Raw genomic sequence first — 54,053 nt, 5'->3', positions numbered from 1 at the left:
AGGGACCGCTGCGCGGAGGACCGTGTAGATAGCCGCCGATTCCGCTTATGGCAAGCGCGGCGAAGCGGATTTGTGCGACTTTTTCAAAGACCTGCGTCGTTTCACGGCCAAGGCTGACGGTTTCAGGCCATGCGCGGGTCGGCGACGTCCTCGATCTCGAACTGCACGCCGCGACGGCCGTTCCAGTCGTCGGCTTTCAGGCGCCCGACCAGGTTCAGACCGCCCTGCCCCGCCAGCAGCGCCTTGCCCGTCGGCAGGTCAGCGCAGCGCCAGGCGATGGCCCGCACCGAGGCGCCGTCCGGCCCGACCAGACGGCACCGCACATGGCCGCCGTTCATGGCGACGGGCTCGCGCGCCTGCACGCCTTCCAGCGCGAACAGAGGCTCCGGGTTGGCCGGACCATAGGGGGCCAGTTGCTCGAACGCCTCGAACAGATCGCGGGTGGCGGCGCGCGGGTCAATCAGGGCGTCGACCTCGACCCAGTCCTGAGCCACAGCCTCGACGCGCTCGGCTGACAGGCGATCGTTGAGGAAGGCGCGCAGCTCGTCGATGCGGTCGGCCGCCACCGTCAGCCCTGCCGCCATGGCGTGGCCGCCGCCCGCGATCAGCAGGCCCTCGTTCCAGGCCGCCTGCACCGCCCGGCCCAGATTCATGCCCGGCTGAGAGCGGCCCGAGCCCTTGCCCACGCCGTTGACGGCGTCGACGCCGATGACGATGACGGGCTTGCGCCAGCGTTCGCGCAGGCGACCGGCGACGATGCCGACGACGCCGGGGTGCCAGTCCTCGCCGCTGACGACCACGGCGGCGCTGTCGTCGGCGTGGGCGCCGGTCGCCTCGACGCGGCGGACGGCCTGTTCGGTGACTTCAGCCTCGACCTCGCGTCGGGCTACATTCAGGGCGTCCAGTTCCTGGGCCAGCATCCGCGCCTCGTCGGGATCGTCGGTCGACAGCAGACGCGCGCCCAGATCCGACTTGCCGATGCGGCCGCCCGCATTGATGCGCGGGCCGAGGATGAAGCCCGCATGGTTGGTCTTGGCCGGTCCCGGCTCGGCCCCCGCCGCCGCCAGCAGGGCGCGCAGGCCCGGATTGCGCCAGTGCGACATGACCCCCAGCCCCAGACTGGTCAGGGCGCGGTTGAAGCCGGTCAGGCCCGTCACGTCGCAGATAGCGCCCATGGCGGCCAGATCCAGCCACTGGCGGATGTCGGGTTCGGTCTTGCCCTCAAACAGGCCGCGCCCGCGCGCCTCGCGGTTCAGAGCGGCCAGCAGGACAAAGACCACGCCCGCCGCCGCCAGATTGCCCTGACCTGAGCCGCAGCCCGGCCGGTTCGGATTGACCACGGCGAGGCAGGCGGGCGGCTCTTCGCGCATCATGTGATGGTCGATGACCACGACCTTCAGGCCGATGGCCGCCGCATGGGCCACCGCTTCATTAGCCGCCGCGCCGCAGTCGACGGTGATGACCAGATCGGCGCCGCGCGCCTTCAGCGTATCAAAGGCCCGGGCGCTGGGGCCGTAGCCCTCGGTCAAGCGATCGGGAACATAGATGGGCAGGTCCGCCCCCAGCGTGCGGAACCAGCGCACCAGCAGGGCCGCGCTGGACGCCCCGTCCACGTCATAGTCGGCGAAGACGTGGATGCTGGCCTGCGCCTGAAGCGCGTCGACGATGGCGGCCGCGGCGGCGTCCATGTCCATGAAGCTGGACGGATTGGGAAACAGCGCCTTCAGCGTCGGTTTCAGGAAATCGGCGCCCTGCTCCGCCCCCACGCCGCGCGACGCCAACGCCCGCGCCAGCGGCTCGTCCAGACCCAGCGCCTGGATGTGCGCCCGCGTCACGCCCGCCTCGGCGGGGCGCAACCGCCAGGCCCGGCCAGACAGGGATCGGGACACGTCGAGGAAGGCGGGCGAGACGACGCCGTCAGCCATCAGCGCGCGCCGCCGAGACGGCAAAAGGGTTCAGACGGGACATGGGCCATGACGGCTCCTCGCACTCAGGACGGCGAAACGCGGCCGGAGCGGCAGGATCGCCGGATTCGCCCAGGCGGGCGACGAAACCCGCGGGGCGACCTTAGGCCGCCGCCACGACTATTGCGGACGCGGACGGTCGATGGGGGGCGGCGCCTTGGCGCGCTGACGCAGCTCCTCGGCGTAGGCCTCGATCTGTTCAGCGGTGCGCAGGGTCTGCGGCGACATCTGGCTGGCGTCCACGCGACGGTTGACCTGTGCGACGAAGGCGGCTGGATCGGTGTTCAGCGTCCAGTCGATGCGGGCCGTCTCGGCCGTCAGGGCCGCGTTGCGGCTTTCCAGACGACCGACATTAGCGGCGACCTCGGCCGGAGCGGGCAAGGGCGAACTGCTGCGCGGAAAATCGGCCCAGCGCGGATACTGGCGATTCTCATCGACCAACTGCTGCACCCGGGGCGCCAGAGGCGATGTCGGGTCGGTCTTCGGCTCGAAGGCGCTGACGCAGCCGCCCAAAACCAAGGCCGAACCCAGGGCCATGCCCCAAGCCGCCGTCCATCCCGTCTTTTTCAGCACAATCGCGTTCATTTCGGTCACTGACATATGCCATCATCGCGTCGGGAGGAAGGCGCGCAAATTTGCGCGTCCCCATCGGAGGTTCGCCATGGCCAAGCGCCCGACCAAGGCTTCGTCCCCAGATGCGCCCGACAGCGCGCCCGAAAAGACGACCGCCCCGCGCAAGGCCGGACGCCCGACCTCAGCCAAGCCGCGCGTGAAAAAGGCCGCCGCCCCGGTTGAAAAGCCCGAACCGGCGCCCGCCGCACCTCCGCCAGCCGAGGCCGAAGCCGCCTCTCCCGCGCCCGACTTCATGGCCTTCAGCGCCGAACAGCGCCAGCAGTTGGAGACCCTGTCGCTGAACCTGGCCAAGGCAGCGATGATGGCCCAGACGGCGGTGGCCGAGGCGGCCCTGTCGCAGGCCGACCGCCCCGCCGCCCTGTCGCCCGACCCGTTCAATGTGGCCCCGGCCATGTCCTCGGTCATGACCAGTCTGGCCGCCCGCCCCGAAAAGCTGTTCCAGGCCCAGGCCGACCTGTTCGGCCGCTATATGGAGCTGTGGTCGACCACCACCCGCCGGGCGATGGGCGAGACGGTCGACAGCCGCGCCCCGTCCGACAAGCGGTTCCGCGACCCGGCATGGTCCGAAAACCCCATGTTCGACATGATGCGCCAGTCCTACCTGGCCACCTCGGACTGGATGAACAGCCTGGTCTCCAGCGTCGAGGACGTCGATCCGCGCGTGAAGCGCCGGGCCGAGTTCTTCACCCGCCTGCTGACCGACGCCTTCTCGCCCGCCAACTTCCTGGCGTCCAACCCGGTAGCGCTGAAGGCGCTGGCCGAGACGAGCGGCGAATCCCTGGTGCGCGGGATGCAGAACTTCGCCGCCGATCTGGAGCGCGGCGCCGGGTCGCTGAAGATCAGCCAGGCCGACTACGGCCGTTTCGTCCTGGGCGAGAACGTCGCCACGGCGCCGGGTCAGGTGGTCTGGCGCGACGAGCTGTTCGAACTGATCCAGTACGACGCCGCGACGGAGCAGCAGCACGCGATCCCGCTGCTGATCTTCCCGCCGTGGATCAACAAATTCTACATCATGGACCTGCAGCCGGCGAACTCCCTGATCCGCTGGTTGAGCGCGCAGGGGTTCACCGTCTTCGTCTGCTCATGGGTCAATCCGGACCGCGACAAGGCGGAGTTCGGCCTCGACGATTACATGAAGAAGGGCGTCTATCGCGCTGTCGAAAAGACGCTGGAGCAGACCGGCCAGGCGCATGTGAACACTGTCGGCTACTGCATCGGCGGCACCATGCTGGGCGCCAGCCTGGCGCACATGGCGGCCAAGGGCGATGATCGCGTCGCCTCGGCCACCTTCTTCGCCGCCCAGCACGACTTCGCCGAGGCGGGCGACCTGCTGCTGTTCACTGACGAGCACTGGTTGTCTGAAATCGAGCGCATGATGGACGAGGCGGGCGGCGTCCTGCCCGGCACGGCGATGGCCGACACCTTCAACGCCCTGCGCGCCAACGACCTGATCTGGTCCTTCTTCGTGTCCAACTATCTGATGGGCAAGGCGCCGCCCGCCTTCGACCTGTTGGCGTGGAACGCCGACCAGACGCGGATGCCCAAGCGGCTGCACCTGCAATACCTGCGCCTGATGTACGGGCAGAACGCCCTGGCCAAGGGCGAGCTGGAGATCGACGGCGAACGCATCGACCTGTCCAAGGTCCGCATCCCCCTCTATTTCCAGGCCAGCCGCGAGGACCATATCGCGCCGATGAACTCGGTCTATCGCTCGGCGCGGCTGTTCGGCGGGCCGGTGACCTATACGCTGGCCGGATCGGGCCACATCGCCGGGGTCATCAACCCGCCCTCGGCCGAGAAGTATCAGCACTGGGTCAACGCCGCCCTTCCCGAAACGCTTCAGGAATGGCAAGCGGAGGCGCAACAGCATCCTGGCAGCTGGTGGTCGCACTGGGCCGACTGGCTGGGCGCGAAGTCCGGCGAGAAGATCGCTGCGCGCGATCCCAACGCCGGGGCGTTGAAGCCTATCGAACCGGCGCCCGGCGCCTATGTGAAAGTGAAGTCTTGAAGCGTATCGAGCCCAACCTGCTGCTGGCCGTCGCCACGGCCATTCCGCTGATCCTGCTGATCGCCACGGCGACCCTGTTCGGCGCGCCGGGACAGTTGGTGAAGTATGTGATGATCGCGCTGATCGTGCCTGCGGCTTTCGTGCCGCTGAACGGCTTGATGGCGAAGCGGATGGGCATGCGTCGCCCGCCGATGATCCACCCTGACGCCGCTTCGACCGCCGTCTGGGCCAGCCTGTTTCCCGCGCTGATCATCCTGGCGGCAGGCGTGCCGCTGATCTTCCCCGGCCACGATTACGGCCTGCTGCTCATCATCGCCGCCGTCTTCTTCGGCGGGACGGTGGAGTCGGCGGTCAAGGCCGCACGGGCGCGCTGATCGCGCGCCCGGATCGGCCTCACTTGAGGCCGGTCGCCTCGTCCAGACCCAGCATGATGTTCAGGTTCTGAACCGCCGCGCCCGAGGCGCCCTTGCCCAGATTGTCCAGCAGGGCGACCAAACGCGCCTGTTCACCCCCGCGATCGCCGAAGACATGCAGGCGCATCCGGTTGGTGCCGTTCAGGCCCTCGGGTTCGATACCGGTCATGGCCTCGGTCTCGTCGATCTCGGCGACTTCGACGAAATGCTGGCCCTCATAGGCCTCGACCAGGGCGCCGTGCAGCCTCTCGACCGAGGGCGTCTCCGGCAGGGCCGACAGATGCAGCGGAACCTCGACCAGCATCCCCTGACGATAGTTCCCCACCGCGGGCGAGAACAGCACCGGGCGCGCGAGTCCCGCGTGCCTGGTCATTTCCGGCACGTGCTTGTGCTTCAGCGTCAGGCCATAGGCGCGGAAGGCGGTCGCAGCCCCTTCGGCCTCGAACTCCGCGATCATGGCCTTGCCGCCGCCGGAATAGCCGGACACCGCATTGATCGTGACGGGCCAGTCGGCCGGCACCAGACCCGCCTTCACCAGCGGCCGCATCAGGCCGATGAAGCCCGTCGGATAGCAGCCGGGGTTCGACACCCGCGTCGAGGCGGCGATGGCCGCGCGCTGGCCCGCATCCATCTCGGCAAAGCCATAGGTCCAGCCGTCCGCCACACGATAGGCGGTCGAGGCGTCGATGACCCGCACCGACGGATTCTCGATCATCGACACCGCCTCGCGGGCCGCGTCGTCCGGCAGGCACAGGATGACGGCATCGGCGCTGTTCAGCGCCTCGCGCCGCGCTTCGACATCACGACGGCGGTCGCCCAGCAGCATCAGCTCCAGATCGCCGCGCGCCTCCAGACGCTCGCATATCTCCAGACCGGTCGTCCCGGCCTCGCCGTCGATGAAGATGGTGTGGGTCATTCGCATCTCCTATCCTTTTCCCCTTGTGGGAGAAGGTGGCCCGCGCAGCGGGTCGGATGAAGGGTCGCACTGACGCGACATTCTGGCGATCTTCAGGCGAGAGATCTCGGCGAAGCGAAACCCCTCATCCGTCGGCCTGCGGCCGCCACCTTCTCCCACAAGGGGAGAAGGACAAAAGAAAAGGCGCTTCGAGTTGCCTCGAAGCGCCCCTTCGTAAACCCATCGCCGGGTTCGGCGATTAGCGCTTCGAGAACTGGAAGCTGCGGCGAGCCTTGGCGCGGCCGTACTTCTTACGCTCGACGACGCGGCTGTCGCGGGTCAGGAAGCCGTGCGGCTTCAGAACCTTGCGCAGTTCCGGCTCGTAGTGGGTCAGGGCGTGCGACAGGCCGTGGCGGATGGCGCCGGCCTGGCCCGACAGGCCCGAACCTTCGACGGTGCAGATCACGTCGTATTGCGTGGCGCGGTCGGAGACGGTCAGCGGCTGGGCGACCATCATCTGCAGCACGGGACGGGCGAAATAGGCGGCCACGTCCTTGCCGTTGACGGTGATCTTGCCGGTGCCGCGCTTCACCCACACGCGGGCGATGGCGTTCTTGCGCTTGCCGGTCGAGTACGAACGGCCCAGGGCGTCGATCTTCGGCTCGCGGACGATTTCCTCGGCGGCGGCGGTGCCCAGGCCCTTCAGGGCGTCAAAGCCGGCGGCGGTGTCTTGAGTCACGTCGGTCATGCTCAGGCGCTCCGGGTGTTCTTGGACGACATCGACTTGAAGTCGATGGTCGTGGGCTGTTGGGCTTCGTGTTCGTGAGCCGCGCCGGCGAACAGGCGCAGGTGGGTCATCTGCTTGCGAGCCAGCGGCGACTCCTTGGGCAGCATGCGCTCAACGGCCTTCTCGAGCACGCGCTCGGGGAAACGACCGCCCAGAACCTTCTCCGGGGTGGTTTCCTTGATGCCGCCCGGGTGGCCGGTGTGGCGATAGTAGACCTTGTCGGTGTTCTTCTTGCCGGTGAACACCACCTTGTCGACGTTGGTGACGACGACGTAGTCGCCGCAGTCAACGTGCGGGGTGTAGGTCGGCAGGTGCTTGCCGCGCAGACGGTTGGCGATGAAGGTCGCGAGGCGGCCCACGACGACGCCTTCGGCGTCGATGTGGATCCACTTCTTCTCGACCTCGGCCGGCTTCAGCGAAGCCGTGGTGCTCTTCAGCATGATGAGGGTCCTGGAAGACGAAAAACGCGGCCCGAACCAGATGGATCGGGCGGAGGCCGGGGTGATAGAGGGTCACGCGCCGAAGGTCAATGTCGGTTGTAGCGGAGATTTTGACCTATATACCTGATTTTATTCAATATTTTAAATACGGTATTAAAATACCCATTCCACTTCCTTCTCCCCTTGTGGGAGAAGGTGGCTGCCGGAGGCAGACGGATGAGGGGTGGGAGCGCCTCGTCTGCCGAGTAGTCTGGCGGAGGGAAAGCGCTGCATGTCGCGCCGACACCCCTCATCCGGCCCTCACGGGCCACCTTCTCCCACAAGGGGAGAAGGAAAGAGCCCTACCCCTTCAGCAGCCGATCCCGCGCGGCGTTGACGCGAGCGGCCAGGCCCTCGGTTCCGCCCTGATCCGGGTGGGCGCGCGCCATCAGACGGCGCCATGCGGCGTGGATCGCCTGGGCGTCCGCATCAGCCGGAACGCCCAGAATGGACCGCGCCTCGGCCTTGCTCATGGGCTCGGCGGGTTGAGCCGCCCTGCCCGCCACAGGCCGGATGCGCGATTGCACGGCCAGCCAGACGCCCGCAGACGCCATGCCGCCCGCGATCAGCCACGCTCCGCGCGCGGCGGCGAACACCGCCCCGGCCAGCAGAGCGGCACTTAGTATAGTGGCCGAGATGCGCCAGTGGCCGCGCCGGGCGCGCTCGGTCTGGCGGCCCAGACGCACCATGGCCCACAGGGCCACGGCAGCCAGACCCAGCCAGATCAGCCCCATGAAACGATCAGGCCGCCGCGTCCATGGCCGCGATGGCGTCGTCCAGCCCCAGGGCCTGCATCAGGTTGCGCATCTCCTGACGCGCGGCGACGTGGGCCAGCGACACCGACACCGGACGGATGTCATTCGACAGGTCCGCCACGGTCAGGCCGAAGGGGAAGAGCTCGCGATAGATGACCCGGTCGCGCAGGCCCGGCCCGACGCGGAATCCGACCCGCTTGGCCAGCTTGGCCATGCGCGAGGCCAGGCGGCGACGGTTGCGCGCCTCGGCGACGGCCAGACGGTTGGTGACGACGATCCAGTCGATCGTCACCTGACGCCCCTCGGTGATGGCGCGATGCTTGCGCGCCTCCCAGACGCTTTCTGAATAGATGGACGGCTTGACCAGATCCAAGGTCACAGGGTCCACCTCCCCCAGCAGGTCGAAGTCGACGAAGCTGTCGTTCATCGGGGTGACGATCTGATCCGCGCGGCCGTGCGCGGCGCGCGACAAGGCCGTGTCCCCGCCCGGGGTGTCGATGACGATGACGTCGGCGACGCCTTTCGCCTCGGCGTAGGCGGCCTCGAAACGCGCCAGTTGCTCGGCCTCATCGGCCTTATGCAGGGCCTTGCCGTCGCCCATGTCCGGCACGATCGGCTGGGGCAAGTCGTGGCCGTTGGCCTTGGTCCAGGCGACGCGGTTGGCGAAGAACCGCTCCATCGAGCGCTGGCGCAGGTCCAGATCGATGATGGCGACCTTGCGTCCGGCGTGCAGAAGGCCGGTGACGATGTGAATGGCCAGGGTGGACTTGCCCGCCCCGCCCTTTTCATTGCCGATGACGATGACCTGAGGCTGCGCCATGTGAAATCCCACTGTGATCAGCAGGCGCGACTCATCTTCGTCCGCCGCCCGCCCATGGGCCGCAAGATCAGCCTCCGAGGGCCAATCGTCAACGAAACCTTAAGCTGAGCCTGTGGACGATCAGACCGAGGCCGCGCCGGATCGGGCGCACCACGGGTCCGAAGCCGCCAAGTCGCGGCACAAGGCCTGAGCCTGTCCGGCTGAGGCGGCGACCTTCAACCGCACCAGGCGACGCCCGCCGACCTCGACCGCTTCATAGACGGGCTGAAGTCCCGACAGCACCGCCCCGCCCGGCCCGCGGTTCAGTCGCGTCCAGGCCGCGCGGGCGCCGTCCTCGCTGGAATAGGCGCCCAGTTGCACATGACGCGCGGCGACCACGGCGGGCTTGGGCGCCGTCACGGTCTGCGGCGGAGCCTCGGCATCGGGATAGGCCGTCGGCGCAGATGCAGGCGCAGAGGCCAAGCGGACCCTGGCGGTCAGGCCCTCGCGCGCATCCCACAGCTCATGCGGCGTCATCAGCTCGACCTTCAGCGGCGCGGCCCGCTCGCGCGGACGATCCGGCGCAGCGACCGACGCCCCGCCCGCATCCTCGGCGGACAAGGGAATGGCCGCGATCCGTTCGGCCGCGCTCTCGAACCGGCTGGGGTCGCTTTCCACCACGCCGCAGCCGACCAGCAGCCCGGCAAGGACGCAGATCGGCGCAAGACGCAGGAGGACGGAAGCGTTCATGCCCCTATATTGAACGACGGATTTTGAGACAGGGTTGAGGAACAGGCTTAACGTCGATTCACCCTGTTCCTCAGCCGGGCCTGTCAGCCGATGGCGCCGACGCCGCCCTCGACGTCGCCCGGCGCCACATCGGCGTCGGTCAGGGCCAGGGTCCAGCCGTGGTGGGTGTTCAGGCCCCAGCGGCGCGCACCCGAGCCGTCGCCCGCGTCGCCGCCCGCCGTAACCACGACGCGGCGGCCCTTCGGCAGGGCCGGCGGATCGATCTTGCCCACGGCCAGAGACGTCGGCGTCTCGCCGCCGTAGCCGTCGAACACGCTGAGCATCGACCATTCGCGGCGCAGGCCGATCCACCAGGGATCATCGCCGCTGATCGACAGAACGGCCACGCCCTTGCCCTCGGCTGCATGGGCCAGGGCGGCCTGCGGATCGAGGACCAGCTTGATGTCGGCGGCGGCGCCAAAGCGCAGGCGGGCGCCGTCCACGGCCTTGGCCGGGTCGATGGGGGCCCATACCTGGACCTGCAGACGGCCCTGACGCGCCAGGCCCCAGCCGACGATCTCGCGCCACAGATGCTCGACCGCCTCGCGGTTCTCAGGGTCACACTGCTTCAGCAGGCGCGCCTGGACGGCCTGTTCGCGATCGGGGCGCAGCTTGGTGTGGGGGCCGGTCGGGGCGTCCTTGGCCTTACCGACTTGGGCGGCGACGGACAGGCGGCGCTCGAACAGTTCAAGGATCTGATCGTCCAGATTGTCGATTTCGGCGCGCAGGGCGGCCAGCGCCTTCTGTTCGGCGCTCAATTCAACGGTTTCAGCGGGCCAGACTTGCTGGATGGCGGATTGCGACATGGGAGATGGCTTTCAGCATGGGATTTTCGATAGGGAAGCCGCGTCCGCCGATGAAGATCAGGCAGGGACGCGCGGTATGGCCGCTTGGGGAGAAGCGGTCGCCAGTGAGACAGTCAGGGTTGGTTAGAAGCCCGACGCCTCAGCCGGCGTATCGAAAGCCGTAATAGCCGTAGCCAAAATAAAAGCCGGCCACCGCGCGCGTGGTGGTTTCAACGGTCATTTGTGCGCGCAGCGAGGACATGAATCCGGTCCAGTTTCTGGATCAAGGTCGATCCGACCGGACCTTAAAGCCGCAAACTTTATGCGTGGTCAACCCTGAGGGGCCGTGAACAGGACAAAACGGGTCCGGTTGTCGCTGAAATCCTGCAAATCGTTGCGCAGAACCACCAACCCATAGACCTCGGCCGCGCGGGCGGGCGCCACGGCGGCGCGCGTCACGTCGTCCGCCTCAGCCACGGCGGCGGCGGCGCCCCCGGTGTCGAACACCTCGACCGCCGCGATCTTCATCTCGTTCAGCGCCTTGGAGCACTGCTGCAGGGCGACAGGGTGGCTCTCGGCCGTCTTCACGTCCGACAGACGCGCGTCAGGCGCGCCCAACAGAGCCAGGCGGATCGGCCGCCAGGCCTCGCTGACCTCGACCAGTCCCGCTTGCCGCACCAGGGTGGCCGCAGGCTCGACCACGCCCACGGTCGAGTTCTCGACGGGGATCAGGGCGCAGTGGCAGTCGCCGCTCAGGACGGCGTCGATCGCGCCCTGGAAGGTTTCAAAGCCGACGGCCTCGTCCCACGGGCGCAGGTCGAGGCAGGCCTCATGGCTGAAGGCGCCCGGCGCGCCCTGATAGGCGACGCGGCCGGGCGTTTCGTCTTCTGCCGTCATGCGGCCTCGGACCGGGCCTGCCGCCCGGCCTTGAGGCGCTCGGCGACCAGGAAGGCCATCTCCAGCGCCTGATCCGCGTTGAGGCGCGGGTCACAGTGGGTGTGGTAACGGCTCGACAGGTCGTCTTCCGTGACCGCCTGGGCGCCGCCGATGCATTCGGTGACGTTCTGGCCGGTCATTTCCAGATGGACGCCGCCGGGGTGGACGCCCTCGGCCTCCGCAACATCAATAAATGTGCGGACTTCGCCCATGACGCGATCGAAGGGCCGGGTCTTGTAGCCGTTGCCGGCCTTCAGCGTATTGCCGTGCATCGGGTCGATCGACCAGATGACGCGTTTGCCCGCCGCCTTCACCGCCCGCATCAGGCCCGGCAGGCGGTCGCCCACCTTGTCGTGGCCGAAGCGGCCGATCAGCGTCAGGCGGCCGGGGATGTTGTTCGGGTTCAGGGCGTCGATCAGCGGCAGCAGGTCGTCCGCCGTCATGGTCGGCCCGCACTTGACCCCGATGGGGTTGGAGATGCCGCGCATGAACTCGATGTGGGCGCCGTCCAGCTGGCGGGTGCGCTCACCGATCCACAGCATGTGGGCCGAGGTGTCGAACCATTCGCCGGTCGAGCCGTCCAGGCGCGTCAGGGCGCTCTCGACGTTCAGCAGCAGGGCTTCGTGGCTGGTGAAGACCTCGACCCGCGACAGGTCGGGATGCGTTTCGGGCGTGACGCCGACCGCTTCCATGAAGGCCAGGGCCTCGGTGATTTTGTCGGCCAGCTCGCGATAGGCCGCGCCCGCGCCGTCGTCGGCGAAGCCCAGCGTCCAGCGGTGGATGTTGTACAGGTCGGCGTATCCCCCGCCCGCAAAGGCGCGCAGCAGGTTCAGCGTCGAGGCCGACTGGTTATAGGCGCGGAGCAGGCGCTGCGGATCGGGCATGCGCTCTTCCGGCGTGAAGCCCATGCCGTTGATGATGTCGCCGCGATAGGACGGCAGCTCGACCCCGCCGATCTCCTCGACCGGGGACGAGCGCGGCTTGGCGAACTGACCGGCGATGCGGCCGACCTTGACCACCGGCTTGCGGCCGGCGAAGGTCAGCACCACCGCCATCTGCAGGATCAGGCGGAAGGTATCGCGGATGTTGTCGGTCGAGAACTCCTTGAAGCTCTCGGCGCAGTCGCCGCCTTGCAGCAGGAAGGCGTTCCCCGCCTCGACCTGGGCCAGATGGTCCGTAAGCTTGCGCGCCTCGCCGGCAAAGACGAGGGGCGGCATCGCGCGCAGCTCGTCTTCGACGCGCGCCAATTCGGCGGCGTCCGGATAGTCCGTCGGCATATGCAGGACGGGCTTGTTTCTCCAGGATTCTGGGGTCCAGCGCTTACTCATGCCGGCAAGATAGGCTTTTCCCCCGCCCTGAACAATGAAGCTTGCGCGAAATCAGCCGATCAGCGGTTTCCATGCCTCATCGACGGGCAGCGGCGCGAACAGGGCCTCGATCTGGGCGTCCGAAACCGAAGAAAGCTCGGCCGGCGACCATTGGGGGGCGTTGTCCTTGTCGATGATGACGGCGCGCACGCCTTCCTGGAAGTCATGCGTCTGAACCACGCGCCCGCCCAGGGCGTATTCCATCGCCATGTTGTCGGCGAAGTCGGTCAGCGTCGCCCCGGTGCGGATCTGGCGCAGCGACACCTTCAGCGACTGCGGCGACTTGGTATTCAGGATGTCGAGTTGCTTCAGCGCCCAGTCCGAACCGTCGACCTGAAGGGCGGCGACGATCTCTTCAACCGTGTCGAAGGCGAACAGGCGGTCGATGGCCTGGCGGTGCGGGGCCAACGGCGACGGCCCGGCGTCCCCGGCGGCGCGGTCGGCGACCGCCTTCGGGTCGGCGGACGCGGCCAGCAGTTCGGCCTTCAGGCTCTCGACGCCCTCGCTCGGCACGAAATGGGTGTGGATGCCCAGCGCCACCGTATCCGCCGCCCTCAGCCGCGCGCCGGTCAGGGCCAGCCACACGCCCGTCTGACCCGGTAGGCGCGGCAGGAACCAGCCGCCGCCCACATCGGGGAACAGGCCGATGCCGGTTTCAGGCATGGCGTAGGTAGTGCGCTCGGTGGCGATGCGGACGTCGGCAGGCTCGCTGATGCCCACGCCCCCGCCCATGACGATTCCGTCCACCACCGCCGTGATCGGCTTGGGATAGACGAACATCAGATGGTTCAACTGATACTCGGCCTTGAAGAAGGCCTTGGCCTCGGACGCATCCCCTGCCCCGCTCTCGGCGATCATGCGGATGTCGCCGCCCGCGCAGAAGCCGCGCTCGCCCGCATGGTCGATCAGCACCGACTGAACCGCGTCGTCCGCGCGCCAGGCCAGCAGGGCCTCGATCATCGCCTCGCACATGGCCCGGTTCAGGGCGTGGATCGCCTTGGGCCGGTTCAGGGTGATGCGGCCGACACCATTCTCGATGCGGGTGATGACTTCAGATTCAGTGCTCATGTCTTGCGTCTAGAGCCGGGGCCGTCGCGGGTAAAGCCGAAGTGGCGTCTTGCATTCGCGCTGCAGCAGCGTTGGTATGGCTCCGTCTCGTTCACGAAAGACCTGCCCCATGCTCATCGCCGCGATGACCGCCGCCCTGACCCTGACCGCCGCTCCGGCCGATGAAAGAAGCGCGCAGTGGGTGACGCACGACATATCGGGCGAAGGCACGGTGGCCAGCTTCCTGAACTGGAACTTCACCTCGGTCATCACCCGCGCGCACTGTGCAGGCGACCAGGTCACGTTCCAGTATTTCTATGACTTTCCAGGATCGCCCGCCCCCGCCGCCCGCGCGCTGGCCCTGACGGTCGACGGCGCAGATTACCGGCTGACGCCCTCGGTCGATGACATGAACCGGCAGGTCTACACCCTGTCGCCCGAAGGCAAGGCGGCGTTGAAACAGGCGCGCAACGTGGACCTGGACGCCCCGAACGAGGCGGACGAGCCGTGGTATCTGGGCCAGTCCGCCGCGCTGGTGAACCTTGCAAGGCGCTGCGGCTGACGCCTAGCGCGCCAGTTCGCGCGCCACGATCACGCGCATGATCTCATTGGTGCCTTCCAGGATGCGGTGAACGCGCAGGTCGCGCACGATCCGCTCCAGCGGGTAGTCCTTCAGATAGCCATAGCCGCCGTGCAGTTGCAGCGCCTGATCGGCGATCTGGAAGCAGGCGTCGGTCGTCAGGCGCTTGGCCATGGCGCACCATTTGGTCTTTTCCGGGTGGCCGGTGTCGATGGCCCAGGCGCCGCGCAGCACCATCAGGCGGGCGGCCTCAAGGTCCGTGGCCATGTCCGCCAGCTCGAACTGGGTGTTCTGGAACTGGCCGATGGCCTGGCCGAACTGCTTGCGGCCGGCGACGTATTCCTGCGCCGCCTCCAGCGCCAGACGCGCCCCGCCCAGCGAGCAGGCGGCGATGTTCAGGCGCCCGCCGTCCAGACCGGCCATGGCGTATTTGAAGCCCGCGCCTTCCTCGCCCACCAGATTGGCGACCGGCACCCGGCAGTCGTCGAAGCTGACCACGGCGGTCGGCTGGGCGTTCCAGCCCATCTTTTTCTCATTGGCGCCGAAAGACAGGCCGGGCGTTCCCGCCTCGACCACGATGGTCGAGACGCCCTTGGGCCCCTCGCCGCCCGTGCGGACCATGACGACATAGACGTCCGACGTCCCGGCGCCCGAGATAAAGGCCTTGGCGCCGTTCAGCACATAGTGGTCGCCGTCGCGCACCGCCGTCGTCCGCAGCGCTGCTGCGTCCGAGCCCGAGCCCGGCTCGGTCAGGCAGTAGCTGGCGATCTTCTCCATCCCGACCAGCGAGGGCACGAAGCGCGCCCGCAGCTCGTCCGAGCCGAACTTATCGATCATCCACGTCGCCATGTTGTGGATCGAGATGAAGGCCGCCGTCGCCACATCGCCGCGTGACAGCTCTTCAAAGATCACCGCCGCTTCGACACGGCCTAGGCCCATGCCGCCGTGTTCCTCGCCCGTATAGATGCCGGCGAAGCCCATCTCGGCGGCGGCCTTCAGCACGTCGACCGGGAAGTGCTTGTCCTCGTCCCAGCGGGCCGAGTGCGGGGCCAGCTCGGCCTCTGCGAAGGCGCGGGCCGCGTCCTGAATGGCGCGTTGATCGTCGGTGAGGGCGAAGTCCATGAAAGCTCCCGCGTTACAGCCTGCCCTCTGACGGGGCGTTCGGGGCGCTTCTAACGGGTGGCGGGGCGCGCGTCACCTTGCTGTCGGCTCCCGCCCTAGATTTCCGCTCATCCCGGCGGACGCCGGGATGAGCGGGAGATAGGTCGAGCATAGGGTGGACAGTTCGCCTTTTGCCTCTCCCCGCGCTTTGTTTTAAGCCGCGCGCATGACCATGCCCTTCCAGCCCGCCGCCTTCCCCTACGCCCGCCCGCGTCGTCTGCGTTCGCAGCCCTGGGTGCGCCGTTTGGTCGCCGAGACGACTCTGACGCCCGCTGATCTGATCTGGCCGCTGATCGTCCATGACGGCGACGAGGACCGCCAGCCGGTCGCCTCCATGCCCGGCGTCTTCCGCCTGTCGCCCAAGGAGGCCGCCAAGGCCGCCGTCGAGGCGCGCGATCTGGGCATTCCGATGGTCGCCCTGTTCCCCAATGTGAACGACGGGCTGAAGGATAATATCGCCACCGCCGCCACCGACCCGGACGGCCTGATCCCCGACTGCATCCGCGCCATCAAGGACGCCGCGCCCGAGATCGGCGTCATGACCGACGTGGCGCTGGACTGCTACACCGACCACGGCCACGACGGCGTTCTGGAGAACGGCCGCATCGTCAACGACCCGACGCTGGAGCGGCTGGCCGAACAGGCCTTCATCCACGCCCATGCGGGCGCCGACGCCGTGGCCCCGTCCGACATGATGGACGGCCGCGTCCAGGCCATCCGCGAGGCGCTGGAGGCCAATGGCCTCAGCGACACCCTGATCATCAGCTATGCGGCCAAATACGCCTCGGCCTTCTACGGCCCCTATCGCGACGCGGTCGGCTCGTCCAAGTCGCTGACCGGCGACAAGAAGACCTATCAGATGGACTTCGCCAACGCCGAGGAGGCCCTGCGCGAGGTGGCGATGGACCTGTCGGAAGGCGCCGACGCCCTGATCGTCAAGCCGGGCCTGCCTTACCTCGACATCGTCCGGCTGGTGTCGCAGACGTTCAAGGTGCCGACCTTCGCCTATCAGGTGTCCGGCGAGTACGCGATGATGCAGGCCGCCTTCGCCAACGGCTGGCTGGACCCCGACCGCGCCATCCTCGAAAGCCTGCACGCCTTCAAGCGCGCGGGGGCGTCCGGCGTCATCAGCTACTTCGCGCCGCAAGCGGCCCGGATGATGGGCTGAAGCCCGCGCAAAGGCTCAGGCCGTCGGATCGGCGGCCTTGCCGTACTTCCCGCGGAAATAGGTCAGAGCGTCGCCCGGTCGGGTATCGAACGCCTCGACCCGGCCGACGATGACCAGGTGGTCGCCCATGACGATGCGGTCGTGCGTCCGGCATGTCAGGCGCGTCACGGCGTTCAGCAGGCGCGGCGGTTCGGGATCATCGACCGCGAACTCATCGTCCGACAGGCGGCACACGCCCCAGGCGAAGCGGTCCGACATGGCCTGATCCTCGACCGGCAGCATATGCACCGCGAACCGGTCCGCCCCGGCGAAGGCGTCATGACGGTCGGACTTGATGTCCATGCACCACAGCACCAGCGGCGGATCCAGCGAGACGGAGGTGAAGCTGTTCACCGTTATCCCCAGCGGCCCGTCGACGGTATGGGCCGTAACCACGCACACCCCGGTCGCAAACCCGCCCAGCGCCCGACGATAGGCGCGAGCATCGAAATCAGCGGCGGGGGAAGCGGGCGACTGTGACATGGCCATCAGCTAGGCCGTGAAGCCCGCATCGGCAAGGGCGCGGCGCGCCGTCGCATCTCACTGCAACCGCTTCTTAAGCCCCGCATGGGATTTAGGGCGAACGAACACGGTTAAGACGGACCCGCCCCATGGCGCTGAACGATCGCCCGATCCTGATCAAGAAGGTGAAGAAGGTTGCCGGACACGGCCACCACGGCGGCGCGTGGAAGGTGGCCTACGCCGACTTCGTCACCGCCATGATGGCCTTCTTCCTGCTGATGTGGCTGATCAACACGACCGATCCGGAGCAGAAGCGCGGCATCGCCGAATATTTCGCCCCGGCCAACGTCTCGGCCTCGACCTCGGGCTCCGGCGGCATCCTGGGCGGCACCTCGCTGGGCGATTCTGAAGGAGCCAAGGGCGCGGGCTCCAACGCCGTGATCGAACAGCTGGCCCCCGAGGCCCCCGACGCCCCGCAGGAAGCGGGTCAGAACTCCAACCTGGCCTCGGCCAGCGAAGCCGCCCTGCGCGCCGAGATCGCCCGGCGCGAGGCCGCCGACTTCGCCAGCGCCGCCGAATCCCTGCGCCAGGCCATGCAGTCCATGCCGGAACTGGCCGAGTTGTCGAAACAGCTGATCATCGACCAGACGCCCGAGGGCCTGCGCATCCAGTTGGTCGATCAGGAAGGCCGCTCGATGTTCGAGAACGGCTCCTCGCGTCCCAATCCGCGCGCCCAGCTGCTGCTGCGCGCCGTGGCCAAGGTGATCAACCAACTGCCCAACCGCATCTCCATCACCGGCCACACCAGCGCCGTCGCCGGCTCCAGCCGCGCCAGCAGCCCCGGCGACTGGCCCCTGTCCTCGGCGCGCGCCGACGCCTCGCGCCTGACGCTTCAGGGCGCAGGCGTGAACAGCGACCGGGTCTATTCCGTCGCCGGCAAGGCGGGGTCCGATCCCCTCTATCCCGACGACCCGTCCCTGGCGGGCAATCGCCGCATCGCCATCGTCCTGCTGCGCGAAGCGCCGGTCCTGCCCACGGACACCAGCCTGTGACCGCGCGCGGCGATATGCTCGCCGCGCGAAGAAGGCTTGCGAAAACGGCCGGTTGCGCGCCAAATCAGAACATGAGCCGCGCCTATTCATCCGGCCCCTGTGCGGGCGTTGACGCCGTCACGGAGCGACAGCCGTGACCCAGCACTTCTTCTCGCGCCAGCTCCGCTTCTTCATGACCGCCAGCGCGCCCTGCCCCTATCTGCCGGGTCAGTTCGAGCGCAAGGTCTTCGCCAACCTGCCGTTCAGCGACGGGGCCGACGTCAACGACGCCCTGACCCAGGCCGGGTTCCGTCGCAGTCAGAACATCGCCTACCGCCCGGCCTGCGAGGCCTGCGCGGCCTGCGTCTCGGTGCGGATTCCGGTGGCGGACTTCAAACTCTCGCGCTCACGCCGTCGCATCCTGGCGCGCAACGCCGACCTGTCGCGCGGCCTGGTCGAGGCCGAGGCGACGATGGAGCAGTTCGACCTGCTGCGCCGCTATCTGAACGCCCGCCACCCCGGCGGCGGCATGAGCGACATGAACTGGCTGGACTATGTGTCGATGGTCGAGGACACCGCCGTACGCACCCATCTAATCGAGTACCGCCTGCCCAGCGAGGATGACGGCCCCGGCCGCCTGGTCGGCGTCTGCCTGACCGATTTGCTGCATGACGGCCTGTCGATGGTCTACAGCTTCTTCGACCCGGATCTGGAGCGTCGCAGCCTGGGCCGGTTCGCCATCCTCGACCACCTGCATCAGGCCGAGACGGTGGGGCTGCCCTACGTCTATCTCGGCTACTGGGTCCAGGGCTCGCCCAAGATGGACTACAAGGCCGAGTTCCGCCCGCTAGAGGCATTGCGACCCTGGGGCTGGGAGCGGCTAGAAGAATAACGCAACGCGCCTCTCCCTCCCCTTCATGGGGAGGGTGGTCGCGAAGCGACCGGGTGGGGAGGGCCAGGCGATCCTGGGCGCTGCGTTAGAATAGCCTCGCCGCCCCCACCCGACTTCGGCCTTCGGCCTCAGCCACCCTCCCCATAAAGGGGAGGGAGAAGGAATTACGTCGTCGGCACCGCCGTACCTGTGGCTTGGGACGCCCCGCCCCAGGGGCCACCATCACGGCCGCCGGCGAACTGCACCAGCGCGGCGATGCGCTTCTCGATCGGCGGGTGCGTCGCGAACAGGCCTGAGAATCCCGTCTTCTCCGCCGTATTATCCAGGAACATGCCGCGCAGTTCGTCCGGCGCCTCAAGCTTCGACTGACCCGACACCTTGCGCAGGGCCGAGATCATCGCGTCCGGGTTCTTGGTCAGCTCCACCGCCCCAGCGTCGGCCACATACTCCCGCGTTCGCGACAGGGTCATGCGGATGACGGCGGCCAGGCCGAAGCCGATCACGCCGATGGCCAGCCCGATCAGGATCAGGGGCATGGCGTTCTTGTTGTCCCGCCCTCGCCCGCCGCGCATGTAGAACAGGCTGCGGAACACCAGTTCGGCCACCACGCTGATGATCCCCGCGAAGATCGAGGCGATCACCATGGTTCGCACGTCCTTGTTGATGACGTGGGTCAGCTCGTGCGCCAGGACGCACTCCATCTCGTCCCGGTTCAGGGTCTGCATCAGGCCGCGCGTAACGGTGACGCTGTAGTTTCCCTCGTGCAGGCCGGACGCATAGGCGTTCAGCGACGGGCTTTCGATGATGCGCAGGGCGGGCGTCTTCATCCCGCGCGAGATCGCCAGGTTTTCCAGCAGGTTATAGAGTTCCGGCTCGACCCGGCGCTCGACCTTGCGCGCCCCGGTCATGACGTCGATCATCATCTGATTGCCGAAATAGGCGATGACGAACCAGATCGCCGCCGCGATCGCGGCGAAGGGCACGGTCCAGCCCAGCATGGACGCCGCCAGCGCCAGATCCTGCCCCAGGTCGCCGCCCGAGTTGGGCAGCAGGCCGAAGCCCATCATCAGCACCTGGACGCCGAACAATATGCCGACCAGCAGCACCGGGAACCCGGCCAGCAGGATCGCCGACCGGGTATTGTTTCGCCAGATGTGGGTCTTGAGGCCGACGGCCTGACCGAAAACCGCCATTGGGGCTTAGAACTTCACCGTCGGCGGGGCGGCGTTCAGGGCGGCGCGTTCGCCCTCGCCCACGTCGAAGAAGGGCTTGTCCGCCCCGAAGCCGAACATCCCGGCGAACAGGACGGTCGGGAACTGGCGGCGCACGGCGTTGAACTCGCTGACCGCGTTGTTGAAGAAGCGGCGCGCGGCGGCCAGCTTGTTCTCGATGTCCGACAGGTCCATCTGAAGTTGCTGGAAGTTAGTGTTGGCCTTCAGGTCCGGATAGGCCTCGGACACGGCGAACAGGCGGCCCAGGGTCGCCGTCAGCATGTTCTCGGCCTGCACCTTCTCATCGATGGTGCGAGCGCCCGCAGCGGCGGCGCGCGCCTGGGTCACGGCGTCCAGGGTGCCGCGCTCGTGCGTGGCGTAGCCCTTCACCGTCTCGACCAGATTGGGGATCAGATCCTGGCGCTGCTTCAGCTGCACGTCGATGTCCGCGAACGACTGGTTCGCCGTCTGATCCAGCTTCACCAGCCTGTTGTACGCGCCGACCACGACGAACAGCAGAATGACGACGATGACGCCGATGATGATCCAGGTGATCATTGAGCCTCCTCCGAAAGATCAGTCGCGACTATGAGGGCCATCCTGCGTCGCGCCTAATGAATATCCCGACAGACGCGGTCTTCTGACGCACCCGCCTTGTCATTCGATATAACAGCGTATTACGTGTTCTGTATGAAGATGAGAGATCAAGCCCTCAACGTCGTCCTGGGCATCGGAACGGTAGCCGCTGGGATCGCCTTCCTGGTTTTCCTGGCCGCCTTCCTGTTCAGCATCTACGCGTCGTTCTTCGCCTCCTGAGGCGTCGCACTCCTCTCCACGCCGTGAAGAGGAGCTGACGATCAGCGGAACTTGCGCAGGCCGCGCGGACCCTGGCGGCCCGCCCCGGCGCGCTTGCCCAGCCAGTCCTTCCAGTCCGGCCAGTTGCGGCGGCGGCCGCCGCCGTCGGCCCATTCCGGTCCTGCCTCGGCGTTGAACACCGTCACATCGGCCAGGCCGCCCTGCTTGTAGTTCTGCAGCTTCACGCCCTTGCCCCGGCCCATTTCGGGCAGTTCGGCCAGGGGGAAGATCAGCGCCTTGATGTTCTCGCCGATGATCGCGACGTGATCGCCGTTGACCCGCAGCATGGCCAGCATCTCGCCGTTCAGCACCTGCTTGCCGCCGCGCTTCTGGGCCAGGAGGTCGTTCTCGGGCGCCACAAAGCCGTAGCCCGCCTTCGACGCGACCAGCAGTTTGGCGTTCGGTTCGTGCGCCACGACGTTTATGATGTCGGCCTTCTCGTCCAGGTCGATCATCAAGCGCAGCGGCTCACCATGCCCGCGCCCCGACGCCAGCTTGTCGGCGCCGATGGTGAAGATGCGCCCGTCCGACGCCCCGACCAGAAGCTTGTCCGTTGTATAGGCGGGGACCAGGAAGCCCAGCTTGTCGCCTTCCTTGAACTTCAGTTCGGAGGGATCGTCGACCTTGCCCTTGGCGGCGCGGATCCAGCCGCGATCCGACAGGATGACGGTGATCGCTTCGCGCGGGATGAAGGCTTCCGGCGCCACAAAGGCCGAGGCGTCAACAGCCTCGCCGATCAGGGTGCGGCGCGGCGAGACCAGCGCCTTGCGCACGGCCTCCAGTTCCTTGCCGATAGCCTTCCACTGCTTGGCCTCAGAGGACGTCAGCGCCTGCAATGCTGCAAGTTCTGCCGACAGCTCATTGAATTCCTTCTCGATCGTCATCTCTTCGAGACGAGCCAGCTGACGCAGGCGGGTGTCGAGAATGAAGTCGGCCTGAAGCTCGCTCAGGCTGAATCGGGCGATCAGTTCGGCCTTGGGCTGCTCTTCCTCGCGGACGATGCGGATGACCTCGTCCAGATTCAGGAAGACGATGCGCAAGCCTTCCAACAGATGCAGGCGCTTTTCGACGCGGGCGATGCGCCACTGGCTGCGGCGGTTCAGCACCACGCGGCGGTGGTCGAGGAAGGCCCGCAGGCACTCCTTCAGCCCCATGACGCGCGGCGTGCCGGTGGCGTCCAGCACGTTCATGTTGATGGGGAAGCGCACCTCGAGATCGGACAGCTTGAACAGACTTTCCATCAGCATTTCAGGCTCGATGGTGCGGTTCTTCGGTTCGAGGATGAGGCGGATGTCTTCCGCCGACTCATCGCGTACGTCGCCCAGCAGCGGCGCCTTCTTGTTCTCGATCAGGTCGGCCAGGGCCTCGATCAGGCGCGACTTCTGCACCTGATACGGCATCTCGGTGATGATGATCTGATAGGCGCCGCGATCCAGCTTTTCCTCGACCCATTTGGCGCGCAGGCGAACGCCCCCGCGACCGGTCTCATAGGCGTCCAGAATGGCGGCATGGCTCTCGACCGACACGCCGCCGGTCGGGAAGTCCGGGCCCGGCACGATCTGCATCAGATCGACGGTCGTCGCATCCGGCCGTTCCAGCAGCAGGTGGCAGGCGTCGATCAGTTCGCCCACGTTGTGCGGCGGGATCGAGGTCGCCATGCCCACGGCGATGCCCGACGATCCGTTGGCCAGCAGGTTGGGGAAGCCCGCCGGCAGGACCACCGGCTCCTCGTCCTGATCGTCATAGGTGGGGCGGAAGTCGACCGCGTCCTGATCGATGCCGTCCAGCAGCAGGACGGCGGCGGGCGTCAGCTTGCACTCCGTATAGCGCATGGCCGCTGCGCTATCGCCGTCGATGTTGCCGAAGTTCCCCTGCCCGTCGACCAGCGGATAGCGCTGGGCGAAATCCTGCGCCAGACGGACCAGCGCCTCATAAATCGAGGCGTCGCCGTGCGGGTGATAGCCGCCCATGACCTCGCCGACGACCTTGGCGCACTTGCGCGCCGCCGCCTGCGGGTTCAGCCGCATCTGGTGCATGGCGTACATGATGCGCCGGTGCACCGGCTTGAAGCCGTCGCGCACGTCGGGCAGCGCGCGGTTGGTGATGGTCGACAGGGCGTAGGCCAGATAGCGGCGCGACAGCGCATCGCCCATCGGCTCTTCGACGATGCGGCCGCCTTCGGGCGTCGGAGTGTGGATGGTCATACGGCTTCGAATCAATGATCGGACGAGGAAAGTCTAGCGCAGCCGGGGCCTGACGCCGGGATTGTCAGCGCCTATCTGTGCAGAAACGCGCGAAGGAGCCCCGATGAAGACCGCCCTGACCGACCGCCTCGGCCTGTCCTTCCCCCTGATCCAGGCGCCGATGGCCGGAACCTCGACCGCCGAACTGGCCGCCGCCGTGTCGAATGCGGGGGCGCTGGGCTCCATCGCCCTGGGAGCCATCGACGCCGAGGCGAGCCGCAAGGCCATCCGCGCGGTCAAGGCGCTGACCGACCGGCCGTTCAACGTCAATCTGTTCTGCCACGCGCCGATCGCGGCCGATCCGGCGCGCGACGCGGCATGGATCGACAGCCTGCGCCCGATCTTCGCCGAGTTCGACGCAGCCCCGCCCGAACGGCTCAACGACATCTATCAGAGCTTCCTGACCGACGACGCCAAGCTGGCCGTGCTGGTCGAGGAGAGGCCCGCCGTGGTCAGCGTCCATTTCGGCCTGCCGCGCGCCGATCAGATCGCGGCGCTGAAGGCGGCGGACTGCGTCCTGATCGCCAGCGCCACCACGCCCGAGGAAGGCCGCGCCGCCGTCGCCGCCGGGTTCGACATGGTGATCGCCCAAGGAGTCGAGGCGGGCGGCCACCGCGGCGTCTTCGACCCGGCCGACGATCCGCGCTTCGCCACCCTGCCGCTGACGCGCCTGCTGGCGCGCGACCTGTCGGTTCCGGTCATCGCGGCGGGCGGCGTTATGGACGGCGACGGGATCGCGGCGGCGCTGGCGCAGGGCGCAGCAGGGGCGCAGATGGGCACGGCTCTAGCGGCCCGCCCGGAATCGGCGGCGGATGCGGCCTATCGGGCGGCTCTGTCTGGTGTTGAGGCCGGGCGCACGCGGGTCAGCGCGGCCATCTCCGGCCGCCCGGCGCGCGGGGTGGAGAACGCCTTCATGCGCCGCGCCGATGAGACGAAGATCGCCGCCTATCCTTACGCCTACGACCTCGGCAAGGCCCTGAATGCGGCGGCAAAGGCCAAGGGCGACAACGGCTATGCGCCGCACTGGGCGGGGCAAGGCGCGCCGCTGGGCCGGGCATTGCCTGCCTCTGAACTGGTCGCGATGTTGGAAAGGGAAACGCGCGAGGCGATTGCGGGGCTGTCGGCGCTGAATCGGTAAGCGCGCACACTCAAATCCCGTCACCCTCGGGCTTGTCCCGAGGGCCCATGTCAGTCGCAAGTAGACCAGTCGATGTAGCAGCGCCCGGGTAGCCCGCCAGCAAGCCCGAGGGTGACGGTGAGGTTTCAACCGCCTTACCGGAGTTAAAGCCGCCCCGCCTCGCCCAGCTTGTCGATCATCCAAACGCGCGCGGGCGGCAGCGGCCGGTTCAGGGCGTGGAAGACGAACTGCTCAAGGAAGTGCCCCGTCAGCTCCAGCCCCGCCTTCACGTCGCCCTCGCCCAGCCCGGCCTGCGCGCCCAGCATGAAGGGCGGCAGGGCCAGCAGCTTGTCGGCATAGGGCGCGCCCGCCTCGCGGCTGACGGCGCGGCCGGTGCGAGGGCTGACCCAGACCAGATCGTCCATCGACCCCGTGGAGGCACAGCGCGACAGGTCGAGACCGAAGCCCAGATCCTCCAGCAACCCCGCCTCGAACCGCACGAAAATGGCGGGCCAGACATCCGGCACGGCGAACGCCCCCATCAACGCCTCGAAGGCGTAGAAGGCGCCCGGATGCGGCTCCCGTTCCGGCAGGGCGCCCTGCGCCACCGCAGCGGCGGCGCTGAGGCCGGTCAGGGCCAACGGGTCGTCGAACAGGGCGGCAGGGCCTTCGCCCACAGGCTCCAGCCGCGCCGAGCCTAGCTGATCCGACGTCCGCGACCGCAGATCGGCCACGACCCGCGCGCCCGGCTGAAGAAAGGGCCGCATCCGACGCGACGCCCCGCCCGCGACATAGGCGGCGCGGCGACCGTGCCGCTCGGTCAGCAGGTCGACCACCGCCCCCGTATCGCCATGCGCCCGCGCCGACAGCACGAAGGCGTCGTCCTGAACCTCCATCAGTCAGCCTTGATGGCGTCGACGACGGCGCGCGCCTTGTCGTTCGGTACGGCGAAGCTGAGGACGTATTGCTCGATCTTCCAGCCGTCCTCTGTCAGACGCAGCACGCCCGAGCCGCGCGTGGTGCCATAGGCGTCGTTGTCCAGCACCTCGTCGAACCAGGCGACGCAGCGGCACTCGATCGGAGCGAGGGTCACGGTTCGCGCTGTCGGGCGATAGGTCCAGCCCTTGCCCTGCGAGAAATAGGGCGTGGCGTAGGCGCGGAATTCCGACAGGCTCCACCGCTCAGCCGCATCGGTGCCGATGAAGCGGGCGTCCGGCGTGAAGGTCGCGAAATAGGCCTCGCCGTCCGCCACCGAGGCGGCGGCGTGCATGGCGTCCAGCGTGCGCTCGATCGGCGTGGTCTCTGCGGGCGCGGCGGACAGTTGAAGCATCATCAGGGCGGCGGTGATCATGGCTTTGTTCTAGTCCTGTTCCGTCAATGGGGGAAGCGCCGGGAAACGACGCCCGCCTGGCGCGTTCCGGCTCCATCCGAAGGAGGATCCCATGAAGATCGTCACCAGCCTCAGCTTTCAGGGCCAGTGCCGCGAGGCGCTGGAGTTCTACGCCCGCGTGCTGGGCGGCAAGGTCACGGCCGCCTTTCCGTACGGCGACGGCCCGCCCGACATGCCGGTCGATCCCAAATACAAGGACTGGCTGATGCACGGCTGGCTGGAGATCGGGGATCAGGCGATCATGGGGGCCGACCTGCCGCCCGAGTTCGCGCCGAATATCGACAAGCCCAAGAATGGCTTCGACGTGTCGTATCACACCGACGACCTCGCCAAGGCGCGACAGGTCTTCGACGCCCTGTCCGAAGGCGGCAAGGTGTCGATGCCCTTCGCCGAAACCTTCTGGTCGCCCGGCTTCGGCAGCTTCACCGACAGGTTCGGCATCCCCTGGATGGTCAACACCAACCCGACAGAGGCGTGGAAACCGGGCGGTTGACGCCTTTGTGATCACGGACTGTTACGACCAAAGCCGTATTGGAATCAGGGTGATGCGGCGCCTATGTCCGCGTCGTTCCTTGAGCCCTCCCCGGCTCCAGTCGTCAGGTTTGCGATGTCCCGCGTCCGTAACGCCGCCCTCAAGTCGAAGATCATGTCCGCCCAGGACGCCGCCGCCCTGATCCCGGCCAACTCGACCGTAGGGATGAGCGGCTTCACCGGCTCGGGCTACCCGAAGGTCGTGCCGATGGCCCTGGCCGAGCGGATCGAGGCCGAGCACGCGGCGGGCAATCCGTTCAAGCTGAAGGTCTGGACCGGCGCCTCCACCGGGCCGGAACTGGACGGAGCGCTCGCAAAAGCCGACGGCATCGAGTTCCGCCTGCCCTACAACTCCGACCCCATCGCCCGCGAGAAGATCAACAAGGGCGAGATGGAATATCTGGACATGCACCTGTCGCAGGTGGCGCCGGTGGCCTGGCAGGGCTTCCTCGGCCCGCTGGAGACGGCAGTGGTCGAGGTCTCGGGCATCCGTGAGGACGGGGCGCTGATCCCCTCGTCCTCCATCGGCAACAACAAGACCTGGCTGGACCGCGCCGACCAGATCATCCTTGAGGTCAACAGCTGGCAGAACGCCGCGCTGGAGGGGATGCACGACATCTACTACGGCACGGCCCTGCCGCCCGCGCGTGTGCCGATCCCGCTGACCAAGCCGACCGACCTGATCGGCGAGACGGTCTTCCGCGTCGATCCGTCCAAGATCGCCGCCATCGTCGAGACGGACAGCCCCGACCGCAACCTGCCCTTCGCCGCGCCGGACGCCAGCGCCACTGCCATCGCCGGGCATCTGATCGAATTCCTGCAGCATGAGGTGAAGCTGGGCCGCCTGCCCGCCCATCTGCTGCCGCTGCAATCGGGCGTGGGCAATGTCGCCAACGCCGTGCTGGCGGGGCTGGCCGACAGTCCGTTCGAGAACCTGACCGCCTATACGGAGGTGCTGCAGGACGGGATGCTGGACCTGCTGGACTCAGGCAAGCTGACCGTCGCCTCGGCCACCGCCTTCTCGCTCAGCCCCGAGGCCGCCGCCGATCTGAACAGCCGGATGGAGCAGTTCCGCGGCAAGATCATCCTGCGCCCGCAGGAAATCTCGAACCACCCGGAGATCATCCGCCGTCTGGGTTGCATCGCCATGAACGGCCTGATCGAGGCCGACATCTACGGCAACGTCAACTCGACCCACGTCATGGGCTCGCGCATCCAGAACGGCATCGGCGGCTCGGGCGACTTTGCGCGCAACGCCTACATCTCCTGCTTCGTCACGCCGTCGACGGCCAAGGGCGGCAAGATCTCGGCCATCGTCCCCATGGCGAGCCACGTCGACCACATCACCCAGGACGTGCAGGTCATCGTCACGGAACAGGGCCTGGCCGACCTGCGCGGCCTCTCGCCCAAGCAGCGCGCGCGGGTCATCATCGCCAACTGCGCCCACCCCGACTATCGCGACGCGCTGAAGGACTATTACGACCGCGCGCTGGAAGGGTCATACGGCCTGCAGTCGCCGCACCTGCTGACCGAGGCGCTGTCGTGGCACCAGCGCTATATCGAGACGGGGTCGATGCAGGCCTGATCGGTCTGAAGAGGCCCTCCTTTCTCCTTCCCATGCAATGGGGAGGGGGACCACGAAGTGGTGGAGGGGCTTAACCACGGCGGAACCAAGCAGCCCCTCCGTCTCGTCGGCTATCGCCGCCGATCCACCTCCCCATGAAATGGGGAGGAGAATACCGATCCTAGCGCGCCAGCGCCGCCGGGAACGGACGGCCGAGAGCTTCAGCCATGGCCTGCTGGTTGATCAGCAGCACCTGATCGCGCAGGTGGTAGTTGTTGGACAACACCACCACCGTCACTTCCTGATCCGGCTGGTAGGAGACCAGGTTGCGGAAGCCCGCCCAGCTGCCGGTGTGGTAAATCTGGCGATCGCTGAACGGCGATGATGTCCGCTCGCCCAGGGCGCTAACGTAGATGCCGTAGCCATAGGCCCGATGCGGGCCGCGCCGCTCGGGCATGTCGTCCGGGGCGTGGTCGGCGATCAGATCGGCGTAGGCCTTGTCGCTCAGGATGTGGCCCTGATGCAGGGAGCGGTTCCAGGCCAGCACGTCGTCCAGCGTCGAATACAACGCTCCGGCGCCCGCCACGACGCTGACGTTGGCGATGGGCTGCGGCGTCAGGCCCGCCGGAAACAGGCCGTAGCCCATGGCCAGTCCCTGGGCGTCGTTATTCACGTCCGAGCCGGTGTCCTTCATGCCCAGGGGCTTAAGGATCGCCTGCTCCATATAGGTCTCGAACGGCTGGCCGCTGGCCTTTGACACGATCTCGGCCGCCAGGTTGAAGGCGGCGTTGTTGTAACGAACCTTCGTGCCCGGCTCGAACTGCAGGCCATAGCGGGCCGAGGTCTCGGTCAGTTCCTGCGGCGTGCGGTGGGTGACGCGAATACGCCCCCACTCGGCCTGGGCCATCACGTCCGGAATGCCCGAGGTGTGCGACAGCAGGTGATGGATACGCAGCGGCCGCCAGGCGTCGGGGCACGGCTCGATCCACTTGCAGACGGGATCGTCAACCGACAGCCTGCCCTCGTCCTGAAGCTTCATAACGGCGACGGCGGTGAACTGCTTGGACACCGAGGCCAGGCGGAAACGGGTGTCCAGGGCGAAGGGCGTGTCCTGCTCATAGTTCGCCTTGCCGTAGACCTGGCGGAACAGAACCTGATCGCCTCGGGCCACCAGCACGGCGCCGGTGAACTGCTTGCTGGCCGCCAGATGGTCCAGTCGCTCCTTCAACTGCGGCAGGGCCTCGACCACCTCGACCGGCGGGCGCTTGGGCAGGTCTGTCCGATAGACGGCGGCCGCCTGGGTTTCCGGCGCGACGGCCTTGACGAACCACGCGCCCGCGCCGGCCGAAATCAGGCCGGCGGCGACGAGGGAACCGAGGAACCAGGGCCTTCCGCCCGCGGTCTTGGGAACGATGAACACGAGACTAGACGTCAAACTCCAGGCCGAACTGGGCGTACAATGCCTTTGAGTCTTGCCATTTGGGATCGACCTTGACGGTCAAAAACAGGTGAACGGGCCGATCCAGGATCTCGATCAGCTCTTCGCGCGCCTTCTGGCCGATCCATTTCAGGGTCTGGCCGCCCTTGCCCAGGACGATCGGGCGCTGGCTTTCGCGCTCGACATAGATGGTCTGTTCAATGCGGGCCGAACCGTCCGCCTTGTCCTCGAACGAGGTCGTCTCGACCGCCGCCGAATAGGGCAGCTCCTCGTGCACGCGCAGATAGACCTTCTCGCGGGTGATCTCAGCCGCCAGGACGCGCAGGGGCACGTCCGCCGACTGATCTTCCGGGTACAGCCACGGCCCCTCGGGCATGGCCAGGGCCAGGCGCGTCTTCAGATCGTCCACGCCGTCGCCGCTGAGGGCCGAGATCATGAAGACCTCGGAATAGACGCCCGTCTCGAACAGGCGCTGCGACAGGGCCAGAAGGGTGTCGCGGCGCATGCCGTCGATCTTGTTCAACGCCAGGATGACCTTGGTGTCGGTCGCCTTCAGATTGGCGATGATGGTCTCTGTGTCCTCGGCCGAGCGACGGTCGGCGGCGGTGCCTTCGCGACCTTCAGCGTCGATGTGCGACTGGGCGTCGATCAGGTGGACGACCACGTCCGCGTCCTGCGCCCCGCCCCAGGCCGAGGCGACCATGGCGCGATCCAGACGGCGGCGCGGCGTGAAGATGCCGGGCGTGTCCACCAGCACGATCTGGGCGTCGCCCTTGATGGCGATGCCGCGCACGGGGAAGCGCGTGGTCTGGACCTTCTGGGTGACGATGGAGACCTTGGAGCCGGTCAACCGGTTCACCAGCGTCGACTTGCCCGCATTGGGCGCGCCGATGATGGCGGCGAAGCCCGCACGCTGGCCGGTGATCTCGGTGGTTTCGGTGGTCTCGGTCAAATTACGTCTTCTCGTTTCAATAGGGCGATGGCGGCGGCCTTTTCCGCCTCCTGTCGCGAACGTCCCTGGGCGCGGGCCGGTTCATAGCCGGCCACCGTCGCCTCGACCGTGAAGGTCGGCGCGTGATCCGAGCCGGTGCGCTGGACCACTTCATAGGTCGGCAGCGGACGGCCCTGGCCTTGCGCCCATTCCTGCAGGGCGGACTTGGGGTTGGTCACCGCCGCACTCGGAGGCGCGGCCAATTCCTCGGCCCAGGCGCGTTCGAACACGGCCTGAGCGGCGATCAGACCGCCGTCGCGATAGACGGCCGCCAGGATCGCTTCCACAGCATCGGCGATGACTCCGGCCTTTCTGCGGCCGCCGGTCTTGGTCTCGCCGGGCGACAGGCGAAGCGCGTCGCCGACGCCCAGCCGCTCGCCCACGCGGGCGCAGGCGCTCTTGTCCACCAGGGCGTGCAGGCGGGCGGACAGTTGCCCCTCGTCCGCCGACGGATAGTCGCGCACCAGTCGATCCGCGACCAGCAGGCCCAGCACCCGGTCGCCCAGGAACTCCAGCCGCTCATTGTCGGCGGGCGTCTGCGGCCCCGCCCCCTCGCCCACGCTGGAGTGCGTCAGGGCGCGCTCCAGCAGGGAGGCGTCCTCAAAGTCATGGCCCAGGCGCTGGCGCAGGGCCGCCACGGCCTCGGCGCGCACGTTCGTGCGTCCGCCGGCCATCAGTCGAGGATCTTGAAGAACCGGCTGAAGCGCACATTGGCGAACCAGCTGACCGGGTTGAACAGCGAGGCGCCCGGCGTCCACGAGAACATGATGATCTCGGCCTTGCCGACCAGATTCTCGGCCGGGACCATGCCCACGCCCGCCGACATCTCGACGCGGCTGTCGATCGAGTTGTCGCGGTTGTCGCCCATCATGAAGTAGTGGCCGGCCGGAACCTCATACAGCGGGGTGTCGTCCAGATCGCCGCCGGGGCCGAAGTCCTGCGTCATGAAGGTGCGGCCGCCCGGCAGGGTCTCGCGCACCTGGGTCACGGCGCGCGGGCCGAACATGTCCGCCATCTGGGCGCGGCTGACCACCACGTCCTGAACCGGCGCGCCGTTGATGTAGAGCTTGTTGGCGATCATCTGCACCTTGTCGCCCGGCAGGCCGATCACGCGCTTGATGTAGTCCGTCTTGTTGTCGCGCGGCAGCTTGAACACGGCGATGTCGCCGCGCTCGGGCGCCTTGCCCAGGATGCGGCCGTTGAACACCGGCGGGCTGAACGGGATCGAGTGCTTGGAATAGCCGTACGACCACTTCGACACGACGATGTAGTCGCCCTCGTACAGGTTCGGCTCCATCGAGGCCGACGGGATGGTGAAGGGCTGGAACAGCAGCACACGCAGCACCAGCGCGATCAGCAGGGCGAAAACGACGGTCTTGATGATCTCGACCGTTTCGTTGCTCGCGGACTTTTCTTTCTTCACTCGCTTGGCCTTCCTGGCGCGCCGGGGCGCATAGATCGGGGTCTCGCTGTCGAGGGCTTCGGGGTCGTCCCCCATGTCGAAGGGCGCGTCGCCGTCGTCGCTCCAGATCGGCCGTTGGTCAGCCGGATCGAGGGCTGGGTCGGCTGCTCCGCCGTTCGCCTTGGGGTCGTCGCTCATCGTCTGCTCGAATCCCCCGCCGAACGCGGGGTTTGAAGGTCGAGGCGTAGTCGCTGAACCCGCCGCGAGCAAGACTCTGGATGATGAAGGAACCGCAACCTTCGCGGCGGCGTCAGGCCTTGGGCAGGGCCTCGATCACCACGAAGGCCAGAGCGTAGGGGTGTTCGTCGCTGAGGGTCAGGTGGATGCGCGCCTCATGCCCCGGCGGGGTCAGGCGGGCCAGATGCTCGGCCGCGTGGCCGGTCAGGGCCAGCGTCGGCTGGCCGGACGGCAGGTTCACCACGCCCATGTCGCGCCAGTAGACGTCGGAGCGCATGCCGGTGCCCAGGGCCTTGGCGCAGGCCTCCTTGGCGGCGAACCGCTTGGCGTAGCTCCACGCCGGGTCGGCCTTGCGGTCCGAACGGGTGCGCTCCAGCTCGGTGAAAACGCGCTGTTTGAAACGGTCGCCGAAACGGTCCAGCGACGCCTGGATGCGGCGGATATCCGACAGGTCGGCGCCGACGCCGATGATCATGACCCCGATCCTGAAATCGCCTCGTCCATCGCCGCGCGCATGCGGCGGATGGCGGCGTCCAGACCGACGAATACCGCCTCGCCGATCAGGAAGTGGCCGATGTTCAGTTCGACGATCTCACGGATGGCCAGAACCTCGCTCGCCGAGGCGTAGTCGAGGCCGTGCCCCGCATGAACCTCCAGCCCCAGAATGTCGGCCTGTGCGGCGGCGGCGGCCAGACGGTCGAATTCCGCCGCGCGCACGGCCGGGTCGGTCAGGTGGCAATAGCGGCCGGTGTGGAACTCCACCACCTGGGCGCCGACGGCGGCGGCGGCCTCGACCTGATCCTCGGACGGTTCGATGAACAGGCTGACGCGGATGCCTGCGTCGGACAGGGCCTTCACCACCGGAGCGATGCGGGCCTCATGCCCGGCGACGGCCAGACCTCCCTCGGTCGTCACCTCCTCGCGCCGCTCGGGCACCAGGCAGGCTGCGTGCGGCCGGTGGCGCAAGGCGATGGCCAGCATCTCCTCCGTCACCGCCATCTCGAAGTTCAGCGGCTTGTCCGCGCGGCGGCACAGGGCCGTCAGCACGTCGATGTCGGCGTCGGTGATGTGGCGGCGGTCCTCGCGCAGGTGGGCGGTGACGCCGTCGGCGCCCGCCGCCAGCGCCGCCTCGGCCGCGCGGGCCGGATCGGGATGAGCGCCGCCGCGCGCGTTACGAACCGTGGCGACGTGGTCGATATTGACGCCCAGACGAACCCGCTGACGCTTCATCCCGTTCTCTCTTTCCTATTTGGACAGGCGACGGCTGCCCGGATCCTCGACCGGCAGGGCGGCCAGCTCCGGCGGCAGGGCGTCGGCCGGATAGGCGGGCACCTCCATCGAAGCCAGCGCGATCAGGGGCACGCCCACGTCGACCTTGCCGCCCGAACGGTCGACGATGCAGGCGGCGGCGACGACATGGCCGCCCGCCTTCTGGATGGCGGCGATGCATTCGCGCGACGACAAACCCGTGGTGACGATGTCCTCGACCATGACGATCTTCTCGCCCGGCTCGACCGAGAAGCCGCGACGCAGTTTGAACTCGCCGCCCTCGCGCTCGACGTACATGGAGCGGACGTTCAAGTGCTTGGCCGTTTCATAGCCGGGGATGATGCCGCCGACGGCGGGCGAGATCGCCGCGTCGACCGGGCCGACCGTGGCGACGATCTTTTCCGCCAGCGCCTTGCACAGGCGCGCGCAGCGGGCGCCGTCCATGAAGACCAGGTTCTTCTGCAGGAAGACCGGGCTGTGCAGGCCGGACGAGAGGACGAAATGGCCTTCGCGCAAGGCGCCGGCGTCGCGGAATTCGTTGAGGACGTCTTCAGTGTTCATGAAAGCCGTCCTTAGACCCTGCGGCGGTCGCCCTCAACCCGCGCCCTATTTGATCTCGCAGTTGGGCTTCAGTCCGCCTTCCAGCAGCTTGGCCCACACCGTTTCGGCGTCGTCGGCGAAGGCGAACAGATCCATGTCCGACGCCTTGACCATGCCGTGCTCGATCAGAACGTCGAAATTGATGACCGAGCGCCAATAGGCCTCGTCGAACAGGACGATGGGAATCGGCGGCGCCTTGTCCGTCTGGCGCAGCGTCAGGATCTCGAACAGTTCGTCCAGCGTGCCGAAGCCGCCGGGGAAGACCACCAGGGCGTTGGCCCGCATGGCCAGGTGCATCTTGCGCATGGCGAAGTAGTGGAACTGGAACGTCAGTTCGGGCGTCGACCAGGGGTTCGGAAACTGCTCGTGCGGCAGGGTGACGTTGAAGCCGATGGACGGCGCCCCAGCCTCATGCGCGCCCTGGTTGGCGGCCTGCATGATGCCCGGCCCGCCGCCCGTGGCGATGACGTTGTCGCGCACCTCGCCCGGCTCGCCCCGGAAGGCGCCGCCGCGTTCAGAGGCGATGCGGCCGAACTCGCGCGCCTGCTCGTACCAATAGGCGTGACGGCCGTCGCCGTTCACGCCGACGCGGGCGCTGCCGAAGACGACGATGGTCGAACGCACGCCCCAGGCCTTCAGCGCCTGCTCGGCCTTCTCGTACTCCATCAGGAAGCGCACGCCGCGCATCGACTCACCCAGCAGGAAGTCCTGATCCAGGGCGGCCAGACGATAGGAGGGCGAGGCCATCTGGGCCTCGTTGGCGAGCTTCTGTTGTTCGGGGGACATGATGGCCTTGTCGTAAAACACAAAGAGGCGGCGGCGATCAGCCGCGCGCGCGGTCGACGGTGTCGACGGACGGATTGGCCCGAAGGGCCGCGATGATCATGGTCGCATGGCGGGCGTCTTCAACCTCCACGTCGATATCGACGTCGAAGAAGTCCTGCTGGCGGTGCGCCATGCTGAGATTGAGGATGTTGCCGCCCGCCTCGCCGATGATGGTGGCGACCTGGCCCAGAACGCCGGGGGCGTTCTTCATGGTGGCGTGCAGCTTGACCGCGCCGACGGCGCTGCGCTCGGCCTGCGGCGTCCATTGCAGATCCTGCCAGACGGAATCGTCGTCGGCGAAGTCGGCCAGGGTCTGGCAGTCGATGGTGTGAACCGTCAGCCCCTTGTCCGGCTCAAGGATGCCGACGATGCGGTCGCCGGGCACAGGAGAACAACACTGGCCGAAGTGGATGCTGACGCCCGGCGTCAGGCCGCTGCCGCGCACGAACAGGCGCGGCGATTCCGCGCCGATGCGCTTGCGTTCGGGGCCGGCCTTCAGCTGGCCCTTCAGCGCCGGGAACAGGGTCTCGGCCACGCGCGTGGCGGTCAGACGGCCCCGGCCGATGGCGTCGAACATGTCGTCTTCCGACGGCATGGCGAAGGTCTTCAGCACCTCCGTCAGCTTGACGTCGGCCAGCGACTTGCTCGCCCGCTCCAGCGTCTGCTCCAGCGTCGTCTTGCCCAGGCGCACGAACTCTTCACGCTCCGAGGTGCGGATGTGGCGGCGGATGGCCGAGCGGGCGCGGCCCGTGACCGTCAGACTGCGCCAGTCGGTCGGCACCTCGCGCTTGGTCCCACGGATGATCTCGACCACGTCGCCGTTCTGAAGCGCCGTGCGCATGGGCTTCAGCTCGCCGTTGATCTTCACCCCGACGGCCGTATCGCCGACCTCGGTGTGGACGGCATAGGCGAAGTCCAGCGGCATCCCGCCGCGCGGCAGGGTGATCAGCGTCCCCTTGGGCGTGAAGACGAAGACCTGATCCAGATACATTTCGAGCTTGGCGTGCTCGACCCAGTCCTCGCCGCCTTCCCCGTGCTCGATCACCTGAACCAGATGGCGCAGGTTCAACAGGGGGTCGCGCCCGCCGTCCGCCTCCATGGCCTCGCGGTCGAAGCCGTAGGACTGGTTCTTGTAGGCCCAGTGCGCCGCCACCCCGTCCTCGGCCACGCGGTCCATGATCTCGGTGCGGATCTGCATCTCGATGCGCAGACCGCCCGGCCCGACGACCGTGGTGTGCAGCGAGCGGTAGTTGTTCGACTTGGGCGTCGAGATGAAATCCTTGAACCGCTCCGGCACCATCGGCCAGGCCCGGTGGATAACGCCCAGGGCGCGGTAACAGTCGTCCTCGCTCTCGACGATGACGCGGAAGCCGTAGATGTCCGACAGGGACGAAAAGCCGACTGTCTTGCGCTGCAGCTTGCGCCAGATGGAATAGGGCGTCTTCTCTCGGCCCTTGACTCGCGCGGTCAGCCCCGCCTCGGACAGCACCCGTTCGATCTCAGGCGAGACGGCCTCGATGGCGCTGCCGTTCTCCAGCTTCAGCGCCTCCAGACGACGCTGGATGGCGACGCGCGCCGTGGCGTTCAAATGCTCGAACGCCAACTCCTCCAGCTCGGCGGCGATGGAGTGAATGCCGATCGACCGGCCGAGCGGGGCGTAGACTTCCAGCGTCTCGCGGCTGATGCGCTCGCGCTTCTCAGGCTTCACGAAGTGAAGGGTGCGCATGTTGTGCAGACGGTCGGCCAGCTTGACCAGCAGCACCCGCACGTCGCGCGAGATGGCGAGTATGAATTTGCGCAGGTTCTCGGCCTGACGCGTGTGCTCGGCCTGAAGCTCCAGCCGCGACAGCTTGGTCACGCCCTCGACCAGGACGGCGACCTCTTCGCCGAACATCTCGGCGATGTCCTCGCGGGTGGCCGAGGTGTCCTCGACCACATCATGCAGCAGGGCTGTGACGATGGTCGCCGTGTCCAGCCGATAGTCGGTCAGAATGCCCGCGACCTGGATCGGGTGGGCGAAATAGGGATCGCCCGAGGCCCGCAACTGCGAGCCGTGCATCTTCATCGCGTAGACATAGGCGCGGTTCAGCAGCGCTTCATCGGCGGTCGGGTCATAGGCCTTGACCGCCTCGATCAATTCGAACTGGCGCATGATCGGTGCGCGTTTGGGTTCAGACAATACAGGGCCTTCAGACGACTTCGGCGCCGCCCCAGCAGGGGGCGACGCCGACTTGTCTTGCAGATTCGCGGGTTGGTCCATCGGCGTGTCCGCCAGGGGCCGCGCCGTTGGGGGAGTGACGCCAGTGACCGGCTGCGCCGTCAGTAGCGTTCCTCCTGGCCCCCATCGCGATCGCTTTGCAGCGCGCGGATCAGTTCGGCTTCAGCCATGTTCATGTGCTGCGGCTCGGCCAGCAGGGCCACGACTTCGGCTTCATCCTCAGCCTCGGTGCGCTCGTCGACGCGCTGCAGCGTGGTGATGATGTTCTCGCGCAGTTCTTCCGGGGTGACGGTGTCCTCGGCCAGTTCGCGCAGGGCGACGACCGGGTTCTTGTCGTTGTCGCGGTCCAGCGTCAGCGGCGCGCCGTTGGCGATGTTACGGGCGCGGTGACCGGCCAGCAGAACCAGACCAAAGCGGTTCGGCACCTTCTCGATGCAGTCTTCGACAGTGACGCGGGCCATGAAATTCCTCTGGCGGCAGGGAGAACCGCACAAAATATAGGTTGAAAGCCGATTGTGCAACGCCGCGAAGGCGGCATTGGGGCGGATCGGCGTGAGTTGCGCCTCCCCTCGCCCGATAGTCCGCCTCGCGTCAACCCCTCGGCAGAGGTCGTGCGTCTTCGCCGACCGTGGCCGCCGCCGCCAGATCGCGCGCCCGACGGCCGCAAACCGGATGCGCCCACTCCGGCGCCACCTCGGCCAGCGGCCCCATGACGAACAGCCGGTCGGCCGCGCGCGGGTGCGGCAGGATCAGCCCGTTCAGATCGCCGCTGAGACGCCCATAGGCGATCAGATCCAGATCCAAGGTTCGCGGCGCATTGCGCGCCGTCCGCACCCGCCCGAACAGATCCTCGATCCGCCCCAGGGTCTGCATCAAGGTCGAAGCGTCATGGAGGGTGCTGACCACGGCCACGCCGTTCAGGAAGGGCGGATCGCTCGGATCGGGCCAGGCCTGCGACGACCACCAGGACGAACGGGCCAGCACATCCACCCCCTCGGCGCGGAAACGGGCCAGCGCCGCCTCCAGCGCCTCGACACAGGAGGACCAATCGCCCTTGTCATTGCAGCCCAGTGCGACGATGACTGCCGCGTCCAGATCGAGCTCGCCCCAGGATTCCCCTGCGCCGTCATCGGTCGGGGCTTTCATTTTCTCGACCATATCGACGGACTCATTTTCGTTCATGACCGACCACCCCGACGACCGCATCGCCCTGTTCATCGACGGCGCCAACCTCTATTCGGCCGCGCGCGCCCTGAACTGCGATCTCGATTTCAAGAAGCTCTCGACCTGGTTCGTCGGCGAAGGCCGCTTGATCCGCGCCTATTATTACACGGCCATCGTCGAGGGCGAAGAATTCTCGCCCGTGCGGCCGCTGGTCGACTGGCTCGACTACAACGGCTTCACCGTCGTGACCAAGCCGGTCAAGCGCTTCACCGACGCCCAGGGCCACAGCCGCATCAAGGGCAATATGGACATGGAGATCGCCGTCGACATGCTGGAGCTGGCGCCGCGCCTGGATCAGGCGGTGCTGTTCTCGGGCGACGGCGACTTCCGCCGTGTGGTGCAGGCGCTGCAGGCCAAGGGCGTGCGCGTCACCGTCGTTTCGACGGTCAAGAGTCAGCCGCCCCAGATTTCCGACGACCTGCGCCGTCAGGCTGACGCCTTCATCGATCTGGCCGACATCATGAATCAGGTCGGCAAGCCCAAGGCCGCAATGAATCAGGGCGTGACCCGCACCCTGGACCGGAGCGACCGCGCGTGAGCGCAGCGTTGAACCCGGAACCGGCGCGCGACTGTCCCCTGTGTCCGCGCCTGGTCGCCTATCGCGCCGAGAACGCGCGTCAGAACCCGGACTGGTGGAACGGTCCGGCGCCCTCGTTCGGCGATCCGAACGCGCGCCTGCTAATCGCGGGTCTGGCGCCGGGCCGCACCGGCGCCAATCGGACCGGACGCCCCTTCACCGGGGACCACGCAGGCTGGCTGCTGTACGACACGCTGAAGAAGACGGACTTCGCACAGGGCCGCTATGATCCTGACGGGCACGACGACCTGACGCTGATCGACTGCATGATCACCAACGCCGTGCGCTGCGCTCCGCCGCAGAACAAGCCGACGGCGACGGAAGAGAACACCTGCCGTCCCTTTCTGGTGGATCGGCTGACCGCCCTGCCCCGGCTGAAGGTGATCGTGACCCTGGGCGACGTGTCGCGGCGCAGCATCCTGCGCACCTTGGGCTATCCCGGCTCGGCCATTCCTGCCGGGCATGGGGTCGAGGGCAAGGTCGGCCCCTATACGCTGATCAACAGCTATCACTGCTCGCGGTTGAACACGAATACGGGGCGTCTGACGGCGGAGATGTTCGAAGACATCTTCATTCGCGCCAGGGCGGCGCTGGAGGCCTGAGACCTCAGCCCCCGGCGATGTCCCCGGCGACCATCACCGGGGCGGCCGGCTCGCGGAAATAGCGGTCGATGCCCTCAGCGACCGAGCGCATCAGGCGGCGGCGAGCGCGTTCGTCGCTCAGGACGCGCTCGTCCTCGGGGTTGGTGATGAAGCCCATCTCCAGCAGCACCGCCGGCACGTCCGGGGCCAGCAGGACGGCCAGACCCGCATCGCGATGGCTACGGCGCAACAGCGGATGGTTGTCTCCCTCGATATGGGTCAACAGCACCCGCGCAAACTGGGCCGAGCGGTTCTGGGTGGCGCGCTGGGTCATGTCCAGCAGGATGCGGTCGACCGAGGGGTCGCGGCCCGGAAGGCGCAGGTCGCGCTGCCAGTCGTCGCCCTTGGTGAACTCGCGCACGGCGCGACCGGCGCCCTGTTCGGACAGGGTGTAGACGCTGGCGCCGCGCAAGGCCGGGTCCGAACCGGCGTCGGCGTGCAGGGAGATGAACAGGTCCGCCCCCGCGTCACGCGCGATCTGCACCCGGCGGCCGTGCACCACATAGACGTCGCCGTCGCGGGTCAGGCGCACCCGATAGCGGCCGGTGCGCTCCAGCGCCGCCTTCAGTTCACGCGCGGCGGCCAGGGTGACGGCCTTTTCCTGGACATGCTGGCCCTGGGCGCCGGGATCGCGGCCGCCGTGGCCGGCGTCGATGACGATCAGGGGCTTTTCGGCGCGGGCCTGTTCGCGGCGCGGCGCGGCGACCGGAACCGCAGCGGCGGCGCCCGTGGCCTTCAGGTCGATGACGTAGCGATAGTGGTCCACGCCATCGCCGGGCGGCAGCAGGAAGCGGCGCTCGATCTCGGCGCCGCGCGCCAGGTCCAGTCGAACACGGGATGCGCCCGAGGCCGCGCTGACCTCATAGCCGCGCACCAGGCCAGAGCCGCTGCCTTCCAGCCCCCGCGCCGGATTGACGCCCGCCAGGGACAGGATGACCCGCCCGGCCGAACCGTCCTCGATCACCTGACCGCGCGTCGAGCGGCCCAGATCCAGCACCACGCGCGTCCGCTGGGCGTCGCCGCCGAACCGCAGGCGCACGATTTCGCCGTCCGGGCCAAAGGCCAGACCGCGCGTCGCCGTGAACGCGACAAGGCAGATGACGACGAACGCCAGGCCGGTCATCGACCATTCGCGCACGCCCCAACGGCTCAGATTGTCACGCCACCGACCCAACATCAGAGGGAATTCGCCCTGCAGTTTAGAAGTCAGGATGGGCCCAGGGTTTAAGGATTTCGTTAAGACCTCTTACCGGCGCGCGGTTCTTTTATTTTCCGCAACATCTGCCTATTATCGGTTCCGCATGCGAACGATCGCGCCGCCCGTCACTGTGTCGGGATCAGGCGCGCCCTCCTCGCGGCGCTGAACTTTTCACCAATTCCGAGGATCGCGCGGCCTGGCCGTCGATCCGAAGATACGGGTTCGGGATGCAGCCTTGATCGGCGCGTCCGGGCCCAGGACCGACAACCTTATGGGCCGACCCGCCTGCGCTCCCGAACGGCAAGACCATGCCGCTCTCGCTTTTAGCGAGGGGATGACGCGCGCCCTGGCCCCCATTTCCATTCGGCGAGCCGCCCCTATTCCCGCGACTGCGTTCGCGGCGCACGGCCTGGCGCGCCTGAGAGAGACCTTCAATGTCAAAAACCATGTTGATAGACGCGGCGCACGCGGAAGAAACGCGCGTCGCGATCGTGGACGGCCGCCAGGTTGAGGAATTCGATTTCGAATCCCGCGCCCGCCGTCAGCTTCGCGGGAACATCTATCTCGCCAAGGTCACTCGCGTAGAGCCCAGCCTGCAGGCGGCCTTCGTCGAGTACGGCGGCAACCGCCACGGCTTCCTGGCCTTCAACGAAATCCACCCGGATTACTATCAGATCCCCGTCGCCGACCGCGAAGCCATCATGGCCGAAGCGCACGACGACGCGGACGAAGACGATCTGGGCCGTGAATCCGACGACGCCGATTCCGACGGCAAGCTGGCCGACGAGGAACGCCTGAAGCGTCGCCTGATGCGCCGCTACAAGATCCAGGACGTCATCAAGCGCCGCCAGATCCTGCTGGTGCAGGTCGTCAAGGACGAGCGCGGCGCCAAGGGCGCGGCCCTGACCACCTGGCTGTCGCTGGCTGGCCGCTACTGCGTGCTGATGCCGAACACCGGCAAGGGCGGCGGCATCTCGCGCAAGATCACCAACACCTCGGACCGTCGCCGGCTGAAATCCGCCGCCGCCGCGCTGAAGGTGCCGCAGGGCATGGGCCTGATCATCCGCACGGCGGGCGCCAAGCGCACGCGGGCCGAGATCAAGCGCGACTATGAATATCTGCTGCGCCTGTGGGAGACGATCCGCGAACTGACCCTGCGCTCCAATGCGCCGGCGATGATCCACGAGGAAGAGAACCTGGTCCGTCGCGCCGTGCGCGACATGTACGACAAGGACTTCGACGGCATTCAGGTCGAGGGCGTCGAAGGCTTCAAGCAGGCCCGCGACTTCATGCGCGTGCTGATGCCGTCCCAGGCCAAGAAGATCCACCTCTATCAGGGCTCGCGCCCGCTGTTCGCGGCGAACGGCATCGAAGAGGTGCTGACCCAGATTCACCAGCCCGTCGTGCCGCTGAAGTCGGGCGGCTATCTGGTCATCAACCAGACCGAAGCCCTGGTCGCCATCGACGTGAACTCGGGACGCGCCACCAAGGAACGCAACGTCGAGGCCACGGCCACCAAGACCAACTTGGAAGCCGCTGTCGAGGCCGCCCGCCAGTTGCGCCTGCGCGACCTGGCCGGTCTGATCGTCATCGACTTCATCGACATGGACGAGGGCAAGAACAACCGCGCGGTTGAGAAGGTTCTCAAGGACGCCCTGGCCAAGGACCGTGCCCGCATCCAGATGGGCCGCATCTCGGGCTTCGGCCTGATGGAGATCAGCCGTCAGCGCCGCCGCCTGGGCGTGATCGAAGGCGCGACCGAGGTCTGCGAATGCTGCCAGGGCGCCGGGCGCGTCCGCTCGGCCGAATCGGCGGCCCTGACCACCCTGCGCGCCGTCGACATCGAGGCCGGCAAGAACGGCGCGGGCTCGGTGAACCTGCGCGTCTCGACGGTCGTGGCCCTCTACATCCTGAACCACAAGCGCGACTATCTGCAGTCCCTGCTGGAACAGCGCGGCGTGAACGTCGTCATCCAGATCGACGACAGCCTGGCCCAGGGCGAGCACTCGATCGAGCGCACCGAAACCAACGAAGACTTCATCGCGCCGGAAAGCCACATCGACCTGGCTGACCTCGACGACGGCTTCGACGACAGCGCCTATGAGGACGAGGAAGAAGACGCCGACGACGAGGACGACATCGACCACGACGAGGACGACGCCGATCTCGACCGCGAGGACGAGGACGACGATGAGGCCCGTGCGCGTCAGGAGCAGGACGACGACAGCCGCAGCGGCGGCCGCCGCCGTCGCCGTCGCGGCGGACGTCGTGATGAAGAAGCCGAAGCCGCCTCGTCCGACGAAGACGACGACGGCCGGGGCGGACGTCGCCGCCGGGGCCGCCGCGGCGGTCGCCGGATGCGCGAAGAAGGCGAACGCGACGTCTACGCCTGGGTGCGCGGCCGCACCCCGTCGCTGCAAGACCCCTACGTCTGGTTCGACCCGATCAACCCCGAAGCCGCCCGCCCCGAGCGCAAGCCCGAGCGCGTCCAGGAAGAGGCTGAGCATACCGACAGCCTCGACCAGGTCGCCGCATCGGAAGAGGGCCGCAACGGCCGTTCGCGCCGTCGTCGCGGTCGCGGCCGGGGTCGCGGCCAGGGCGAACTGACCCACGAAACCAAGGTCGAGGATCGCGCCGCCAATGAAGGCCTGCCGCCCGTCGGCTCGCCCGATACGCCCATCGCCGTTCTGATCGAGGGTGAAGCGACCGAAGCCGCTCCGTCGGTCGAGAGCGCTCCGGCCCCGGAGGCGGTCGAGGCGCCGAAGCGTCGCCGCGTTCGCCGCAAGGTGACGAGCGCCGCCGCCGAGGAAACGAACACGGCCGCCGTGGAACAGGTCGCCGCCCCGGTCGTCGCCGCGGCAGAGACCGAAGTCGAAGCCGCTCCGGTCCCTGTCGAACTGGATGTCACGCCCGCCGTGGCCGCCCGTATCGAACAGGCGATCGAAGAGGCCCTGGTCGAAGAGGTTGTAGCCGAGGAGGCCGTCGTCCTGGCCGAGCCGGTTCCGGCGCCGACGGCCGAGGTCGACATCGCGGCCATCATCGCCGACGATCCGAACCAGATCGGCGAAGCGCCCGCCAAGCCCAAGCGGGGCTGGTGGCGCCGTTGATCGGACACGATTAAGCTGGAAGCTGCGGGGGAGACTATCGCTCTGGAGATCGTCATGACCAGGACGCCCCCCGCCGCAACCCGCTTTCGGCGCTATCTGGCCGCCGGCGTCGGCGCCCTCGCGGTGCTGGCTTCATCCGCCGCGGCCCAGGCCCAGAGCCTGATCCGGGACACCGAGATCGAGGGCATCATCCATGAGTGGTCCGAGCCCGTACTCGACGCCATGGGCCTGGACCCGAACGAGGTCGAGATCCTGCTGGTCAACGACAACGACCTGAACGCCTTCGCCACGCGCGGGCGGATCATGGGGTTGAACACCGGCCTGATCCTGCGGACCAAGAACCCCAATCAGCTTCTGGGCGTGATCGCCCACGAGGCCGGGCACATCAAGAACCGCCACACCCTGCGCGACGGCGCCCAGAACGCCGGGATGCAGCCGATGATCATGACCATGGCGCTGGGCGCCCTGGCCGCGATCGCCGGCGCGCCGGACGCGGGCGCGGCGCTTCTGGCCTCCAGCCAGTATTTCGGCACCCTGGGCGCCCTGCGCTACATGCAAAGCCAGGAAGGCGAAGCCGACATCACCGGCGCCCGCGCCCTGGAACGCGCCGGGGAATCCGGGCGCGGCATGGTCGAGTTCTTCGAGAATTTCCGCGCCCAGGAGATCTTCTCGGATCAGCGCCGCTATCCCTATTTCCGCAGCCACCCTCTGTCGTCGCAGCGGATCGAGGCCCTGCGTCCAGCGGTCGAGGCGGCCTCCCACTATGACAAGCGCGACAGCGACGAGCGCATGGCGCAGCACACGCTCGTCGTGGCCAAGATCCGCGCCTTCATGGACGCGCCCAACGCCACCTTGCGCGACTATCCGTCCAGCGACGTCACCCTGCCCGCCCGCTACGCCCGCGCCATCGCCTGGTATCGCGACGGCCAGACGCAAAAGGCGCTGGACGCGGTCGACGTCCTGTTGGCCGAACAGCCCGAGAACCCCTACTTCTGGGAGCTGAAGGGCCAGATCCTGTTCGAGGAAGGCCGCCCGGCCGAGGCCCTGGGCGCGCATGAGAAATCTGTCGAGCTGAAGCCGGACGCCCCCCTGCTGCGCATCAACCTGGCCCACGCCCTGATCGAGACCAGCGACGCCTCCAAACTGACTGAAGCCGAGAACCAGTTGAAGCGCGCCCTGGCGCTGGAGCCGGACAACACCATGGGCTGGCGTCTGCTGTCCCAGGCCTACGCCAGCCAGAACAAGGAGGGCGAGGCCCGCCTGGCCTCGGCCGAATACTGGTTCGCCCTGCGTCGCCCGGATCAGGCCGCCCAGTTCGCCATGCGCGCCCGCGACATGCTGGACCGCAGCTCGATCGAATGGCGTCGCGCCACCGACATCGTCCTGGCCTCGGGCGCGACCGAAAAAGACATCACCGACGCCGAGCGCCGCAATGAACAGCGCAGCCGCTCCGGCGTCATTCCGCCCGGCGCCTGACGCCGAACCCGCCTTCCCTCTACGCCTGACGAGACCTTGATGACCGACGACGCTCCCCGATCTGGCCAGACGACCGACCAGCCCGCCGTGACGCCGCCCGCCACGACCAAGAGCCGGTTCGCCTTGTCGGGAACCGTGCTGGGCGGGGCCGCCGTGGCCATGTCGGCGGTCGCCCTGGTCCTGTCGGCCGCGCCCTATCTGAGCGGCGGTTTCGGCGGCAAGGTGCGCGACTATCTGATCAGCAACCCTCAGGTGCTGGACGAAGTCCTGGCCGCGCGCGAGACGATGGAATCCCAATCGCGCGTCCAGACCATCAACGCCGCCGCCGCCGCCAACCCAGCCCTGCTGGCCGTCGATGCGCGTGATCCGGCCTTCGGCCCGGCCAACGCCAAGGTGACGGTGATCGAATTCTTCGACTTCCGCTGCCCCGGCTGCAAGGCCGTGGCCCACGATTACCGCGCCCTGATGGCGGCTCACCCGGACGTGCGATTCGTCTTCAAGGACTGGCCGATTCTGGACCGGGGCGAGGACGTGTCCTCACAGTACGCCGCCCGCGCCGCCCTGGCCGCGCACCAGCAGGGCAAATACCTGGCCGTCTATGACGCCCTAATGGCGGAACGCGCGCTAGACCGCGCCTCGATCGACCGCATCCTGGCCGACAACGGCGTCGACATGGCCAAGGCCAACGCCGCCATCTCGGCCCCCGAGATGACGCTCCACGTCACCGACATTCATGCCGCCGCCGCTGCGCTCGGCCTGCAGGGCACGCCGACCTTCTTCATCAATGGCGTCGCCAGCCCTGGCATCGACCCGCGCGAGGTCAGCGCCCTGATCGAAGCGGCTAAGAAAAAGGGCTGACCTTCTGGTCAGCCCCTGAACCTTCTCAAATCAGCCCCGCCAACGGCGAGGACGGATCGGCGTAGAACCGCTTCTTCATCCGTCCCGCGAGGTAGGATTCACGCCCGGCGATGACCGCGTGCTTCATGGCGCTGGCCATCAGCAGAGGATCGCGCGCCTCGGCGATGGCGGTGTTCATCAGCACGCCGTCGCAGCCCAGTTCCATGGCGATGGCGGCGTCGGAAGCCGTGCCCACGCCCGCGTCGACCAGCACCGGCACCTTGGACTGCTCGACGATCAGGCGGATGTTGATCGGGTTCTGCACCCCCAGCCCGGAGCCGATCGGCGCGCCCAGCGGCATGATGGCCACGGCGCCCGCGTCCTCCAGCTTGCGCGCATAGACGGGGTCGTCGGTGCAATAGACCATGACCTCGAACCCTTCGGCGGTCAGCAGCTTCAGCGACCGCAGCGTCTCTTCCATATCAGGGAACAGGGTCTTGGGATCAGCCAGAACTTCAAGCTTCACCAGGGTCCAGCCGCCCGCCTCGCGCGCCAGACGCAGGGTCCGCACGGCGTCTTCGCCGGTGAAGCAACCCGCCGTATTGGGCAGATAGGTATATTTCTTCGGATCGATGAAATCCGTAAGCACCGGCTGGTTCGGATCGGTCAGGTTCACCCGGCGCACGGCCACGGTGACCATTTCGGCGCCCGAAGCCTCGGCCGCCGCCGCGTTCTGGGCGTAGTCGCGATACTTGCCGGTGCCCACGATCAGGCGCGAGTTGAAGGTGCGGCCGGCGACGGTCCAGCTGTCGGTGCGGGGAGCGGTGTCAGTCATGCTCCTGACCTAGCGCCGCCCGCCGCCGGGGGGAAGCGGCGTTGCGGGATTTGATGTGCTATCCCCCTCCCGCTCATCCCGGCGGACGCCGGGATCCAGTACTTTGGCGACAGGTTCGCCCTTCAAAGGTTGCGCGTGAGGTTCTCACTAGATCCCGGCGTCCGCCGGGATGAGCGGAGCATGGGGCGGCGTCAGCCCCCGCCCACGAACTGCACCAGTTCGATCTTGTCGCCCTCGGCCAGCGCCGTCTCGCCGTGCAGCGAGCGCGGCACGATCTCCAGATTGCGCTCGACCGCCACCTTCTTGGGATCCAGCGACAGTTCCTGAACCAGTCCCAGAATGGTCGTGGCGGCGGTGTCCCGCGCCTCGCCGTTGACTTCGATACGCATCACATCTTTCCGAACAGCATAAGCACCGATCGCAAGCGCGCCCTTCTTTCGAGCCCGCCGCTGACGCCGGAGCTATAGCGCGTTTGCGCACGACGAGCATCAATCAGCGCAGAACGCCTTTCAGACGACTATGCGATCGTTCAAGGAGCGGGCCTTAAGGGAGCGGATCGCGCGAGCTACTGCGTCGAACACCGGGCCGGCCTCCTCCTCCATTTCGGCATAGGCGCGTTCAAACTCGGGCGTCAGCCCGTCCAGCAAGGCCAATTGTTCGCGCGCCCTGTCGGTGATCTCGATCAGGTTGATGCGCAGGTCGTTCGGATCGGGACGGCGGCTGACCAGATCCAGGGCCAGAAGCTTGGGTATCTTCTGCTGAATCAACTGGTGCGAACGGTCCAGCGCCCGCACCAGATCGGCGACAGAGACCGGGCCAAGCGTCGCAATGGCGCCCAGCAAGGACGAGGACTTCACCGGGATGACAATGCCCGCGCGCTTGAACACCTCGGCCGACTGCTGCTCGATCAGTTCGCTGAGCTGCTCGCTTAGCCGGCCCAGAAAGGTGCGATCCAACTCGATCATTCGTCCAACGCTTCCTCAGTCCAGGCGACGATAGGTTTCCCGCTCGCCGGACTTCCACACTCGCTCCAAACCGCTCACACGGCCATTCTCGTGCACCAGACGGAAGCGGTAGTCATCCGTCCCCTGGACCGCAAACAGATCTTTCCCGATCGGCTCAAGAGCCAAAACGAAGCGATCCCGCCAATGATAGACCAGACCGTTGGCGGTGCGCGCCAGGGTTCGCCCCTCATAGGCTCCGACTGCGGCATCCAGCTCCGCCGCGCTCGCAGCTTGGCCGGTTAGCGCAGACTCAATCGGAACCAAGGCCCATTTGGCCTCTGCGTCGCCGGCATCAGCCCAGCTCTGCAGCAGGAACTTCTGCGCCGCCAACAGAGCCTCCGGAGCCGGAACCGCCAGGTCAGGGGTCACGCCGACGCCCTCGAAATCCTTACCGTCGATCGGATCCCGGATCAGGCCGAATGGCACCTGCAGCATGAAGCGATCATCAATCGGCACACGGGTGACCGGATGCGCGCCCCCAGAAGTCTGTTCGCCGATGACAGTCGCCCGGCCCAGACGTTGCAGCGAAAACGCCATCCATTCGGCCGCAGAGAAGGATGTCGAACCGGTCAGGACCACCGCGGGAATATCCCCCGACCGCCAGCCGGGCACGGCGGGCAGACTCCACTGGCTCCGCTCCACCTGCGCCCCCTTGTCATTGTAGTTGTAGTCGAAGAATTCCTGGTCCTTGCCCGCCGGATAGAGGTAGCTCATCAGGAACTGCGCCATCTCCAGGACGCCGCCGTTGTTGTAGCGCAGGTCGAAGATCAGCCCTTTGGCCCCGTCGGCGAAACGCATGGCCGCCGACGCCGTCTCCTGAGCGTATTGCGGGTCGGCGAAGAAATCGAACCTCACATAGGCCAGATCACCGTCCAGCCGCCGCGCCTCACGAAACCCGAAATTCGACGCACGCTCGCTGTCACGTTGGGCCTGAGTCGTCGTCTCGCCACTCACCTTAGCCCGACGGTCAGCCGCGACCTCGTCGGGATCGAAGGCCACCGAAAAGTGCAGATCCTCGCTCGCCTTGACTAGACCTTGAGCAAGGCTCGCGGCGAAGCGATCGGCTTCCATCGGCTCCGATTGAATCCGCCTGTCCAGCTCTGCGGATATGGCCGGAATCCGGTCGGGGAAAACATAGTTCTGCTGCAACGCCGTCTCGAGGCGAGCCACGACTTCGCGCTGCGCCTTATGATCCAGGGTCTGCGCTTCAACCGAAAGCGGAGCCAGGACAGCGACGCTCAGAAGCGAGAGGAAAGCTCGAGAAACCACTTCCAGACCTCACAATGAAATATATTGCGCAATGTGTTGTAATTAATCTCGCCGTCAACCTCTCATCACGGGTTCCTACACCAGCCCCGCGCGGGTTATTTCCCGCCGCTGCCCCCAACCAGCGCCCACCAACCGGCGCTGCGCCTGCCCCCACCCTCCCCCTACGTCACCCTTTTTCCCCGCCCGCTTTGCGCCGCGCGCCACCTGGGCTACAACGCGCGCTCGATTCCGCGCGGCGGCGCGCCTGTTTTGCGAGCGAATGCCCGAAACTCTCACCCTGTATGTCCTGAACGGGCCGAACCTGAACCTGCTGGGGGTTCGGGAGCCGGATATCTATGGCCGTGAGACGCTGGCCGACGTTCAGGCCATGTGCGAGGCGGCGGCCGAGGGCGCCCGCGTCGTCTTCCGTCAGTCAAACCATGAAGGCCAGCTGGTCGACTGGATCCAGGAGGCCCGCCTTGAGGCCGACGCCCTGGTCATCAATCCGGCCGCCTTCACCCACACCTCGGTGGCCCTGCTGGACGCGCTGAAGACGCTGAGCATCCCCGTGGTCGAGTGCCACCTGTCGAACCCCGCCGCGCGCGAGGCGTTTCGGCATCACTCCTATGTGTCCCTGGCCGCGACCGGCGTGATCGCCGGCTTCGGCCCCCGCAGCTATGAATTGGCCGTCCGGGCCGCTCTGGATCTGGCGCGCCGCGCCGGGGCCGAGGGCTGACCGCCGCGCGCCGTCTGAAGATCAAGTAGAAGAGACCCCCATGTCCGACGACAAGAACAAGAACATCGACGCCGACCTGGTCCGCAGCCTGGCCGACATCCTGAACGACACCGATCTGACCGAGATCGAAGTCGAGCGCGGCGACCTGAAGATCAAGGTCAAGCGCGAAGTCACCGTTGCCGCCGCGCCGATCCAGTACGCCGCCGCCCCGGCCCCGGTCGCCCACGCCGCACCGGCCGCCGCCGCGCCGCTCTCCATGCCGTCGGACCCGGCCACCATCGTCGCCCGCGCCGGCGAAGAGGTGAAGTCGCCGATGGTCGGCACCGCCTATCTGCAGCCCGCGCCGGGCGCCGATCCCTTCATCAAGGTCGGCGACAAGGTGAAGAAGGGTCAGACCCTGGTCATCGTCGAAGCCATGAAGACCATGAACCCGATCCAGTCGCCGCGCGACGGCGTGGTGGCTGAAATCCTGGTGGGCGACGCCCAGCCGGTCGAGTTCGGCGAAGCCCTGGTCGTGCTGGAAGCCTGAGCCCCATGTTCACCAAGGTTTTGATCGCCAATCGCGGCGAGATCGCGCTTCGCATCCACCGCGCGTGCAAGGAGATGGGCATCTCCACCGTCGCCGTGCACTCGGAAGCCGACCGCGGCGCCATGTGGGTGCGCCTGGCCGACGAGAGCGTCTGCATCGGCCCCGCGCCAGCGGCCAAGTCCTATCTGAACATCCCTTCGATCATCGCGGCGGCGGAAATCACCGGCGCCCAGGCCATCCACCCCGGCTACGGCTTCCTGTCGGAAAACGCCCGCTTCGCCGAGATCGTCGAGGCCCACGGCCTGGCCTTCATCGGTCCCAAGCCCGAACATATCCGGGTCATGGGCGACAAGATCACCGCCAAGCAGACGGTCAAGGACGCGGGCATTCCCGTCGTCCCCGGCTCTGACGGCGAAGTCGAGACGGTCGAACAGGCCATCGAAGCGTCCAAGACCATCGGCTTCCCCCTGATCGTCAAGGCGGCCGCTGGCGGCGGCGGGCGCGGCATGAAGGTGGCGATGACGGCCGACGACCTGGTCGAGGCCGTGCAGACGGCCCAGACCGAGGCCCTGGCCGCCTTCGGCAACGGCGCCGTCTACATGGAGCGCTACCTCCAGAAGCCGCGCCACATCGAGATCCAGGTCATCGCCGACAGCCACGGCAACGTCGTCCACCTGGGCGAACGCGACTGCTCGCTGCAACGCCGCCACCAGAAGGTGCTGGAAGAGGCCCCCTCGCCCGCCCTGTCGGCCGAAGGTCGCGCCAAGATCGGCGAGACGGTCAACAAGGCCATCGCCGCCATCGGCTACCTGGGCGCCGGGACCATCGAGTTCCTGTGGGAAGACGGCGAGTTCTTCTTCATCGAGATGAACACCCGCCTGCAGGTCGAACACCCGGTCACGGAGATGATCACGGGCGTCGATCTGGTGCGCGAACAGATCCGCATCGCCGCGGGTCTGCCGCTGTCGTTCACGCAGGATGACATCGAGTTCAAGGGCCACGCCATCGAGGTGCGGATCAACGCCGAGAACTCGGAGACCTTCACCCCGTCGCCGGGCACGATCACCGAGTTCCACGCGCCGGGCGGTCTGGGCGTGCGTCTGGATAGCGCCATCTACGCCGGCTATTCGATCCCGCCCTATTACGACAGCCTGATCGGCAAGCTGATCGTCCACGGCCGCGACCGCGAAGAGGCGCTGGCCCGTCTGAAGCGTTCGCTGGGCGAGACGGTCATCAGCGGCGTCGACACCACCATCCCCCTGTTCCAGAAGCTGTTGCAGGAGCCGGACATCCTGTCGGGCGACTACGACATCCACTGGCTGGAGAAGTGGGCGGCGGCGCGCAAGGCCAAGGCCTAAGCGCCCTTTGGACGAGCCGGGCTTCAGCGCGAGCGGCCCTTCCGACGTCTTCGGACCGGAAGCGCTGCTCGCCTGCTACGCGCGGGGGGTCTTCCCCATGGCCGAGGCGCACGATGATCCGCGCGTCTTCCTGGTCGAGCCGGACCAGCGGGGCGTCATACCGCTGGATCGCTTCCACATTCCGGCACGCCTGCGCCGGACCGTGCGGGGCGAGCCATTTCAAGTGCGGGTGAACACGGCATTCGCCGCCGTGCTGGACGCCTGCGCCGCGCCCGCGCCGGGGCGCGAAGACACCTGGATCAACGCTCCGATCCGCCGCCTCTACGTCGAACTGCATCAGCGCGGCTTCGCCCACAGCATCGAGTGCTGGCGCGACGAGACGCTGGTCGGCGGCCTTTACGGCGTGACGCTGGGCGGCGCCTTCTTCGGCGAGAGCATGTTCAGCCGGGCCACGGACGCCTCCAAGGTCGCCCTGGTCCATCTGGTCGGACGACTGAGAAAGGGCGGCTGGCGCCTGCTGGACGCGCAATTCCTGACCGAGCACCTCAGCCAGTTCGGCGCCGTGGAGACGCCGCAGGAAGCCTATCTGCGGATGCTGCCCTGGGCCTTGCAGGCGACGCCGGACGACGCCGCCCTCATGGCGCCGATGAGCGGCGCCGAAGCCGTGGCTTACGCCTTACAGCCGACCACCCAGGCGTCGTAGACCGGGTGTTGCAGCCCGCTGACGCTGGGCGACGAGGCGAACATCCAGCCCTTGAAGACCTGACGGGCCTCGGTCGGCGCCGCCAGGCCGCGCGGCTGAACGCCGACTTCCATATAGGCGATCGCGTCCTCGGTCATTTCATCCGAAGCGGAAACCTCGCAGGCGCGGGCCTTGAAAATCAGGGTCTTGCCGAAGCGCACAGGGCGACCGCCCACCTCGACCTCGAACCGCATGGTCTCGGCCGTCGTCTTGTCGACCGCCTGGATGACGGCGACGCGGCGGCGCTGGCGCACGCCCGGCGGCGTGGTCGGAGCGGCGGGCGCGGGCGCAGCCTCTTCCTCTTCGGCGGTCAGATCTTCCGGCACTTCTTCCTGAACGGCGACTTCCTGACCCTGGACAGCGACGGTCGGGACGCCCGGTTGCACGGGGGCGGGCGGCGGCGTCGGGTTCGTCGCCGGAGCCTGGCCGCCGTTGGCGGGCGGAGTCTGCGGCTGGGTCGGTTGCAGCGGCGTGCGGCCGGTGTCGCGCAGCAGGTCGCCGATCGGGTCGGCCGGGGCCGGCGTCGCGTCCTGCGGCAGGTCCATCAGGGCGCTGGCCACGCCGACGCCCGAGATCGCCAGTCCCGCGACGACCACCCCGGCCAGCAGGACATGGCGAAGGGTCATTCCGGGCTCCAGGCCTGATAGTCGCCGGTGGCGGCCGGGCGTTGGCCCAGGGCGGCCAGCGAGCCTTGCGGACGGCGCGCCATCGGCGTGCCCGTCAGGTTCGGCAGGTGATCCTTTTCCCACGCCTGGCGCGGCAGCGGGCGCTCGGCCGGGGTTTCGTCATAGGTGTAGCGCAGCCAGCCCTGCCATTCCGGCGGCACCTTGGTCGCCTCGGCGTAGCCGTCATAGATGACCCAGCGGCGCTTGCGGCCGTCATAGCTGACGGCGTCGCGGGATTCGTAATAGCGGTTGCCGAACTCGTCCGTGCCGACCAGTTGGCCGCGTTTGCCGACGGTGAACAGGGTGCCGATCGTGGCGCCATTCCACCAGGTNNCGATCATAGAAACCGCGACGCCCTACGTCCAGCATGGAGCGCAAGGGAAACGCCTCAACATCTTGTGGGCAACCCCCGCGCAAACCACAACATACATTGAACGCCCGTCAGGTCTGTCGGTAAGCTGGCTCAGACGACATGCGTGGAGACGTGGAATGCGCTTCAAGGCTCGCTTTGCTCCTCTCGCCGCGACGCTCGCTTTCGAGCCCCGCGAGATCGAGCGCGGCCGCGCCCTGACGCCGGTCTCGGCGCCCGCCGGGTGGACCGACGTCCGCGTCGAAGCCTGGCTGGACTGGGCTGAAAGCCAGGCGCCGTCATCCTCCCATGCCCTCGACGACGCCATCCAGGGCTGGGCCGCGCGACTCGCATCTGATGGGCGCGAAAACGGCGCCCTGGCCACAGCCGCCGAGGCCGAGCGATTCGCCGCTGAACTCGCAGCGTCCGTGTTGCTGGGCCTCGCTGCGCCCGCCCTGCCGACGACCAACGGCTTCCGGCCGCTGATCGACCTGTCCGAACCGGATGCGGCGCAGGCCCTGTCGGCCCAGGCCGCCGCATGGCGCGGGCGTCGCCTGTCCTCGCGCGCGACCGAAGCCCTGGCCAAGGCGCTGGGCCAGGTCGCCGACGGGATCGGAAGAGCACACGCGTGAACCCCAGTTCCGCC

56 protein-coding genes are annotated in these 54,053 nt (G+C 67.5%); 19 read left to right on the top strand and 37 right to left on the bottom strand.

Annotated elements, in window-relative coordinates; all coding sequences use genetic code 11:
• Nucleotides 1–122: 122 nt before the first annotated feature.
• The gene (recJ, locus tag B2Y21_RS10865) at nt 123–1,925 is read right to left on the bottom strand and encodes a single-stranded-DNA-specific exonuclease RecJ (RefSeq protein ID WP_292059696.1); all 1,803 of its coding nucleotides are present in this window, start codon (nt 1,923–1,925) and stop codon (nt 123–125) included.
• Between the two features lie 159 nt (nt 1,926–2,084).
• Entirely contained in the window at nt 2,085–2,537 is a 453-nt protein-coding gene (locus B2Y21_RS10860; RefSeq protein WP_292059692.1) for a hypothetical protein, read from the bottom strand.
• An 88-nt stretch (nt 2,538–2,625) separates the two neighbouring features.
• Between B2Y21_RS10860 and phaC the strand changes: the two genes are divergently transcribed.
• Nucleotides 2,626–4,605, top strand: coding sequence for a class I poly(R)-hydroxyalkanoic acid synthase (gene phaC / locus B2Y21_RS10855; protein WP_292059690.1), 1,980 nt, complete (start codon nt 2,626–2,628; stop codon nt 4,603–4,605).
• A complete protein-coding gene (locus B2Y21_RS10850) occupies nt 4,602–4,979 on the top strand; it encodes a hypothetical protein (RefSeq protein WP_292059688.1) in 378 nt (125 codons plus the stop codon). Before phaC ends, B2Y21_RS10850 begins: the two co-directional genes overlap by 4 nt.
• Nucleotides 4,980–4,998: 19 nt before the next feature.
• Here B2Y21_RS10850 and argC read toward each other — a convergent pair whose 3' ends face one another.
• From argC to B2Y21_RS10800, 10 genes are all read right to left on the bottom strand, one after another.
• Nucleotides 4,999–5,934, bottom strand: coding sequence for an N-acetyl-gamma-glutamyl-phosphate reductase (gene argC / locus B2Y21_RS10845; protein ID WP_292059687.1), 936 nt, complete (start codon nt 5,932–5,934; stop codon nt 4,999–5,001).
• Nucleotides 5,935–6,172: 238 nt separating this feature from the next.
• Nucleotides 6,173–6,661, bottom strand: a complete 489-nt coding sequence (gene rpsI, locus B2Y21_RS10840; protein ID WP_003165345.1) for a 30S ribosomal protein S9 — start codon at nt 6,659–6,661, stop codon at nt 6,173–6,175.
• A 2-nt stretch (nt 6,662–6,663) separates the two neighbouring features.
• Complete coding sequence (gene rplM / locus B2Y21_RS10835) at nt 6,664–7,137, bottom strand: 50S ribosomal protein L13 (RefSeq protein ID WP_181409293.1); 474 nt, start codon at nt 7,135–7,137, stop codon at nt 6,664–6,666.
• A gap of 344 nt (nt 7,138–7,481) precedes the next feature.
• Entirely contained in the window at nt 7,482–7,913 is a 432-nt protein-coding gene (locus B2Y21_RS10830) for a molecular chaperone DnaJ (RefSeq protein ID WP_292059686.1), read from the bottom strand.
• 7 nt (nt 7,914–7,920) lie between these two features.
• A complete protein-coding gene (locus B2Y21_RS10825; RefSeq protein ID WP_292059685.1) occupies nt 7,921–8,754 on the bottom strand; it encodes a division plane positioning ATPase MipZ in 834 nt (277 codons plus the stop codon).
• A 120-nt stretch (nt 8,755–8,874) separates the two neighbouring features.
• Complete coding sequence (locus B2Y21_RS10820; protein ID WP_292059684.1) at nt 8,875–9,483, bottom strand: SPOR domain-containing protein; 609 nt, start codon at nt 9,481–9,483, stop codon at nt 8,875–8,877.
• 83 nt (nt 9,484–9,566) lie between these two features.
• A complete protein-coding gene (locus B2Y21_RS10815) occupies nt 9,567–10,328 on the bottom strand; it encodes a chorismate mutase (RefSeq protein ID WP_200166952.1) in 762 nt (253 codons plus the stop codon).
• 309 nt (nt 10,329–10,637) lie between these two features.
• Complete coding sequence (locus B2Y21_RS10810; protein WP_292059679.1) at nt 10,638–11,204, bottom strand: prephenate dehydratase domain-containing protein; 567 nt, start codon at nt 11,202–11,204, stop codon at nt 10,638–10,640.
• The gene (locus tag B2Y21_RS10805; RefSeq protein ID WP_292059678.1) at nt 11,201–12,571 is read right to left on the bottom strand and encodes a class II 3-deoxy-7-phosphoheptulonate synthase; all 1,371 of its coding nucleotides are present in this window, start codon (nt 12,569–12,571) and stop codon (nt 11,201–11,203) included. Before B2Y21_RS10805 ends, B2Y21_RS10810 begins: the two co-directional genes overlap by 4 nt.
• Before the next feature lie 51 nt (nt 12,572–12,622).
• Nucleotides 12,623–13,678: an enoyl-CoA hydratase/isomerase family protein gene (locus B2Y21_RS10800; RefSeq protein WP_292059676.1), complete on the bottom strand. Its 1,056-nt coding sequence runs from the start codon at nt 13,676–13,678 to the stop codon at nt 12,623–12,625.
• Between the two features lie 109 nt (nt 13,679–13,787).
• Here B2Y21_RS10800 and B2Y21_RS10795 point away from each other — a divergent pair, with 109 nt between their 5' ends.
• Entirely contained in the window at nt 13,788–14,219 is a 432-nt protein-coding gene (locus B2Y21_RS10795) for a hypothetical protein (protein ID WP_292059674.1), read from the top strand.
• Nucleotides 14,220–14,222: 3 nt separating this feature from the next.
• Here B2Y21_RS10795 and B2Y21_RS10790 read toward each other — a convergent pair whose 3' ends face one another.
• Entirely contained in the window at nt 14,223–15,359 is a 1,137-nt protein-coding gene (locus B2Y21_RS10790; protein WP_292059672.1) for an isobutyryl-CoA dehydrogenase, read from the bottom strand.
• Nucleotides 15,360–15,564: 205 nt separating this feature from the next.
• Between B2Y21_RS10790 and hemB the strand changes: the two genes are divergently transcribed.
• Nucleotides 15,565–16,566 (top strand): porphobilinogen synthase, encoded by a 1,002-nt coding sequence (hemB, locus tag B2Y21_RS10785; protein WP_292059670.1) that lies wholly within the window; start codon nt 15,565–15,567, stop codon nt 16,564–16,566.
• A 15-nt stretch (nt 16,567–16,581) separates the two neighbouring features.
• On the opposite strand, the gene B2Y21_RS10780 is transcribed toward hemB, so the two are convergent.
• Nucleotides 16,582–17,094, bottom strand: a complete 513-nt coding sequence (locus tag B2Y21_RS10780) for a flavin reductase family protein (RefSeq protein ID WP_234287750.1) — start codon at nt 17,092–17,094, stop codon at nt 16,582–16,584.
• Nucleotides 17,095–17,216: 122 nt separating this feature from the next.
• On the opposite strand from B2Y21_RS10780, the gene B2Y21_RS10775 reads away from it, so the two are divergent.
• Complete coding sequence (locus tag B2Y21_RS10775) at nt 17,217–18,119, top strand: flagellar motor protein MotB (RefSeq protein WP_125899825.1); 903 nt, start codon at nt 17,217–17,219, stop codon at nt 18,117–18,119.
• A gap of 133 nt (nt 18,120–18,252) precedes the next feature.
• Nucleotides 18,253–18,990, top strand: a complete 738-nt coding sequence (locus tag B2Y21_RS10770; protein ID WP_292059662.1) for an arginyltransferase — start codon at nt 18,253–18,255, stop codon at nt 18,988–18,990.
• Between the two features lie 164 nt (nt 18,991–19,154).
• Here the strand turns inward: B2Y21_RS10770 and B2Y21_RS10765 are convergent, their stop codons facing one another.
• The 3 genes from B2Y21_RS10765 to parC all read right to left on the bottom strand — a co-directional run bounded on the left by B2Y21_RS10765 (nt 19,155) and on the right by parC (nt 23,260).
• Complete coding sequence (locus B2Y21_RS10765; protein ID WP_292059660.1) at nt 19,155–20,183, bottom strand: M48 family metallopeptidase; 1,029 nt, start codon at nt 20,181–20,183, stop codon at nt 19,155–19,157.
• Nucleotides 20,184–20,189: 6 nt separating this feature from the next.
• Complete coding sequence (locus B2Y21_RS10760; RefSeq protein ID WP_292059658.1) at nt 20,190–20,759, bottom strand: LemA family protein; 570 nt, start codon at nt 20,757–20,759, stop codon at nt 20,190–20,192.
• A gap of 299 nt (nt 20,760–21,058) precedes the next feature.
• Nucleotides 21,059–23,260, bottom strand: coding sequence for a DNA topoisomerase IV subunit A (gene parC / locus B2Y21_RS10755; protein ID WP_292059656.1), 2,202 nt, complete (start codon nt 23,258–23,260; stop codon nt 21,059–21,061).
• A 103-nt stretch (nt 23,261–23,363) separates the two neighbouring features.
• On the opposite strand from parC, the gene B2Y21_RS10750 reads away from it, so the two are divergent.
• Nucleotides 23,364–24,437 carry an NAD(P)H-dependent flavin oxidoreductase gene (locus B2Y21_RS10750; RefSeq protein WP_292059654.1) on the top strand — a complete coding sequence of 358 codons (1,074 nt, stop codon included), beginning with the start codon at nt 23,364–23,366 and terminating at the stop codon, nt 24,435–24,437.
• Nucleotides 24,438–24,580: 143 nt separating this feature from the next.
• On the opposite strand, the gene recO is transcribed toward B2Y21_RS10750, so the two are convergent.
• Nucleotides 24,581–25,312, bottom strand: a complete 732-nt coding sequence (gene recO, locus B2Y21_RS10745) for a DNA repair protein RecO (RefSeq protein ID WP_292059652.1) — start codon at nt 25,310–25,312, stop codon at nt 24,581–24,583.
• Nucleotides 25,312–25,767 (bottom strand): nuclear transport factor 2 family protein, encoded by a 456-nt coding sequence (locus B2Y21_RS10740; RefSeq protein ID WP_292059649.1) that lies wholly within the window; start codon nt 25,765–25,767, stop codon nt 25,312–25,314. The genes recO and B2Y21_RS10740 overlap by 1 nt, the downstream gene beginning before the upstream one ends.
• 91 nt (nt 25,768–25,858) lie before the next feature.
• Between B2Y21_RS10740 and B2Y21_RS10735 the strand changes: the two genes are divergently transcribed.
• Both B2Y21_RS10735 and B2Y21_RS10730 read left to right on the top strand, forming a co-directional pair.
• A complete protein-coding gene (locus B2Y21_RS10735) occupies nt 25,859–26,299 on the top strand; it encodes a VOC family protein (RefSeq protein ID WP_200215882.1) in 441 nt (146 codons plus the stop codon).
• Nucleotides 26,300–26,413: 114 nt separating this feature from the next.
• Nucleotides 26,414–27,922, top strand: coding sequence for an acetyl-CoA hydrolase/transferase family protein (locus tag B2Y21_RS10730; protein ID WP_409410766.1), 1,509 nt, complete (start codon nt 26,414–26,416; stop codon nt 27,920–27,922).
• A gap of 160 nt (nt 27,923–28,082) precedes the next feature.
• Here B2Y21_RS10730 and B2Y21_RS10725 read toward each other — a convergent pair whose 3' ends face one another.
• From B2Y21_RS10725 to folK, 11 genes are all read right to left on the bottom strand, one after another.
• Nucleotides 28,083–29,321: a serine hydrolase domain-containing protein gene (locus B2Y21_RS10725; RefSeq protein ID WP_200215879.1), complete on the bottom strand. Its 1,239-nt coding sequence runs from the start codon at nt 29,319–29,321 to the stop codon at nt 28,083–28,085.
• A gap of 4 nt (nt 29,322–29,325) precedes the next feature.
• Nucleotides 29,326–30,291: a GTPase Era gene (era, locus tag B2Y21_RS10720; RefSeq protein ID WP_003165376.1), complete on the bottom strand. Its 966-nt coding sequence runs from the start codon at nt 30,289–30,291 to the stop codon at nt 29,326–29,328.
• A complete protein-coding gene (gene rnc, locus B2Y21_RS10715) occupies nt 30,288–31,004 on the bottom strand; it encodes a ribonuclease III (RefSeq protein WP_200215877.1) in 717 nt (238 codons plus the stop codon). The genes era and rnc overlap by 4 nt, the downstream gene beginning before the upstream one ends.
• On the bottom strand, nt 31,004–31,930 hold the full coding sequence (lepB, locus tag B2Y21_RS10710) for a signal peptidase I (RefSeq protein WP_200215875.1): 927 nt from the start codon (nt 31,928–31,930) through the stop codon (nt 31,004–31,006). The genes rnc and lepB overlap by 1 nt, the downstream gene beginning before the upstream one ends.
• Before the next feature lie 112 nt (nt 31,931–32,042).
• Nucleotides 32,043–32,444 (bottom strand): holo-ACP synthase, encoded by a 402-nt coding sequence (gene acpS, locus B2Y21_RS10705; protein ID WP_003165381.1) that lies wholly within the window; start codon nt 32,442–32,444, stop codon nt 32,043–32,045.
• Nucleotides 32,441–33,199: a pyridoxine 5'-phosphate synthase gene (locus B2Y21_RS10700; RefSeq protein WP_292059640.1), complete on the bottom strand. Its 759-nt coding sequence runs from the start codon at nt 33,197–33,199 to the stop codon at nt 32,441–32,443. The genes acpS and B2Y21_RS10700 overlap by 4 nt, the downstream gene beginning before the upstream one ends.
• A 15-nt stretch (nt 33,200–33,214) precedes the next feature.
• Nucleotides 33,215–33,799 (bottom strand): orotate phosphoribosyltransferase, encoded by a 585-nt coding sequence (pyrE, locus tag B2Y21_RS10695; RefSeq protein ID WP_003168111.1) that lies wholly within the window; start codon nt 33,797–33,799, stop codon nt 33,215–33,217.
• Between the two features lie 45 nt (nt 33,800–33,844).
• Nucleotides 33,845–34,624, bottom strand: coding sequence for a TIGR00730 family Rossman fold protein (locus B2Y21_RS10690; RefSeq protein ID WP_292059639.1), 780 nt, complete (start codon nt 34,622–34,624; stop codon nt 33,845–33,847).
• A 37-nt stretch (nt 34,625–34,661) separates the two neighbouring features.
• Nucleotides 34,662–36,815 (bottom strand): RelA/SpoT family protein, encoded by a 2,154-nt coding sequence (locus B2Y21_RS10685; RefSeq protein WP_200166889.1) that lies wholly within the window; start codon nt 36,813–36,815, stop codon nt 34,662–34,664.
• A gap of 167 nt (nt 36,816–36,982) precedes the next feature.
• The gene (rpoZ, locus tag B2Y21_RS10680; RefSeq protein ID WP_125899808.1) at nt 36,983–37,342 is read right to left on the bottom strand and encodes a DNA-directed RNA polymerase subunit omega; all 360 of its coding nucleotides are present in this window, start codon (nt 37,340–37,342) and stop codon (nt 36,983–36,985) included.
• Between the two features lie 130 nt (nt 37,343–37,472).
• A complete protein-coding gene (gene folK, locus B2Y21_RS10675; RefSeq protein ID WP_292059637.1) occupies nt 37,473–38,039 on the bottom strand; it encodes a 2-amino-4-hydroxy-6-hydroxymethyldihydropteridine diphosphokinase in 567 nt (188 codons plus the stop codon).
• Nucleotides 38,040–38,061: 22 nt separating this feature from the next.
• Here folK and B2Y21_RS10670 point away from each other — a divergent pair, with 22 nt between their 5' ends.
• Both B2Y21_RS10670 and B2Y21_RS10665 read left to right on the top strand, forming a co-directional pair.
• Nucleotides 38,062–38,643 (top strand): NYN domain-containing protein, encoded by a 582-nt coding sequence (locus B2Y21_RS10670; RefSeq protein WP_200166885.1) that lies wholly within the window; start codon nt 38,062–38,064, stop codon nt 38,641–38,643.
• Nucleotides 38,640–39,284: a uracil-DNA glycosylase gene (locus B2Y21_RS10665; protein WP_292059634.1), complete on the top strand. Its 645-nt coding sequence runs from the start codon at nt 38,640–38,642 to the stop codon at nt 39,282–39,284. The genes B2Y21_RS10670 and B2Y21_RS10665 overlap by 4 nt, the downstream gene beginning before the upstream one ends.
• Nucleotides 39,285–39,288: 4 nt before the next feature.
• Here the strand turns inward: B2Y21_RS10665 and B2Y21_RS10660 are convergent, their stop codons facing one another.
• On the bottom strand, nt 39,289–40,500 hold the full coding sequence (locus B2Y21_RS10660) for an N-acetylmuramoyl-L-alanine amidase family protein (protein ID WP_292059633.1): 1,212 nt from the start codon (nt 40,498–40,500) through the stop codon (nt 39,289–39,291).
• A gap of 455 nt (nt 40,501–40,955) precedes the next feature.
• On the opposite strand from B2Y21_RS10660, the gene B2Y21_RS10655 reads away from it, so the two are divergent.
• Genes B2Y21_RS10655 through B2Y21_RS10645 form a run of 3 tightly spaced genes read left to right on the top strand, consistent with a single transcriptional unit; the run spans nt 40,956 to nt 45,962 of the window.
• Nucleotides 40,956–43,628, top strand: coding sequence for an Rne/Rng family ribonuclease (locus B2Y21_RS10655; protein ID WP_292059630.1), 2,673 nt, complete (start codon nt 40,956–40,958; stop codon nt 43,626–43,628).
• A gap of 54 nt (nt 43,629–43,682) precedes the next feature.
• Nucleotides 43,683–45,104, top strand: a complete 1,422-nt coding sequence (locus B2Y21_RS10650; RefSeq protein WP_292059628.1) for a M48 family metalloprotease — start codon at nt 43,683–43,685, stop codon at nt 45,102–45,104.
• A gap of 39 nt (nt 45,105–45,143) precedes the next feature.
• Nucleotides 45,144–45,962, top strand: coding sequence for a DsbA family protein (locus B2Y21_RS10645; RefSeq protein ID WP_292059626.1), 819 nt, complete (start codon nt 45,144–45,146; stop codon nt 45,960–45,962).
• A 25-nt stretch (nt 45,963–45,987) separates the two neighbouring features.
• Here B2Y21_RS10645 and B2Y21_RS10640 read toward each other — a convergent pair whose 3' ends face one another.
• The 4 genes from B2Y21_RS10640 to B2Y21_RS10625 all read right to left on the bottom strand — a co-directional run bounded on the left by B2Y21_RS10640 (nt 45,988) and on the right by B2Y21_RS10625 (nt 49,049).
• A complete protein-coding gene (locus tag B2Y21_RS10640) occupies nt 45,988–46,776 on the bottom strand; it encodes a thiazole synthase (protein WP_003168099.1) in 789 nt (262 codons plus the stop codon).
• A gap of 191 nt (nt 46,777–46,967) precedes the next feature.
• On the bottom strand, nt 46,968–47,165 hold the full coding sequence (thiS, locus tag B2Y21_RS10635) for a sulfur carrier protein ThiS (protein WP_003165397.1): 198 nt from the start codon (nt 47,163–47,165) through the stop codon (nt 46,968–46,970).
• Nucleotides 47,166–47,285: 120 nt separating this feature from the next.
• Complete coding sequence (locus B2Y21_RS10630) at nt 47,286–47,741, bottom strand: MarR family transcriptional regulator (RefSeq protein ID WP_292059624.1); 456 nt, start codon at nt 47,739–47,741, stop codon at nt 47,286–47,288.
• Nucleotides 47,742–47,756: 15 nt separating this feature from the next.
• Nucleotides 47,757–49,049 carry a S41 family peptidase gene (locus B2Y21_RS10625; protein ID WP_292059622.1) on the bottom strand — a complete coding sequence of 431 codons (1,293 nt, stop codon included), beginning with the start codon at nt 49,047–49,049 and terminating at the stop codon, nt 47,757–47,759.
• 259 nt (nt 49,050–49,308) lie between these two features.
• Here B2Y21_RS10625 and aroQ point away from each other — a divergent pair, with 259 nt between their 5' ends.
• From aroQ to aat, 4 genes are read left to right on the top strand one after another with little or no spacing between them, the layout of a single operon-like run.
• Complete coding sequence (aroQ, locus tag B2Y21_RS10620) at nt 49,309–49,764, top strand: type II 3-dehydroquinate dehydratase (protein ID WP_269297809.1); 456 nt, start codon at nt 49,309–49,311, stop codon at nt 49,762–49,764.
• Between the two features lie 40 nt (nt 49,765–49,804).
• Nucleotides 49,805–50,293, top strand: coding sequence for an acetyl-CoA carboxylase biotin carboxyl carrier protein (accB, locus tag B2Y21_RS10615; RefSeq protein WP_003165401.1), 489 nt, complete (start codon nt 49,805–49,807; stop codon nt 50,291–50,293).
• 5 nt (nt 50,294–50,298) lie between these two features.
• Nucleotides 50,299–51,651, top strand: a complete 1,353-nt coding sequence (gene accC / locus B2Y21_RS10610) for an acetyl-CoA carboxylase biotin carboxylase subunit (RefSeq protein ID WP_125899796.1) — start codon at nt 50,299–50,301, stop codon at nt 51,649–51,651.
• A gap of 7 nt (nt 51,652–51,658) precedes the next feature.
• Nucleotides 51,659–52,354: a leucyl/phenylalanyl-tRNA--protein transferase gene (gene aat, locus B2Y21_RS10605; protein WP_292059617.1), complete on the top strand. Its 696-nt coding sequence runs from the start codon at nt 51,659–51,661 to the stop codon at nt 52,352–52,354.
• Here the strand turns inward: aat and B2Y21_RS10600 are convergent.
• Entirely contained in the window at nt 52,321–53,019 is a 699-nt protein-coding gene (locus B2Y21_RS10600; RefSeq protein WP_292059614.1) for a DUF2155 domain-containing protein, read from the bottom strand. The two genes, aat and B2Y21_RS10600, sit on opposite strands and share 34 nt — an antisense overlap.
• A complete protein-coding gene (locus B2Y21_RS10595) occupies nt 53,016–53,399 on the bottom strand; it encodes an NADH:ubiquinone oxidoreductase subunit NDUFA12 (RefSeq protein ID WP_292059612.1) in 384 nt (127 codons plus the stop codon). The genes B2Y21_RS10600 and B2Y21_RS10595 overlap by 4 nt, the downstream gene beginning before the upstream one ends.
• A gap of 148 nt (nt 53,400–53,547) precedes the next feature.
• Between B2Y21_RS10595 and B2Y21_RS10590 the strand changes: the two genes are divergently transcribed.
• Complete coding sequence (locus tag B2Y21_RS10590; protein ID WP_292059610.1) at nt 53,548–54,039, top strand: hypothetical protein; 492 nt, start codon at nt 53,548–53,550, stop codon at nt 54,037–54,039.
• Nucleotides 54,040–54,053 lie beyond the last annotated feature (14 nt).

The sequence above is a fragment of the Brevundimonas sp. UBA5936 genome (assembly GCA_002430835.1).
GTDB lineage: Bacteria > Pseudomonadota > Alphaproteobacteria > Caulobacterales > Caulobacteraceae > Brevundimonas.
Note: the sequence above shows the minus strand (reverse complement) of the source record. Positions and strands in the feature narration are given on the sequence as shown.

Excerpts from the sequence above, each read along its gene's own strand:
- recJ (WP_292059696.1), bottom strand. The coding sequence starts at position 1,925 with ATGGCTGACGGCGTCGTCTCGCCCGCCTTCCTCGACGTGTCCCGATCC.
- phaC (WP_292059690.1), top strand. The coding sequence starts at position 2,626 with ATGGCCAAGCGCCCGACCAAGGCTTCGTCCCCAGATGCGCCCGACAGC.
- argC (WP_292059687.1), bottom strand. The coding sequence starts at position 5,934 with ATGACCCACACCATCTTCATCGACGGCGAGGCCGGGACGACCGGTCTG.
- rpsI (WP_003165345.1), bottom strand. The coding sequence starts at position 6,661 with ATGACCGACGTGACTCAAGACACCGCCGCCGGCTTTGACGCCCTGAAG.
- B2Y21_RS10830 (WP_292059686.1), bottom strand. The coding sequence starts at position 7,913 with ATGGGGCTGATCTGGCTGGGTCTGGCTGCCGTGGCCCTGTGGGCCATG.
- B2Y21_RS10825 (WP_292059685.1), bottom strand. The coding sequence starts at position 8,754 with ATGGCGCAGCCTCAGGTCATCGTCATCGGCAATGAAAAGGGCGGGGCG.
- B2Y21_RS10820 (WP_292059684.1), bottom strand. The coding sequence starts at position 9,483 with ATGAACGCTTCCGTCCTCCTGCGTCTTGCGCCGATCTGCGTCCTTGCC.
- B2Y21_RS10815 (WP_200166952.1), bottom strand. The coding sequence starts at position 10,328 with ATGTCGCAATCCGCCATCCAGCAAGTCTGGCCCGCTGAAACCGTTGAA.
- B2Y21_RS10810 (WP_292059679.1), bottom strand. The coding sequence starts at position 11,204 with ATGACGGCAGAAGACGAAACGCCCGGCCGCGTCGCCTATCAGGGCGCG.
- B2Y21_RS10805 (WP_292059678.1), bottom strand. The coding sequence starts at position 12,571 with ATGAGTAAGCGCTGGACCCCAGAATCCTGGAGAAACAAGCCCGTCCTG.
- B2Y21_RS10800 (WP_292059676.1), bottom strand. The coding sequence starts at position 13,678 with ATGAGCACTGAATCTGAAGTCATCACCCGCATCGAGAATGGTGTCGGC.
- B2Y21_RS10795 (WP_292059674.1), top strand. The coding sequence starts at position 13,788 with ATGCTCATCGCCGCGATGACCGCCGCCCTGACCCTGACCGCCGCTCCG.
- B2Y21_RS10790 (WP_292059672.1), bottom strand. The coding sequence starts at position 15,359 with ATGGACTTCGCCCTCACCGACGATCAACGCGCCATTCAGGACGCGGCC.
- hemB (WP_292059670.1), top strand. The coding sequence starts at position 15,565 with ATGACCATGCCCTTCCAGCCCGCCGCCTTCCCCTACGCCCGCCCGCGT.
- B2Y21_RS10780 (WP_234287750.1), bottom strand. The coding sequence starts at position 17,094 with ATGGCCATGTCACAGTCGCCCGCTTCCCCCGCCGCTGATTTCGATGCT.
- B2Y21_RS10775 (WP_125899825.1), top strand. The coding sequence starts at position 17,217 with ATGGCGCTGAACGATCGCCCGATCCTGATCAAGAAGGTGAAGAAGGTT.
- B2Y21_RS10765 (WP_292059660.1), bottom strand. The coding sequence starts at position 20,183 with ATGGCGGTTTTCGGTCAGGCCGTCGGCCTCAAGACCCACATCTGGCGA.
- B2Y21_RS10760 (WP_292059658.1), bottom strand. The coding sequence starts at position 20,759 with ATGATCACCTGGATCATCATCGGCGTCATCGTCGTCATTCTGCTGTTC.
- parC (WP_292059656.1), bottom strand. The coding sequence starts at position 23,260 with ATGACCATCCACACTCCGACGCCCGAAGGCGGCCGCATCGTCGAAGAG.
- B2Y21_RS10750 (WP_292059654.1), top strand. The coding sequence starts at position 23,364 with ATGAAGACCGCCCTGACCGACCGCCTCGGCCTGTCCTTCCCCCTGATC.
- recO (WP_292059652.1), bottom strand. The coding sequence starts at position 25,312 with ATGGAGGTTCAGGACGACGCCTTCGTGCTGTCGGCGCGGGCGCATGGC.
- B2Y21_RS10740 (WP_292059649.1), bottom strand. The coding sequence starts at position 25,767 with ATGATCACCGCCGCCCTGATGATGCTTCAACTGTCCGCCGCGCCCGCA.
- B2Y21_RS10735 (WP_200215882.1), top strand. The coding sequence starts at position 25,859 with ATGAAGATCGTCACCAGCCTCAGCTTTCAGGGCCAGTGCCGCGAGGCG.
- B2Y21_RS10730 (WP_409410766.1), top strand. The coding sequence starts at position 26,414 with ATGTCCCGCGTCCGTAACGCCGCCCTCAAGTCGAAGATCATGTCCGCC.
- rnc (WP_200215877.1), bottom strand. The coding sequence starts at position 31,004 with ATGGCCGGCGGACGCACGAACGTGCGCGCCGAGGCCGTGGCGGCCCTG.
- lepB (WP_200215875.1), bottom strand. The coding sequence starts at position 31,930 with ATGAGCGACGACCCCAAGGCGAACGGCGGAGCAGCCGACCCAGCCCTC.
- acpS (WP_003165381.1), bottom strand. The coding sequence starts at position 32,444 with ATGATCATCGGCGTCGGCGCCGACCTGTCGGATATCCGCCGCATCCAG.
- B2Y21_RS10700 (WP_292059640.1), bottom strand. The coding sequence starts at position 33,199 with ATGAAGCGTCAGCGGGTTCGTCTGGGCGTCAATATCGACCACGTCGCC.
- pyrE (WP_003168111.1), bottom strand. The coding sequence starts at position 33,799 with ATGAACACTGAAGACGTCCTCAACGAATTCCGCGACGCCGGCGCCTTG.
- B2Y21_RS10690 (WP_292059639.1), bottom strand. The coding sequence starts at position 34,624 with ATGTCCCCCGAACAACAGAAGCTCGCCAACGAGGCCCAGATGGCCTCG.
- B2Y21_RS10685 (WP_200166889.1), bottom strand. The coding sequence starts at position 36,815 with ATGCGCCAGTTCGAATTGATCGAGGCGGTCAAGGCCTATGACCCGACC.
- rpoZ (WP_125899808.1), bottom strand. The coding sequence starts at position 37,342 with ATGGCCCGCGTCACTGTCGAAGACTGCATCGAGAAGGTGCCGAACCGC.
- folK (WP_292059637.1), bottom strand. The coding sequence starts at position 38,039 with ATGGTCGAGAAAATGAAAGCCCCGACCGATGACGGCGCAGGGGAATCC.
- B2Y21_RS10670 (WP_200166885.1), top strand. The coding sequence starts at position 38,062 with ATGACCGACCACCCCGACGACCGCATCGCCCTGTTCATCGACGGCGCC.
- B2Y21_RS10660 (WP_292059633.1), bottom strand. The coding sequence starts at position 40,500 with ATGTTGGGTCGGTGGCGTGACAATCTGAGCCGTTGGGGCGTGCGCGAA.
- B2Y21_RS10655 (WP_292059630.1), top strand. The coding sequence starts at position 40,956 with ATGTCAAAAACCATGTTGATAGACGCGGCGCACGCGGAAGAAACGCGC.
- B2Y21_RS10650 (WP_292059628.1), top strand. The coding sequence starts at position 43,683 with ATGACCAGGACGCCCCCCGCCGCAACCCGCTTTCGGCGCTATCTGGCC.
- B2Y21_RS10645 (WP_292059626.1), top strand. The coding sequence starts at position 45,144 with ATGACCGACGACGCTCCCCGATCTGGCCAGACGACCGACCAGCCCGCC.
- B2Y21_RS10640 (WP_003168099.1), bottom strand. The coding sequence starts at position 46,776 with ATGACTGACACCGCTCCCCGCACCGACAGCTGGACCGTCGCCGGCCGC.
- thiS (WP_003165397.1), bottom strand. The coding sequence starts at position 47,165 with ATGCGTATCGAAGTCAACGGCGAGGCGCGGGACACCGCCGCCACGACC.
- B2Y21_RS10630 (WP_292059624.1), bottom strand. The coding sequence starts at position 47,741 with ATGATCGAGTTGGATCGCACCTTTCTGGGCCGGCTAAGCGAGCAGCTC.
- aroQ (WP_269297809.1), top strand. The coding sequence starts at position 49,309 with ATGCCCGAAACTCTCACCCTGTATGTCCTGAACGGGCCGAACCTGAAC.
- accB (WP_003165401.1), top strand. The coding sequence starts at position 49,805 with ATGTCCGACGACAAGAACAAGAACATCGACGCCGACCTGGTCCGCAGC.
- accC (WP_125899796.1), top strand. The coding sequence starts at position 50,299 with ATGTTCACCAAGGTTTTGATCGCCAATCGCGGCGAGATCGCGCTTCGC.
- B2Y21_RS10600 (WP_292059614.1), bottom strand. The coding sequence starts at position 53,019 with ATGACCCTTCGCCATGTCCTGCTGGCCGGGGTGGTCGTCGCGGGACTG.
- B2Y21_RS10590 (WP_292059610.1), top strand. The coding sequence starts at position 53,548 with ATGCGCTTCAAGGCTCGCTTTGCTCCTCTCGCCGCGACGCTCGCTTTC.